We start from the raw sequence: 54,393 nt of genomic DNA, 5'->3' as shown, positions 1-54,393 counted from the left end.
CCACGGCTCCCCGGCGCCCCCCGGGCCCCCCCGGAGCCCCCCCCCGCGCCGCCGCCCCGCCGCCACCCGGCCCGCCCCGGCCCGCCCGCCCGCGGCTTCGCACCGTCGCCCCGCCGCCGCCACTCCGCCACTCCGCCGCCCCGCCGTCGCCACCCGGGCCGCCGTGGCGCCGCCGCCCCGCGTTCTCCCACGTCGCCGGGCGCCCTGCGCGTGGGCATTTGTTTTGACCGGAGTCCATGCGATAGGTACGCTCATGCCTTGTGCCTGGGGTGTGCCCGGAGTCGTGTGCGTGTCCTCAACCGCACGCTGAATCCGAGAACGGCCACCGCAATCCGCGCCCTTCTCCGCCCATGGCGGAGGTCCGCGCGATTCGACACACCCGACCGCGTGGGTCGGCGACGTTCCAGGTTAGTTTTACCGACGGCACACAGAAACCGGAGAAGTAGTGCCTACGATCCAGCAGCTGGTCCGTAAGGGCCGGCAGGACAAGGTCGAGAAGAACAAGACGCCCGCACTCGAGGGTTCCCCTCAGCGCCGCGGCGTCTGCACGCGTGTGTTCACGACCACCCCGAAGAAGCCGAACTCGGCGCTGCGGAAGGTCGCGCGTGTGCGTCTGACCTCCGGCATCGAGGTCACGGCCTACATTCCGGGTGAGGGTCACAACCTGCAGGAGCACTCCATCGTGCTCGTGCGCGGTGGCCGTGTGAAGGACCTGCCGGGTGTTCGTTACAAGATCATCCGCGGTTCCCTCGACACGCAGGGCGTCAAGAACCGTAAGCAGGCTCGCAGCCGCTACGGCGCCAAGAAGGAGAAGTAAGAATGCCTCGTAAGGGCCCCGCCCCGAAGCGCCCGGTCATCATCGACCCGGTCTACAGCTCTCCTCTTGTCACCTCGCTGATCAACAAGATCCTGCTGGACGGCAAGCGTTCCACCGCCGAGCGCATCGTGTACGGCGCCATGGAGGGTCTTCGCGAGAAGACCGGCCAGGACCCGGTCATCACGCTGAAGCGCGCCCTCGAGAACGTCAAGCCGTCCCTCGAGGTCAAGTCCCGTCGTGTCGGTGGCGCCACCTACCAGGTGCCGATCGAGGTCAAGCCCGGTCGCGCCTCCACCCTCGCGCTGCGCTGGCTGGTCGGCTACTCCCGCGCCCGTCGCGAGAAGACCATGACCGAGCGCCTCATGAACGAGCTCCTGGACGCCTCGAACGGCCTCGGTGCTTCGGTCAAGAAGCGTGAGGACACGCACAAGATGGCCGAGTCCAACAAGGCCTTCGCGCACTACCGCTGGTAGTCGCAACCCACATCGAGACCGAGAGAAGACTGAAGCCTTATGGCTACCACTTCGCTTGACCTGGCCAAGGTGCGCAACATCGGCATCATGGCCCACATCGACGCGGGCAAGACGACCACCACCGAGCGGATCCTGTTCTACACCGGCGTTTCGTACAAGATCGGTGAGGTCCACGACGGCGCCGCCACGATGGACTGGATGGAGCAGGAGCAGGAGCGTGGCATCACGATCACCTCTGCTGCCACCACCTGCCACTGGCCGCTCGAGGACGTCGACCACACGATCAACATCATCGACACGCCGGGCCACGTCGACTTCACCGTCGAGGTGGAGCGTTCCCTGCGCGTGCTCGACGGTGCCGTGACCGTGTTCGACGGCGTGGCCGGCGTCGAGCCCCAGTCCGAGACCGTGTGGCGTCAGGCGGACCGCTACGGCGTTCCGCGCATCTGCTTCGTCAACAAGCTCGACCGCACCGGCGCGGAGTTCTTCCGCTGCGTCGGCATGATCGAGGACCGTCTGGGCGCTCAGCCGATCGTCATGCAGCTCCCGATCGGTGCCGAGGCCGACTTCCAGGGCGTCGTCGACCTCGTTCGCATGAAGGCGCTGGTCTGGTCCGCCGAGGCCACCAAGGGCGAGATGTACGACGTCGTCGACATCCCGGCCTCGCACACCGAGCTCGCCGAGGAGTACCGCGGCAAGCTGATCGAGGCCGTCGCCGAGAACGACGAAGCGATCATGGAGCTCTACCTCGAGGGCGAAGAGCCCACCGAGGAGCAGCTGTACGCGGCCGTCCGCCGCATCACGATCGCCTCCGGCAAGTCCAAGGACACCACGGTCACCCCGGTGTTCTGCGGTACCGCGTTCAAGAACAAGGGTGTTCAGCCCCTGCTCGACGCGGTCGTGCGCTACCTCCCCTCCCCGCTCGACGTCGAGGCCATCGAGGGCCACGCCGTGAACGACCCGGAGGAGGTCGTCAAGCGCAAGCCGTCCGACGACGAGCCGCTGTCGGCCCTCGCGTTCAAGATCATGAGCGACCCGCACCTCGGCAAGCTCACCTTCGTCCGCGTGTACTCCGGTCGCCTGGACTCCGGCTCTTCTGTCCTGAACTCCGTGAAGGGCAAGAAGGAGCGCATCGGCAAGATCTACCGCATGCACGCGAACAAGCGTGAGGAGATCGACTCGGTGGGCGCCGGCGACATCATCGCCGTGATGGGTCTCAAGCAGACCACCACCGGTGAGACGCTCTGTGACGACAAGGCCCCGGTCATCCTGGAGTCCATGGACTTCCCGGCCCCGGTCATCCAGGTCGCCATCGAGCCCAAGTCCAAGGGCGACCAGGAGAAGCTGGGTGTCGCCATCCAGCGTCTCGCGGAGGAGGACCCCTCCTTCCAGGTCCACTCGGACGAGGAGACCGGCCAGACCATCATCGGCGGTATGGGCGAGCTGCACCTCGAGGTGCTGGTCGACCGCATGCGCCGTGAGTTCAAGGTCGAGGCCAACGTCGGCAAGCCGCAGGTGGCCTACCGTGAGACGATCCGCAAGGCCGTCGAGCGCGTGGACTACACGCACAAGAAGCAGACCGGTGGTACGGGTCAGTTCGCCAAGGTCCAGATCGGCATCGAGCCGATCGAGGGCGGCGAGTCCTCGTACGAGTTCGTGAACAAGGTCACCGGTGGCCGCATCCCGAAGGAGTACATCCCTTCGGTCGACGCGGGTGCGCAGGAGGCCATGCAGTTCGGCATCCTCGCCGGCTACGAGATGACCGGCGTTCGCGTGATCCTGCACGACGGTGCGTACCACGAGGTCGACTCCTCCGAGCTCGCCTTCAAGATCGCCGGCTCGCAGGCCTTCAAGGAGGCCGCGCGCAAGGCTTCGCCCGTGCTGCTCGAGCCGATGATGGCCGTCGAGGTCACCACGCCCGAGGACTACATGGGTGAGGTCATCGGCGACATCAACTCCCGCCGTGGCCAGATCCAGGCCATGGAGGAGCGTCACGGTGCCCGCATCGTGAAGGGCCTCGTGCCCCTTTCGGAGATGTTCGGCTACGTCGGCGACCTCCGCAGCAAGACCTCGGGTCGCGCAAGCTACTCGATGCAGTTCGACTCCTACGCCGAGGTTCCGCGGAACGTCGCCGAGGAGATCATCGCGAAGGCCAAGGGCGAGTAACTCTCCCGAGTTCACGCTTTAGGCTTGACACCAGTCGCCGGGGCTCAGCCCCCCGAAACCCGAGGGATCGGGCCCCGGCGCCTGGCATCCCAGCAAAGATCACCTGGCGCCGATGAAGCAAGGCGTTCAGAACCACTCCAGGAGGACCCCAGTGGCGAAGGCGAAGTTCGAGCGGACTAAGCCGCACGTCAACATCGGCACCATCGGTCACATCGACCACGGTAAGACGACCCTCACGGCCGCCATTACCAAGGTGCTGCACGACGCGTACCCGGACCTGAACGAGGCCTCGGCCTTCGACCAGATCGACAAGGCTCCCGAGGAGCGCCAGCGCGGTATCACCATCTCCATCGCGCACGTCGAGTACCAGACCGAGTCGCGTCACTACGCCCACGTCGACTGCCCGGGTCACGCGGACTACATCAAGAACATGATCACGGGTGCGGCGCAGATGGACGGCGCCATCCTCGTGGTCGCCGCCACCGACGGCCCGATGCCGCAGACCAAGGAGCACGTGCTCCTGGCCCGCCAGGTCGGCGTTCCGTACATCGTCGTCGCCCTGAACAAGGCCGACATGGTGGACGACGAGGAGATCCTCGAGCTCGTCGAGCTCGAGGTCCGTGAGCTCCTCACCGAGTACGAGTTCCCGGGCGACGACCTGCCGGTCGTCCGCGTCTCGGCGCTCAAGGCGCTCGAGGGCGACAAGGAGTGGGGCGAGAAGCTCCTCGGCCTCATGAAGGCCGTGGACGAGCACATCCCGCAGCCCGAGCGTGACGTCGACAAGCCGTTCCTGATGCCGATCGAGGACGTCTTCACGATCACCGGTCGTGGCACCGTCGTCACCGGTCGTATCGAGCGTGGTGTCCTCAAGGTCAACGAGACCGTCGACATCATCGGCATCAAGCCGGAGAAGACCACCACCACGGTCACCGGCATCGAGATGTTCCGCAAGCTGCTCGACGAGGGCCAGGCCGGTGAGAACGTCGGTCTGCTCCTCCGTGGCATCAAGCGTGAGGACGTCGAGCGCGGCCAGGTCATCATCAAGCCCGGTTCGGTCACGCCGCACACCGAGTTCGAGGCCCAGGCCTACATCCTGTCGAAGGACGAGGGTGGCCGTCACACCCCGTTCTTCAACAACTACCGCCCGCAGTTCTACTTCCGTACCACGGACGTGACCGGCGTCGTGACCCTCCCCGAGGGCACCGAGATGGTCATGCCGGGCGACAACACCTCCATGTCCGTCCAGCTGATCCAGCCGGTCGCCATGGAGGAGGGCCTCAAGTTCGCCATCCGTGAGGGTGGCCGGACCGTCGGCGCCGGCCAGGTCGTCAAGATCACCAAGTAAGTTCTCCCGAACTTCGGTGGTTTGACCTGGTAGCTCGACAGAGCTCCCATGAGGACCCCGCACCGCTTCGGCGGTGCGGGGTCCTCTGCTTTACCCCCCGGTGGCAGAAGCAAACCTGACGTCCCGTAGAGTGCGCCGGTCAGTTGTGTCATGACCATTAGGGGTGGAGACAACTTGAGATCGGGACGTCGAGCACGTCGTAAAACGGGTACGCGGGTACGTCGTACGGCGATAGGTGCCGCCCTCGCGGGCGTGACCGTACTGGCCTTCCAGGCCGCGGCGAACGGGGCGGTCTTCGGGACCGAGGACGACAAGGGGCAGGGCGACAAGCCCAGCCCGTACAGCGTCGAGGCCGGCGAGACCCCGTCGGGCAAGACCGAGCTGCACAAGCTGGCCCTGACCGACAAGGGCAAGGGCGAAGCGGTCCTGTCCAAGCGGGACACGGAGCCCTTCGGCCTGCTCGGCGTGACCTGGACGGAAGCGAACGCGAAGATCAAAGGCACGATCGAGGCCCGGACCCGCAGCGTCGAGACCGGTGAATGGTCCGAGTGGGTCGATCTCGAGCCGTACCCGGTCGGCATGGACGGCAAGCGGCCCGGTGCGGGTGGTGCCACGGAGCCGATCTGGGTGGGCGCCTCCGACGGCGCCGAGGTGCGCGTCAGCGACGGCGCCGCCGCGGGCACTCTGCCCGACGGCCTCCAGCTGGTCATGGTGGACCCGAACGGTGCCGGTGCGGCCGCGAAGGAGAACGGCGAATTCGACGCCGAACCCGCCGCCTTCGTCGCCGAGGAGCCGCCGACGACGCCCGGCCCGCCGTCGACCGCTCCCCGGCCGAACATCGTCACGCGTGAGGAGTGGGGCGCGGACACGGCCGTGGCCACTCCGGAGGAGCCCGTCTACCTGCCCGGCGGCAAGATCAAGGCCGCCTTCGTGCATCACACGACGAGCGCCGACTACCAGTGCTCGGAATCGGCGGCCATCGTCCGCAGCATCCTCGTCTACCACGTCAAGGGCCAGAACCCGCCGTGGCGGGACATCGGCTACAACTTCCTCGTCGACAAGTGCGGCACGATCTTCGAGGGCCGCGAGGGCGGCATCGACCAGCCGGTCCTGGGCGCGCACACCTACGGCTTCAACTCGGAGTCGACCGGCGTCGCGATCATCGGCAACTACATGGAGCAGTCGGCGTCGAACGCCGCACTCGCGTCGGCCTCGAAGGTGATCGCGTACAAGCTCGGCCAGTACGGGGTGGACCCCGCGGGCAAGACCACGCTGGTCGCCGGTGCGACGCAGACGAGCGGGACGGGCATCAGCTACACGACCGGCCAGTCGTACACGTTCAACGCCGTCTCCGGGCACCGTGACGGCTTCAACACCGCCTGCCCCGGCACCATGCTCTACCCCCAGCTGCCGACCATCCGGTCGTACGCCACCGGCACCGTCGCCAACCTCGCCATCAGCAACCTCACCGGCGGCGCCACCCCGGCCGGCACCGGCTACGAGACGACCGGTCCGGTCACCGTGAACTGGGGCACGACCACGTCGAACACCTTCATCCACAAGTTCGAGGTGCTCGTCGACGACCAGGTCGCCACCTGGAGCTGGGGCCACATGCGGACCGCCTCGGTCAACGTCGGCGGCTACGGCGACCACACCGTCAAGGTGCGCGCCACGCACACCTCCGGCAAGGTGACCACCTCCCCGGCCGTCACCGTGACCGTCCCCGGGCCGAAGACCTTCAAGCCGGTCGCCCCGGCGCGGCTGATGGACACCCGTACCGGTCTCGGCGTGACCAAGGCCAAGGTCGGACCCGGTGGGGAGGTCGTGCTCCAGGTCACCGGCAAGGCCGGGATCCCGACGACCGGCGTCGGTGCCGTCGTGCTGAACGTGACGGCGACCGCGCCGACCTCGGGCGGCTACGTCACCGTCTACCCGAACGGGACGAACCGTCCCACCGCGTCGAGCCTCAACTTCACCGCCGGCAAGACGATCCCGAACCTGGTGACCGTCCCGGTGATCGACGGCAAGGTCCGCTTCTACAACGCGTTCGGCTCCGTCGACCTGCTGGCCGACGTCACCGGTTACTACGCCAAGGACACCAGCGGTTCCACCCACACCAGCGTCGAGCCGCAGCGGATCATGGACACCCGCAACGGCACCGGCGTGGCGCAGGGCAAGGTCGGTCCGGCCGGTACGGTCGAGCTCCAGGTCGCCGGCGCCAACGGCATCCCGGCCGACGCCACCGCCGTGATCATGAACGTGACGGCGACCGCGCCGACCTCGGGCGGCTGGGTCGCCGCCTACCCGAGCGGGGGCACCCGCCCCGGCGTGTCGAACCTGAACTTCTCCGCCGGTCAGACGATCCCGAACCTGGCGATCGTCCCCATCGGTGAGGGCGGCAAGGTCACCTTCTACAACGCGTTCGGATCCGTGGACCTGCTCGCCGACGTCACCGGCTTCTTCTCGGCCGACCCCGCCGGCGCGTACCACATCAACATCGGTCCCAAGCGGTTGATGGACACCCGCTCCGGCCTCGGCGTGCGCCAGGGCCCCGTCACCGCGGACAGCGTCGTGACGCTGAACGTCGCGGGTACGGGCGGCGTCCCGGCCGGCGCGACCGCGGTCGTGCTCAACGTGACGGTCGCCAACCCGACCTCGGGTGGCTACGTGTCCGTCTACCCGGCCGGACCGACCGTTCCGACCGTGTCGAACCTGAACTTCACCAAGGGACTCACCATCCCGAACCTGGTCGTCGTGCCGGTCAGCGCCGACGGCAAGGTGAACTTCTACAACAAATTCGGCTCCGTCGACCTGCTCGCCGACATCACCGGCTACTTCGTCAAGCGGGCGTAAGCACGCGGCGCGATCCCAGGCCGAGTCCGGGCCCGTCTCCCTTCCGGGGAGGCGGGCCCTTCGCATTCCCCCGGCAGGCTCACGGCCGCCACACCCACGGCCGCGCGTCCGCCCCCATTCCCACCACCACGGTCCCCCGGTGCAGCACCGGATCGCCCGCCGGGACGACCCCTCGCGTACGGACGGACAGCCGGCCGCCCCGGTGCAGCTGCACCCGGTGGCGTTCGTCGCGGCCGAGGAGGACGGGGCCCGCCGGGCCCGGGGCGGCGGTGAGCAGGCCGTAGCCGTCGAAGGCGGGGGCCTCGCCCGGGGCGGCGCGGAGACGGGCGTCGGCGGGGGCGCGGGAGAAGACCTGGACGCCCGCCGGGCCGGCGGCCGGGACCGCCGCCACCGGGTCGCCGGCCAGGGGGAGCGGCTCGGCGGGGGAGCCGTCGGCCCAGTGGCGTACGGCGGTACGGCCCGCCGCCAGGACGTGCACCCGGCCCGAGGCGTCGACCAGCGCCGTCAGACCGTCCTGGACCTCGTCCCCCGAGCCGTCGCCGGGCAGCGCCCGCCACGCGCCCCACGTGCCGTCGGCCGCCCGCACGCGCGTCGACACGCCCTTGTCCGCGTTCCGTACGAAGAGGTGGACCCGGCCGTCGGGGGCGGTGACGGCCACCGGCGCGCCGATCCGCCGCCCCCGGTCGTCGCCGCGCTCGGGACCGCCGAGGCCCCGCCAGGCGAGGAAGGGGCCGCCGGGCGAGCGCTGCTCCAGGAGGACGACCTCGCGCCGGTTCGGGCCGCCGCGGCCGGACAGGGCGGCGAAGCGCACCCCGAACAGCAGCACCCGGCCGTCGCCGAGCGTCGTCGAGGCGAGCGCCGGCGCCAGCGGGCCGCCGCCCAGGTCCTCCGGCTCGCCGAAGCGGCCGGAGCCGGGGGAGACCTCGCGCCAGCGGACCGCGCGCAGCCCGAGGACGCCGTACGCGGCGAGCCGCCCGCCCGGCTCCTCGGCGACGGCCGGACCGGCGGCGGGCCACCGGTAGTGGGTGGAGCGCACCCAGCCCTTCTTGTTGGTGAGCGGACGGTCACCGCCGACGCCGTAGTCGCCGCAGCCGGCGGGGTTGCCGCAGTCCCAGGCCGGGTCGCCGCCGTACGGGACGAGGTGGGCGGCCTTCTCCTCGAGGACCCGCGGCGGGAGGTTCTTCGGCCAGTGCCGGTTGTAGTAGCCGCGGAAGGCGATGGTGGTGAACGACGGCACCGGCGCTCCGCCGGCGGTGGCGTCGGCGACCCAGCGCAGCAGCGCGGCCCAGGTGAAGCAGGCGACGGCGGTGTGGTCGCCGTGGTCGGAGTAGCCGGGCTGCTCGCTGTCCCGCTTGCGGGTGGGCTCGTCGCTGATCTGGATGTCCGGGTCGGGGTCGAGGGTGTGCACGACGGTGGGCCGGTAGCGGGCGAGCAGCCCGGCCAGGACCTCGATCAGCTGCCCGTGGTCGTAGGTGTCGGCCCGGGGGACGGGGGAGCCGGCGGACAGATGGGTGCGCAGTTCGAGGGCCCGGTCCTCCCACAGGGCGGGCAGCGCCATGTACCGGCGGGTGGTGTGCATCGGGAGGTTGAGGAAGACCAGCTCGACCCGGCGCCCGCCGTGGACGAGGGTGTTCACCTCGCACTGCCGTCCGCCGGCGAGGGGGACGACCCGCTTCCGCCAGGGCGTGAACTTCTCCGCGCCGAGCGCGTCCGCGTACGACTGGCGCAGCCCCTGGTGGCGGGCGGAGGAGTACGCGGCCTTGTCGGGCGGGGTCTCCGGCATGCCCTTGATCCAGTTCGTGCCGGTGTGCTCGCCGGCGGTGACGTACACGGAGACGAGCGGAACCCCGGCGTCGAGCAGCCGCTGGGTGTCGGGGTTCATGAAGTACAGGTCGTCGTCCGGGTGCGCGGCGAACTGCATGAGCAGCGCCCGGCCGGCGCTGTGCGCCAGGGGACGGCCCGGTGCCGGGTCGGCGGTGGCCGCGCTGCTCGGCGGTGCGGGTACGGAGCAGCCGGCGACGGCCGCGGCGACGGCGGCGGCTCCGGCGAGCACGGTGCGCCGCGCCACTCTTCTGTTGTCCACCGCTCGTCGGTCCCCCGTGCGTCTGTGCAGCTGGTGTGCGTGTCGTGTACGCGTGTGCGTCTGGCTAGACGGATTTTCGGTGACCGGGGTTCAGCGGTGTACGCGGGTGCCGCCGAGCGGCACCGTCGCCCTCACCCGCATGGGCTCGTGGCCGCGCCGGGAGAGCAGCACCAGCTCGTCGACCCGGACGCTCATCGTGCCGAGCAGCTCCTCGCACGCGGCGGCCAGGACGGCGGGCTCGCGGCTGCGGCCGAGCGAGAGGTGCGGGGTGAAGCCGCGGTCGTCGCCGCACAGCGGGAACCGCTCCTCCAGGGCTTCGCGCATCCGCTGCCACGGTTCGGGGCCGGCCGCCGCCGGGTCGAGCCAGACGGTGGCGTCCGTGCGGTGCCGGAACCAGCGCACTCCCCGGAGCCGGGCGCGGAACGGCGGGACGGTCCGCAGGGCGGCCGCGACGAGCGGGATCGCCCGCGGGAAGTCGGCCTCGGGCACGAATCCGTAGACGACGTTCACGTGCGGCGGCCAGCGCCCGATCTGCCGGTCGTGGACCCGGCGGATGCTCTGGACCGGCTCCCACAGGCCGGCCGGCGGCAGCCATGCGAGGGCGGTCCGGTGGGTGGGCGGGACGGCCAGGACGTCGGCGTGGGCCCGGCCCGCCGGGGAGTCGCCGAGCCGGTCGGTCCCGGTCGAGCGGTCCCAGACGACCTCGCCGTCGGCCTCGAAGAACAGGACGCGGTGCCAGGGGATGTCCCCGCCGGGCACGAAGTCGGTCAGGGCGATCCGGGCCGGCCGGTCCGTGCCGCGCTCGGCGACGCCCATCACGAAGCGCTCGGCGTCGAGGCGCGGGTCCCAGAGCACCCGGTGGTAGATCTCGTCGCTGGTGCGCATGCCGGGCGTCTGCCCGGATCCGTTCGGTCACGAACTGATCAAGAGCGCTGACCGGCCTGTTCCGTCCGTCCGGCGGCGTGAGAACGTCCGGATCGCAACGTGCAGCACAGGGGTGGGACACATGGAAGACAAGCCGTCGGACCAGCGGTCGGACCAGCCGTCGGGCGAGCCGTCGGTCTCCGACGCGGAATGGGCCGCGTTCGTCGAGGCCGCGCGGGAGCAGGGCCTCGGCACCGAGGCGCAGGAGAAGGCCCTGCGGAAGGCCAAGCCGCCGAAGCGGCCGAAGGAGCCGAAGCGGCCGAAGGCGCCGAAGAGCCAGGAGCCGGCGGGCTGGCGCACCGGACCGGCCTGGCAGGAGATGAACGGCCGCGCGGACCGTCGGCGCCGGGTGAGGGCCGTCGTCGGCGTCACCCTGGCCGCCGCGCTCGCGCTGGTCGCCGTACGGCCCCAGCTGGTGACCGGGTACCTCCCGGAGAACGTGGCCGCCGCCCTGCCGTCCGGCTGGACGGACCTCCCCGAGGACACCACCCCGCTCGCCGCCGAGACGGTGCGCCCCACGGCCCCGCCCGAGGAGGCCGACCCCCACCGCCCGACCCTGAAGGAGCCCTTCCGGGGCTCCCCGGCCCTGCGCTGGGCCGACGGCGCGGCGGGCATCGAACTCCCGGCGGCGAAGGCGACCGGCTGGATGTCGAAGACCGAGGTCGCGAAGGCCCTCGCGACCACGCGCGCCTTCCTGGTGGCGTCGAACCTGGACCCTGCGGTGCTGGGTGGTGGCAAGCCGGAGAAGGCGCTCGGCCTGCTCGACCCGAAGCAGTCGGACCTCGTGTCGGGCATGGAGAAGGCCCTCGCCAAGCCCTCGGAGCGGGACGACCCGACGGTGCTCTTCAGCCGCTTCTCCCCGGCCGAGGCCCGGCCCGTCGGCACGGTCGTCAAGGTGCGCGGCCGGATGAGCGTCGAGAACGGCAAGGGCAAGGACGCGGGCCTGGTACTGATCCACACCGACTACACCTTCGTCTACCCGGTCACGAAGGCCGGGCCGGGCGCCGCGTCGGTGTCCCGCACGGTCGTGCGCCGGCAGATCACCTTCTCCATGGCCGACCCCGCCAGTTTCGTGGCCACGCCGGGCAAGCTCGGGGTGAGCGCGTGGGACTCCAACATCGGCAACGACGACTGCAACCGCCCCGAGGACGGCTACTTCCACCCCACGTTCGCCGAGGACGGGTACGCCGGTCCGGCGGCGCCGGAGCCGTCCGGCCCCGCCGTCGACCCGTACGACCGCAGCAAGGACCTCGACGAGCTCCCCCAGGAGTGCGGAACGGTGACCCGTGTCTGACGGCGGCCGGCGCAGCGGCCGGCGCGCGGCCCTGCTGAGCGGCGTGCTCGCCCTCGCCCTGCTCGGTGGGCTCGCGGCCTGGTGGGCCACGGGGACGGCCGCGCCGCCCCCGGCCGCCGGCCACCCCACGGTCGCGGAACCCTTCCGGGGCTCGCCCGCCGCCGCGTGGGCGGACGGCGCCGCCGGCATCGAGCTGCCCGAGGCCCGCGCGGTGGCCGGGATGTCGGGGAACGAGGTCGCCGTCGCGCTGAACCGGGTCAAGGACTTCCTGGTGGCCGCCAACCTGGACCCCGCGATGCTCCGGGGCGAGCCGTCCCTCCTCGCGCCGCACCTGCTCGACGCGGCCAACCGGGCGGATGCGTTGTCGTGGCTCGACCGGCCCGATGCCGAGCGGCGAAACCCGCTGTGGCTCTTCACCCGTTTCGATCCGGCCGAGTCCCGCCTCGTCGGCACCGTGAAGACCCGGGGAAGGATGACCTACGAAGCCGGTGACGAACCCGGCGTCGTCCGGATCAGGGCCGTCTACGCCTTCGTCTATCCCGTGGCGGACGCCGTGCCGGGCCGGGACCGGGTCACCCGGGCGATCGTGCGCCGTGACGCGACCTTCGAGGTGTACGACACCGAGCCGGGCTCACTGACCCCGGTCGAGTTCCGCTATGTCGTCTTCAACCACGACTGCGGAGCCTTCGACGGCGTCGTCCACCCCTGGTTCGGCGGGCAGGGCACTACGCCCGGGCGTGGTGTCGACCCGTACGCGCTGGAACGCGAGCTGGACGAGCTGCCGGTGGAGTGCTCCCCGGTCTCGCGGATCTGAGCCCGCCGAGGGGGCGCGTCCGCTCACTCGGCGCGCCCCCGTGTGTACCTCCGCGTGACGTGGGGTACAGTCTTCGGCCCCGATTGGCGGCCGGTAGGTCCCGTATGGCAGACTGTCGGGGTTGCTCGGTTGAGTGCCGATGCTGCGCGCCTCCCGCCGGGAGGACCGGAAGCGAGTCCCACAGTACTCGTCGTCCCTTCTCAGGGGCGGACGTACGGGAATCTTCCGGGAAGTGTCAGCGGGGTGCCGACCAGGCACCCGGTGGGTGTTCCGCCCCCGGCTTCGCGGGTTTGTGGGCCCGCACCCCCTTGGTTGGGAAATCCTTCGGGACTTCTTCGTAGAGGGAGTGCGACACGCCCGACCGCGTGGGTCGGAGGAGGAGTCAGGAGAACCCCCGGGTTCCAGAGCGTTACGAGAGACAGGACTACTGAGTAGCCATGGCGGGACAGAAGATCCGCATCCGGCTCAAGGCCTACGACCACGAGGTCATCGACTCCTCGGCGAAGAAGATCGTCGAGACGGTGACGCGCACTGGTGCGTCGGTCGCGGGCCCGGTGCCGCTGCCCACTGAGAAGAACGTGTACTGCGTCATCAAGTCGCCGCACAAGTACAAGGACTCGCGCGAGCACTTCGAGATGCGCACGCACAAGCGCCTCATCGACATCCTCGACCCCACGCCGAAGACCGTCGACTCGCTCATGCGTCTCGACCTGCCGGCGGGCGTCGACATCGAGATCAAGCTCTGAGGTGACGCGCGAGATGGCTAAGAACATCAAGGGCATCCTGGGCGAGAAGCTCGGCATGACGCAGGTCTGGGACGAGAACAACCGGGTCGTCCCGGTGACCGTCGTCAAGGCCGGCCCGAATGTCGTGACCCAGGTGCGTACGAACGACACCGACGGCTACGAGTCGGTCCAGATCGCCTTCGGCGAGATCGACCCGCGCAAGGTGAACAAGCCCCTCAAGGGCCACTTCGCCAAGGCCGATGTCACCCCGCGCCGCCACCTGGTGGAGCTCCGCACCGCTGACGCCTCCGAGTACACCCTCGGCCAGGAGATCACCGCCGAGGTCTTCGAGGCCGGCGTGAAGGTCGACGTCACCGGCAAGAGCAAGGGCAAGGGCTTCGCCGGCGCCATGAAGCGCCACAACTTCCGTGGTGGCAAGGCGTCGCACGGTGCCCACCGCGTGCACCGCAAGCCCGGTTCGATCGGTGGCTGCGCCACCCCGGGCCGCGTCTTCAAGGGCATGCGCATGGCCGGCCGTATGGGCAACGAGCGCGTGACCACCCAGAACCTGACCGTTCACGCCGTTGACGCGGAGAAGGGCCTGCTCCTGATCAAGGGCGCGGTTCCTGGTCCGAACGGCGGCCTCGTCCTGGTCCGCACCGCGGCCAAGGGGGCCTGAGGATATGAGCACCATTGACATTCTGTCGCCCTCCGGCGACAAGACCGGGACCGTCGAGCTCCCGGCCGAGATCTTCGAGGCCAAGGTCAGCATCCCGCTGATCCACCAGGTCGTCGTCGCGCAGCTGGCCGCCGCCCGTCAGGGCACGCACAAGGTCAAGTCGCGTGGCGAGGTCCGCGGTGGTGGCCGCAAGCCGTACCGCCAGAAGGGCACCGGCCGCGCCCGTCAGGGTTCGACCCGCGCCCCGCAGTTCGCCGGTGGTGGCGTCGTGCACGGTCCCGTGCCGCGTGACTACTCGCAGCGGACCCCCAAGAAGATGAAGGCCGCCGCCCTCCGCGGTGCCCTCTCCGACCGGGCGAACCACTCCCGCATCCACGTCGTCACCGGCGTGGTCGAGGGTGGCATCTCCACCAAGGCCGCCAAGACGCTGTTCGGCAAGATCTCGGAGCGCAAGAACCTGCTCCTGGTCGCCGAGCGCTCCGACGAGGCCGCGTGGCTGTCCGCCCGCAACCTGCCCCAGGTGCACATCCTGGAGCCGGGCCAGCTGAACACGTACGACGTGATGCGATCCGACGACGTGGTCTTCACCCAGGCCGCCCTCGAGTCCTTCGTGTCTGGCCCCAAGGCCGATGAGACCGAAGGGAGCGAGGCCTGATGTCCGAGGCCACGATCACCAGCAAGACCTTCACGGACCCGCGCGACGTCCTCGTCAAGCCGGTTGTCTCCGAGAAGAGCTACGCGCTGCTTGACGAGAACAAGTACACGTTCATCGTCGCGCCCGGCGCCAACAAGACCCAGATCAAGCAGGCCGTCGAGGCGGTCTTCTCGGTCAAGGTCACCGGGGTCAACACGATCAACCGCCAGGGCAAGCGCAAGCGCACCCGCACCGGTTTCGGCAAGCGTGCCAACACCAAGCGCGCCATCGTGACCCTCGCCGAGGGCAACCGAATCGACATCTTCGGCGGCCCGACCGCCTGACGGCGGTCGAGTCGTCCGATATCGGACGAGGACTGAGAAATGGGTATCCGCAAGTACAAGCCGACGACGCCGGGCCGCCGTGGCTCCTCCGTCGCCGACTTCGTCGAGATCACGCGGTCCACGCCGGAGAAGTCGCTGGTCCGCCCCCTGCACAGCAAGGGCGGCCGTAACAACACCGGTCGTGTGACCGTCCGCCACCAGGGCGGTGGCCACAAGCGTGCCTACCGCGTGATCGACTTCCGTCGTCACGACAAGGACGGCGTGCCGGCCAAGGTCGCTCACATCGAGTACGACCCCAACCGCACCGCGCGCATCGCGCTGCTCCACTACGCGGACGGCGAGAAGCGCTACATCATCGCCCCGCGTGGTCTCGCGCAGGGTGACCGGGTGGAGAACGGCCCCACGGCCGACATCAAGCCCGGCAACAACCTGGCCCTCCGCAACATCCCGGTCGGTACCACGATCCACGCGATCGAGCTCCGTCCCGGCGGTGGCGCCAAGTTCGCCCGCTCCGCAGGTGCCTCCGTGCAGCTGCTCGCGAAGGAGGGCTCGATGGCCCACCTCCGCATGCCGTCGGGCGAGATCCGCCTGGTCGACGCCCGCTGCCGCGCCACCATCGGTGAGGTCGGCAACGCCGAGCAGTCGAACATCAACTGGGGCAAGGCCGGCCGCAAGCGCTGGCTGGGCGTCCGCCCGACCGTTCGCGGTGTGGCGATGAACCCGGTTGACCACCCGCACGGTGGTGGTGAGGGCAAGACCTCCGGTGGTCGCCACCCGGTGTCCCCGTGGGGCCAGAAGGAAGGCCGTACTCGTTCGCCCAAGAAGGCGTCGAACAAGTACATCGTCCGCCGCCGCAAGACGAACAAGAAGCGCTAGGAGCGGGTTTAGATGCCGCGCAGTCTCAAGAAGGGGCCCTTCGTCGACGACCACCTCATCAAGAAGGTGGACGCCCAGAACGAAGCCGGCACCAAGAACGTCATCAAGACCTGGTCCCGTCGCTCGATGATCGTCCCGGCCATGCTGGGCCACACGATCGCGGTGCACAACGGCAAGACCCACGTCCCGGTGTTCGTCACCGAGTCGATGGTCGGCCACAAGCTCGGCGAGTTCTCGCCGACGCGCACCTTCCGGGGTCACGTCAAGGAAGACCGGAAGTCGAAGCGCCGCTAAGGCGCGGATCGCAACAGACACGTAAGTAACTGGAAGGACAACCATGGAAGCCAGGGCCCAGGCGCGGTACATCCGCGTCACGCCCATGAAGGCCCGCCGCGTGGTGGACCTCATCCGTGGCATGGACGCCACGGAGGCCCAGGCCGTCCTGCGATTCGCCCCGCAGGCCGCCTCCGTGCCGGTCGGCAAGGTGCTCGACAGCGCCATCGCCAACGCCGCGCACAACTACGACCACACGGACGCCTCTTCGCTGTACATCAGCGAGGCGTACGTCGACGAGGGCCCGACCCTGAAGCGGTTCCGTCCGCGTGCTCAGGGCCGTGCCTACCGGATCCGCAAGCGGACCAGCCACATCACCGTGGTCGTCAGCAGCAAGGAAGGAACCCGGTAATGGGCCAGAAGGTAAACCCGCACGGGTTCCGGCTCGGCATCACCACCGACTTCAAGTCGCGTTGGTACGCCGACAAGCTGTACAAGGACTACGTCAAGGAAGACGTCGCCATCCGTCGGATGCTGACGTCCGGCATGGAGCGCGCCGGCATCTCGAAGGTGGAGATCGAGCGCACCCGTGACCGTGTCCGCGTGGACATCCACACCGCTCGCCCGGGCATTGTCATCGGTCGCCGTGGCGCCGAGGCCGACAAGATCCGTGGCCAGCTCGAGAAGCTGACCGGCAAGCAGGTCCAGCTGAACATCCTCGAGGTCAAGAACCCCGAGGTCGACGCTCAGCTGGTGGCCCAGGCCGTCGCCGAGCAGCTGTCCTCCCGCGTCTCCTTCCGTCGGGCCATGCGCAAGAGCATGCAGTCCGCCATGAAGGCCGGCGCCAAGGGCATCAAGATCCAGTGTGGTGGCCGTCTCGGCGGCGCCGAGATGTCCCGCTCGGAGTTCTACCGCGAGGGCCGTGTGCCGCTGCACACGCTCCGCGCGAACGTCGAGTACGGCTTCTTCGAGGCCAAGACGACCTTCGGCCGCATCGGCGTGAAGGTCTGGATCTACAAGGGCGACGTCAAGAACATCGCCGAGGTCCGCGCCGAGAACGCCGCTGCCCGCGCCGGCAACCGTCCGGCCCGTGGCGGTGCTGACCGCCCGGCCGGCCGTGGTGGCCGCGGTGGCGAGCGTGGCGGTCGCGGTCGCAAGCCGCAGCAGGCTGCTGCTGCCGAGGCCCCCAAGGCCGAGGCCGCCGCCGCCGCTCCGGCTGAGAGCACCGGAACGGAGGCCTGACCGAAATGCTGATCCCCCGTAGGGTCAAGCACCGCAAGCAGCACCACCCGAAGCGCAACGGTATGTCCAAGGGTGGCACGCAGGTTGCGTTCGGCGAGTACGGCATTCAGGCCCTCACCCCGGCCTACGTGACCAACCGCCAGATCGAGGCCGCGCGTATCGCGATGACCCGCCACATCAAGCGTGGCGGCAAGGTCTGGATCAACATCTACCCGGACCGCCCGCTCACGAAGAAGCCTGCCGAGACCCGCATGGGTTCCGGTAAGGGTTCTCCGGAGTGGTGGATCGCGAACGTCAAGCCCGGTCGGGTGATGTTCGAGCTGTCCTACCCGAACGAGAAGATCGCGCGTGAGGCCCTGACTCGAGCGGCTCACAAGCTGCCGATGAAGTGCAAGATCGTTAAGCGCGAGGCAGGTGAGCTGTGATGTCGGCCGGTACCAAGGCGTCCGAGCTGCGCGAGCTGGGCAACGAGGAGCTTGTCGCCAAGCTCCGCGAGGCCAAGGAAGAGCTGTTCAACCTCCGCTTCCAGGCGGCGACCGGGCAGCTCGAGAACCACGGTCGGCTCAAGTCCGTCCGTAAGGACATCGCCCGGATCTACACCCTGATGCGTGAGCGCGAGCTGGGCATCGAGACGGTGGAGAACGCCTGATGAGCGAGAACAACGTGACTGAGAAGACCGAGCGCAACGCCCGCAAGGTCCGTGAGGGCCTCGTCGTCAGCGACAAGATGGACAAGACCGTCGTCGTCGCTGTCGAGGACCGCGTCAAGCACGCGCTGTACGGCAAGGTCATCCGCCGTACGAACAAGCTCAAGGCTCACGACGAGCAGAACCAGGCCGGCGTCGGCGACCGCGTCCTCCTCATGGAGACCCGGAAGCTGTCCGCCACGAAGCACTGGCGCGTCGTCGAGATCCTCGAGAAGGCCAAGTAATCCCTCCTAGGGGGACCCCCTAGGAACAGTTCCGCCAGGCTCGGCGCGGGGCCTCATGCGCATGAGGCCCCCGCCGGGAACCGGCAGACAATCAGGAGATAGACGTGATCCAGCAGGAGTCGCGACTTCGCGTCGCCGACAACACTGGTGCGAAGGAAATCCTTTGCATCCGTGTGCTCGGTGGCTCGGGTCGCCGCTACGCGGGCATCGGTGACGTCATCGTCGCCACCGTCAAGGACGCGATCCCCGGTGGCAACGTGAAGAAGGGTGACGTCGTCAAGGCGGTCATCGTTCGCACCGTCAAGGAGCGCCGCCGCCAGGACGGCTCGTACATCCGCTTCGACGAGAACGCCGCCGTCATTCTGAAGAACGACGGCGACCCTCGCGGCACCCGTATCTTCGGCCCCGTGGGCCGTGAGCTGCGCGAGAAGAAGTTCATGAAGATCATCTCGCTCGCGCCGGAGGTGCTGTAAGCATGAAGATCAAGAAGGGCGACCTGGTCCAGGTCATCACCGGCAAGGACAAGGGCAAGCAGGGCAAGGTCATCGCGGCCTTCCCCGCCGAGTCCCGCGTCCTCGTCGAGGGTGTCAACCGGGTCAAGAAGCACACCAAGGCCGGCCCGAACCAGGCCGGCGGCATCGTGACCACCGAGGCCCCGGTCCACGTCTCCAACGTCCAGCTGGTCGTGGAGAAGGACGGCAAGAAGGTCGTCACGCGTGTCGGTTACCGCTTCGACGACGAGGGCAACAAGATCCGCGTTGCCAAGCGGACGGGTGAGGACATCTGATGGCTACCACCACTCCGCGTCTCAAGACGAAGTACCGCGAGGAGATCGCGGGCAAGCTGCGTGACGAGTTCAAGTACGAGAACGTCATGCAGATCCCCGGCCTCGTGAAGATCGTGGTCAACATGGGTGTCGGCGACGCCGCCCGTGACTCGAAGCTGATCGAGGGCGCGATCCGCGACCTCACCACGATCACCGGTCAGAAGCCGGCCGTCACCAAGGCCCGCAAGTCCATCGCGCAGTTCAAGCTGCGCGAGGGTCAGCCGATCGGTGCCCACGTCACGCTCCGTGGCGACCGCATGTGGGAGTTCCTGGACCGCACCCTGTCGCTCGCGCTGCCGCGCATCCGCGACTTCCGCGGCCTGTCCCCGAAGCAGTTCGACGGCCGTGGCAACTACACCTTCGGTCTCACGGAGCAGGTCATGTTCCACGAGATCGACCAGGACAAGATCGACCGCGTCCGGGGTATGGACATCACCGTGGTCACCACGGCGACCAACGACGACGAGGGCCGTGCCCTTCTGCGTCACCTCGGCTTCCCGTTCAAGGAGGCGTAAGCGAGATGGCGAAGAAGGCTCTCATCGCGAAGGCTGCCCGCAAGCCCAAGTTCGGTGTGCGTGCGTACACCCGCTGCCAGCGCTGCGGTCGCCCCCACTCCGTGTACCGCAAGTTCGGCCTCTGCCGCGTGTGCCTTCGTGAGATGGCTCACCGTGGCGAGCTGCCGGGCGTGACCAAGAGCTCCTGGTAATTCCCCCTCGCCCGTAGGGCGTTAGGGAACCACAGGAGTCTCTCGGTAAGCAGAGGGTTGGCGGAGGCCCATCCCCGCATGGCTTAGGCTTGTGGGGTTGGGCGTCCGCCGCCCGTACGACTTACTACGCCGTAGGTCCACCGCACCGCACCCGCCCCGTCTCGGATCGGGGAGAGGGATGGTGCACCAGGAAACCCCGGCGAGAGAGGCCGAAGGCCAATTCATGACCATGACTGATCCGATCGCAGACATGCTCACGCGTCTGCGTAACGCGAACTCGGCGTACCACGACTCCGTGACGATGCCGCACAGCAAGATCAAGTCTCACATCGCGGAAATCCTCCAGCAGGAGGGCTTCATCACGGGCTGGAAGGTCGAGGACGCCGAGGTCGGCAAGAACCTCGTGCTCGACCTCAAGTTCGGTCCGAACCGTGAGCGCTCCATCGCGGGCATCAAGCGGATCTCGAAGCCGGGCCTCCGGGTTTACGCGAAGTCCACCAACCTGCCGAAGGTCCTCGGCGGCCTGGGCGTGGCGATCATCTCCACGTCCCACGGTCTCCTGACCGGCCAGCAGGCTCAGAAGAAGGGCGTGGGTGGGGAAGTCCTCGCCTACGTCTGGTAGTCGGGAACGGAGGAAAAGCCAATGTCGCGTATCGGCAAGCTCCCCATCACGGTTCCCGCCGGCGTGGACGTCACCATCGAGGGCCGCACGGTCACGGTCAAGGGTTCCAAGGGCACCCTGACCCACACCGTCGCCGCGCCGATCGAGATCGTCAAGGGTGAGGACGGCGTTCTGAACGTCACCCGCCCCAACGACGAGCGTCAGAACAAGGCCCTGCACGGCCTGTCCCGCACGCTGGTGGCCAACATGATCACCGGTGTGACCCAGGGGTACACGAAGGCGCTCGAGATCAGCGGTGTCGGTTACCGCGTGGCCGCGAAGGGCTCCAACCTGGAGTTCCAGCTCGGTTACAGCCACCCGATCCTGGTGGAGGCCCCCGAGGGGATCTCCTTCAAGGTCGAGTCGCCGACCAAGTTCTCGGTCGAGGGCATCGACAAGCAGAAGGTCGGCGAGGTCGCCGCGAACATCCGCAAGCTTCGCAAGCCCGACCCGTACAAGGCCAAGGGCGTGAAGTACGCGGGCGAGGTCATCCGCCGCAAGGTCGGAAAGGCTGGTAAGTAAGCCATGGCATACGGTGTGAAGATCGCCAAGGGCGACGCTTACAAGCGCGCTGCCAAGGCGCGCCGTCACCTGCGCATCCGTAAGAACGTGTCGGGTACGGCGGAGCGTCCGCGCCTCGTCGTGACGCGTTCCAACCGCGGTATCACCGCGCAGGTCATCGACGACCTGAAGGGCCACACCCTGGCGTCGGCGTCCCACCTGGACGCTTCGATCCGCGGTGGCGAGGGCGACAAGTCCGCGCAGGCCAAGCAGGTCGGCGCCCTGGTCGCCGAGCGCGCCAAGGCCGCCGGCGTCGAGGCCGTCGTGTTCGACCGTGGTGGCAACAGGTACGCCGGGCGCATTGCCGCTCTGGCTGACGCCGCCCGCGAAGCCGGGCTGAAGTTCTAAGCCCCGGTTCCGGGACTAACGGACGTAACAGAGAGAGGTATTCCAATGGCTGGACCCCAGCGCCGCGGAAGCGGTGCCGGTGGCGGCGAGCGGCGGGACCGGAAGGGCCGCGACGGTGGCGCTGCCGCCGCCGAGAAGACCGCGTACGTTGAGCGCGTAGTCGCGATCAACCGCGTCGCCAAGGTTGTCAAGGGTGGTCGTCGTTTCAGCTTCACCGCGCTGGTCGTGGTGGGCGACGGTGACGGCACCGTGGGTGTCGGCTACGGCAAGGCCAAGGAGGTGCCGGCCGCCATCGCCAAGGGTGTGGAGGAGGCCAAGAAGCACTTCTTCAAGGTCCCCCGTATCCAGGGCACCATCCCGCACCCGATCCAGGGTGAGAAGGCCGCGGGCGTCGTCCTGCTCAAGCCGGCTTCCCCCGGTACCGGTGTGATCGCCGGTGGCCCGGTGCGTGCCGTGCTCGAGTGCGCCGGCGTTCACGACATCCTGTCGAAGTCGCTCGGCTCCGACAACGCGATCAACATCGTGCACGCGACCGTGGAGGCCCTGAAGGGCCTGCAGCGTCCCGAGGAGATCGCGGCCCGCCGCGGTCTGCCCCTCGAGGACGTCGCCCCCGCGGCTCTGCTCCGTGCGCGTGCTGGGGCGGGTGCGTAATGGCTCGCCTCAAGATCACGCAGACGAAGTCGTACATCGGCAGCAAGCAGAACCACCGCGACACGCTGCGTTCGCTCGGGCTCAAGCGCCTGAACGACGTGGTCGTCAAGGAGGACCGCCCCGAGTTCCGCGGAATGGTGCACACCGTCCGCCACCTCGTGACGGTCGAGGAGGTCGACTGACATGGCGGAGAACAACCCGCTGAAGGTCCACAACCTCCGTCCCGCCCCGGGCGCCAAGACCGCCAAGACCCGTGTGGGTCGTGGTGAGGCGTCGAAGGGTAAGACGGCCGGTCGTGGTACGAAGGGCACGAAGGCCCGCTACCAGGTTCCGGAGCGCTTCGAGGGTGGCCAGATGCCCCTCCACATGCGTCTCCCGAAGCTGAAGGGCTTCAAGAACCCCTTCCGCACCGAGTACCAGGTCGTGAACCTGGACAAGCTGGCCGCGCTCTACCCGCAGGGTGGCGAGGTCACGGTGGCCGACCTGGTCGCCAAGGGCGCGGTGCGCAAGAACCAGCTCGTCAAGGTCCTGGGCCAGGGCGAGGTCTCCGTGGCGCTGCAGGTGACGGTCGACGCCGTCTCCGGCTCCGCCAAGGAGAAGATCGCCGCCGCCGGCGGCACCGTCACCGAGCTCGTCTGAGACGACTCGATGGCCTGAACATCCAACCGGGGATGCCTCCCAAAAGGGGCATCCCCGGTTGGTCGTTCCTAGGGGGCCATGGTCGCCGGTAAGGTGGCGTCCACTGTCTAGAGTGCGTGCGGTATGCCCGCGGGTGCTCGAGGCAGGCAACTCTCATCGTCGAACCTCAAGACCGTCACCTCTGACGCACGTGCGCGGGGGTCGCAGGAGGCACCGTGCTCACCGCGTTCGCCCGGGCGTTCAAGACGCCCGACCTGCGCAAGAAGCTGCTCTTCACGCTCGGCATCATCGTGCTGTACCGGCTCGGGGCACACATCCCCGTCCCCGGTGTCAGCTACGAGGCCGTCCAGCAGTGTGTGGATCAGGCGAGCCAGGGCAATAACAGCCTGTTCGGCCTGGTCAACATGTTCAGTGGCGGGGCGCTGCTCCAGATCACCATCTTCGCGCTCGGCATCATGCCGTACATCACGGCGAGCATCATCCTGCAGCTGCTGACCGTCGTGATCCCTCGCCTCGAAGCCCTCAAGAAGGAGGGGCAGTCCGGCACCGCCAAGATCACGCAGTACACGCGTTATCTGACGGTCGCCCTCGCCATCCTCCAGGGCACCGGCCTCGTCGCCACCGCCCGCACCGGCGCGCTCTTCAGCGGTTGCAACGTCGCGAACCAGGTCGTTCCGGACCAGTCGATCTTCGTCACCATCACCATGGTCATCACCATGACCGCGGGCACCGCCGTCGTGATGTGGCTCGGTGAGCTGATCACCGACCGCGGCATCGGCAACGGCATGTCGATCCTCATGTTCATCTCGATCGCCGCCGGCTTCCCGGGCGCCCTGTGGGCCATCAAGGAGAGCGGCAAGCTCGCCAAGGGCTGGATCGAGTTCGGCACCGTCATCCTCATCGGCTTCGTGATGGTGGCCCTCGTCGTCTTCGTCGAGCAGGCCCAGCGCCGCATCCCGGTGCAGTACGCGAAGCGCATGATCGGCCGCAGGTCGTACGGCGGTACGTCCACTTACATCCCGTTGAAGGTGAACCAGGCAGGTGTGATTCCTGTCATCTTCGCCTCGTCGCTGCTCTACATCCCGGCGCTCGTCGCGCAGTTCTCGAACTCGACCGCCGGCTGGAAGACCTGGATCGAAGCCCACTTCGTCAAGGGTGACCACCCCTACTACATCGCTACGTACTTCCTCCTGATCGTGTTCTTCGCCTTCTTCTACGTGGCGATCTCGTTCAACCCCGAGGAAGTTGCCGACAACATGAAGAAGTATGGTGGCTTCATCCCGGGTATCCGGGCTGGTCGACCTACTGCCGAGTACCTGAGCTTCGTGCTCAACCGGATCACTTGGCCGGGCTCGCTGTATCTGGGTCTGATCGCTCTTGTGCCGACGATGGCGTTGGCAGGCTTCGGCGGTGCCAATGCCAACTTCCCGTTCGGCGGGACGAGCATCCTCATCATCGTGGGTGTCGGGCTCGAGACCGTGAAGCAGATCGAGAGCCAGCTCCAGCAGCGCAATTACGAAGGGTTCCTCCGCTGATGCGAATCGTCCTCGTCGGACCGCCCGGGGCCGGCAAGGGAACGCAGGCCGCGTTCCTTGCCAAGAACCTGGACATCCCGCACATCTCCACGGGTGACCTGTTCCGTGCCAACATCTCGCAGGGCACGGAGCTGGGGCTCAAGGCGAAGGCGTTCATGGACGCCGGTGACCTCGTACCGGACGAGGTGACCATCGGGATGGCCAAGGACCGTATGGAGCAGCCGGACGCCGCCCACGGCTTCCTGCTCGACGGGTTCCCGCGCAACGTGGCCCAGGCCGAGGCTCTGGATGTGGTCCTCAAGGCCGAGGACATGCAGCTGGACGCGGTCCTGGACCTGGAGGTCCCCGAGGACGAGGTCGTGAAGCGGATCGCGGGTCGCCGCATCTGCCGTAACGACTCCTCGCACGTGTTCCACGTGACGTACAACGCTCCGAAGACCGAGGGCGTCTGCGACGTCTGCGGCGGCGAGCTGTTCCAGCGCGACGACGACTCCGAGGAGACCGTCCGCCGGCGCCTGGAGGTCTACCACACGCAGACCGAGCCGATCATCGACTACTACCGGGCGCAGAACCTGGTCGTGACGATCTCGGCGCTCGGCAAGGTGGACGAGGTCACGGCGCGCGCGATGGCCGCGCTGAAGAAGTAACCCACGGTTGGTGCGATACGGCCGCGGTGCCCGCGAGGGGCGCCGCGGCCGTATCGTTGTTCCGACCCCGTATACGCGCAAGGAAAGGCCCCCGCCACGATGGTGCAGATCAAGACCCCCGAGCAGATCGCGAAGATGCGCGAGGCGGGGCTGGTCGTCGCGGCCATCCACGCGGCGACCCGCGAGGCGGCGGTGCCGGGCGCGACCACCCGGGACCTGGACGAGGTCGCCCGCAAGGTGATCGCCGACCACGGCGCGAAGTCGAACTTCCTCGGGTACGGCGGCTTCCCCGCCACCATCTGCACCTCGGTGAACGAGGTCGTCGTCCACGGCATCCCGGACGACAAGACCGTCCTCAAGGACGGCGACATCATCTCCGTCGACTGCGGCGCGATCGTCGACGGCTGGCACGGTGACGCCGCCTACACGGCCTTCGTCGGCACCGGCCACGCGCCGGAGCTGATCGAGCTGTCGCGGGTGACCGAGGAGTCGATGTGGGCCGGCATCGCGGCCATGAAGCTCGGCAACCGCCTGGTCGACATCTCGAAGGCGATCGAGACGTACATCAAGCGCCAGCCGCGCCCGGCGGTCGGTGACCACAGCCTGGGTCGCTACGGGATCATCGAGGACTACGGCGGCCATGGCATCGGCACCGAGATGCACATGGACCCGCACCTGCTGAACTACGTCTCCCGCAAGCGCGGCAAGGGCCCGAAGCTGGTCCCCGGCTTCTGCCTGGCCATCGAGCCCATGGTCTCGCTCGGCACCCCGAAGACCGAGGTCCTCGCCGACGACTGGACCGTCATCACCACGGACGGCACCTGGTCCTCCCACTGGGAGCACAGCGTCGCCCTGACCGAGGAGGGCCCCCTGGTCCTGACGGCGGTCGACGGTGGCAAGGCGAAGCTGGCGGAGCTGGGCGTGGAGGCGGCGCCGGACCCGCTGGCGTAGGCGTCCGGACCGTAGCCGCCCGGATCCCCCGGCACAACCCCGCCGCCCCGTCGGCGTAACGATCTCCCCCGTTGGGCAGACTCCCCGGATTCGTCTTTTCCAGGTGCCTGACGTAGACTGATGCGTCGGCTCTCGTGTACCCGTGTGTCCGCATACGGCGGCGAGAGTCGATCAAGGTAGCCGATTCGAAAGGCGAAGCGTGGCCAAGAAGCAAGGTGCCATCGAAATCGAGGGCACCGTGATCGAGTCCCTCCCGAACGCCATGTTCAAGGTGGAGCTCCAGAACGGTCACAAGGTCCTCGCGCACATCTCCGGCAAGATGCGGATGCACTACATCCGTATCCTTCCGGACGACCGGGTCGTGGTGGAGCTCTCTCCGTACGACCTGACGCGTGGCCGGATCGTCTACCGGTACAAGTAGATCTTGCCCGCACCCCGCTCCGCGCGCGGGTGGTGGCACTGACCCGGAGAACCTCACATCCCATGAAGGTCAAGCCGAGCGTCAAGAAGATCTGCGACAAGTGCAAGGTGATCCGCCGCCACGGCCGGGTCATGGTCATCTGCGACAACCTGCGCCACAAGCAGCGCCAGGGCTGACGCACGCCGACCTACCTGCATCTCGCAGTTTCTTCGCGCGACGCATAGCAATACGTACATACGCAGAGCCCGCCCAGCCCGTTCAGGGTCGGCGACACCTCCGGCGGGGGCCGGGGACCCGATTCGTACCTCATACGGCGGTCGGGAGCGGTTCTGCGGCAGACCCCCGAGAACACAGGAGCCATTGAATGGCACGCGTTTCCGGTGTTGACATCCCGCGTGAAAAGCGTGTGGTGGTCGCACTCACCTACGTCTTCGGTATCGGGCGCACCCGGTCCGAGGAGATCCTCGCCGCCACCGGCGTGAACCCGTCCACCCGTGTCCGCGACCTTGCCGAGGAAGACCTCGTCAAGATCCGCGAGTACGTGGACGCCAACCTCCAGACCGAGGGTGACCTCCGCCGCGAGATCGCGGCCGACATCCGCCGCAAGGTCGAGATCGGCTGCTACCAGGGTCTGCGTCACCGCCGTGGCCTGCCCGTCCGCGGTCAGCGCACCAGCACGAACGCCCGTACCCGCAAGGGCCCGCGTCGCGCCATCGCCGGCAAGAAGAAGCCGGGCAAGAAGTAGTCCACAGCGGACACCTGTCCACGGTCTTCGCTGTAGGACCGACCACCTCCCGTAGGAGAAATAGATGCCCCCCAAGGGACGTCAGGGCGCCGTCAAGAAGGTGCGCCGCAAGGAAAAGAAGAACGTCGCTCACGGCCACGCGCACATCAAGAGCACGTTCAACAACACGATCGTCTCGATCACCGACCCCTCGGGCAACGTGATCTCCTGGGCCTCCGCCGGCCACGTCGGCTTCAAGGGCTCGCGCAAGTCCACCCCCTTCGCCGCGCAGATGGCCGCCGAGTCGGCCGCCCGCCGCGCGCAGGAGCACGGCATGCGCAAGGTCGACGTCTTCGTCAAGGGTCCCGGCTCCGGCCGTGAGACCGCGATCCGCTCCCTCCAGGCCACCGGCCTCGAGGTCGGCTCGATCCAGGACGTCACCCCCACGCCGCACAACGGCTGCCGTCCGCCCAAGCGTCGTCGCGTCTGACGCTCGCTTGAACTGAGGCTTCGGGCGGTACGACCCCTCGCGGGGCCGTGCCGCCCGTACCCTTGCAGTACCAGAGGACGTCAAATAGCGGGCGTCCACGACTGAAGGAACACAGACATGCTGATCGCTCAGCGCCCCTCGCTGACCGAAGAGGTCGTCGACGAGTTCCGCTCCCGGTTCGTCATCGAGCCGCTGGAGCCGGGCTTCGGCTACACCCTCGGCAACTCCCTCCGCCGCACCCTCCTGTCGTCGATCCCAGGCGCTGCTGTCACCAGCATCCGCATCGACGGCGTCCTGCACGAGTTCACCACCGTGCCGGGCGTCAAGGAGGACGTCACCGACCTCATCCTCAACATCAAGCAGCTGGTCGTGTCCTCCGAGCACGACGAGCCGGTCGTGATGTACCTGCGCAAGCAGGGCCCGGGTCTGGTCACCGCCGCCGACATCGCGCCCCCGGCCGGTGTCGAGGTGCACAACCCCGACCTCGTGCTCGCCACGCTCAACGGCAAGGGCAAGCTGGAGATGGAGCTGACCGTCGAGCGCGGTCGCGGCTACGTCTCCGCCGTGCAGAACAAGCAGGTGGGCCAGGAGATCGGCCGCATCCCGGTCGACTCCATCTACTCGCCGGTTCTCAAGGTCACCTACAAGGTCGAGGCGACCCGAGTCGAGCAGCGCACCGACTTCGACAAGCTGATCGTCGACGTCGAGACCAAGCAGGCCATGCGCCCGCGTGACGCCATGGCGTCCGCTGGCAAGACCCTGGTCGAGCTGTTCGGTCTGGCCCGCGAGCTCAACATCGACGCCGAGGGCATCGACATGGGCCCGTCCCCGACGGACGCCGCCCTCGCCGCCGACCTGGCGCTGCCGATCGAGGAGCTCGAGCTCACCGTTCGGTCCTACAACTGCCTCAAGCGCGAGGGCATCCACTCCGTGGGTGAGCTCGTGGCGCGTTCCGAGGCCGACCTGCTCGACATCCGCAACTTCGGTGCGAAGTCGATCGACGAGGTCAAGGCGAAGCTGGCCGGCATGGGCCTGGCCCTCAAGGACAGCCCGCCCGGATTCGACCCGACCGCCGCCGCCGACGCCTTCGGCGCCGACGACGACGCGGACGCGGGCTTCGTCGAGACCGAGCAGTACTGATAGCTGCCCGTAGGCGTCCGCCTACGGGGCCCTGACACCGGTACCTGATACGGCCGGTGCAGATCTCAAGGAGAAACACCATGCCGCGTCCCACCAAGGGCGCCCGCCTCGGCGGCTCCGCCGCGCACGAGAAGCTGCTCCTCGCCAACCTGGCGAAGTCGCTCTTCGAGCACGGCCGCATCACCACGACCGAGGCCAAGGCCCGCCGCCTGCGTCCGGTCGCCGAGCGCCTGATCACCAAGGCGAAGAAGGGCGACATCCACAACCGTCGCCTGGTGCTGCAGACGATCACGGACAAGGGTGTCGTCCACACGCTCTTCACCGAGATCGCCCCGCGCTACTCCGAGCGCCCGGGTGGCTACACCCGCATCACCAAGATCGGCAACCGTCGTGGCGACAACGCCCCGATGGCCGTGATCGAGCTGGTCGAGGGCGAGATCGCCAAGAAGGCGACCGTCGCCGAGGCCGAGGCCGCCACCAAGCGCGCCGTCAAGGAGGCCGACGAGGCCCCCAAGGCCGAGGAGACCAAGGCCGAGGACGCGCAGGACGCCTGAGCGTTCTGACGTTCCCGTCTCGTGTGCGGGCCCGCATCCTTAAGGGTGCGGGCCCGCTCCCGTGTGTTTGAGAGGATTTACGGCGTGAGTGGCGTGACTGGCGTGAGCGACCTGAGCGAGCTGAGCGACCTGAGTGGTCCGCGTGGCGACGAGAGCGAGCTGCGGGACGACGTGCGGCCCGGGTTCGTCCGCGTACGGCTCGACCTGTCGTACGACGGCCGGGACTTCTCCGGCTGGGCCAAGCAGGCCCGCGGTCAGCGCACTGTCCAGGGCGAGATCGAGGACGCCCTGCGCACCGTCACCCGCTCCCGTGAGACGTACGAGCTGACCGTCGCCGGCCGCACCGACGCCGGGGTGCACGCCCGCGGCCAGGTCGCCCACGTCGACCTGCCGGCCGCCGTGTGGGAGGAGCACCGCGAGAAGCTGCTCAGGCGGCTCGCGGGGCGCCTGTCGCACGACGTGCGGGTGTGGAGCGTCGCCGAGGCCCCCGCGGGCTTCAACGCCCGTTTCTCGGCGATCTGGCGCCGCTACGCCTACCGGGTCACCGACAACCCCGGCGGCGTCGACCCGCTGCTGCGCGGACATGTCCTGTGGCACGACTGGGCGCTCGACATGGACGCCATGAACGCCGCCGCCGAGCCGCTCGTCGGGGAGCACGACTTCGCCGCCTACTGCAAGAAGCGCGACGGAGCCACCACCATCCGCACGCTCCAGGAGCTGCGCTGGGAGCGGCGGCCCGACGGCGTCCTGGAGGCCACGGTCAAGGCCGACGCCTTCTGCCACAACATGGTCCGCTCGCTGGTCGGCGCCCTGCTGTTCGTCGGCGACGGCCACCGTCCGGTGGAGTGGCCGGGCAAGGTGCTGGCCGCGGGCGTACGGGACTCGGCCGTGCACGTCGTACGGCCGCACGGCCTCACCCTGGAAGAGGTCGGCTACCCGGCCGACGACCAGCTCGCCGCCCGCAACAGGGAGGCCCGCAACAAGCGGTCACTCCCCGGGGGCGCCGGCTGCTGCTGAGGCCTGGGTGCGGCCGCGGGTGTAGATCTGGTTGAAGGCGAACGTGCCGAGGGCTGTCCTTCCTGACGCGGCCCTCGCGGGCTCGGCGCCTGGGCGCCCCACAAGCTTCGGCCCGCTGCGGCGGACTCCGTCCGCCGGGTGGTGGCGCTGCCGCCGTCGACCGGCACGAGGGCGCGGTGGTCCTCGCCTGCGGGGGACCGAGTGGTCACTCCCCGGGGGCGCCGGCTGCTGCTGAGGCCTGGGTGCGGCCGCGGGTGTAGATCTGGTTGAAGGCGAAGGTTCCGAGGTCGTCCGCGGCCTTGAAGATCGGCTCGTCGCCGGTGGTGACCTTCTTGCCGCTGGTGAAGCCGGTCTGGGTCAGGTACACGTACCGGCCGATCGAGTTGGTGCGGCGCAGGCAGACCGTCTTCTGGCAGAAGGTCCCGACGCCGGAGCCCGCGAGCGGTGCGATGCCGCCGCTCGCCTGCTGCTTCGCCTTCGTGGCCTGTTCGTCGGTGGGGAAGACGGCCACGCCGACGGTGACGGCGACGCCGTCCTTCACGTAGGTGGCGCGGATCACGCGCGTGCAGCCGTTGTTCGCCAGGACCGCGCCGAGGCCGCCCTGGGTGACCGCCGCGCACTTGGTCGTGGAGGAGGTCGCGCCCTTCTGGTAGGCGCGGCCGTTCATGGTGAGCTTCTTGCCGGGGAAGAGGCCCTCGGCGCTCAGCGGCGCCTTGTCCTTCTTCGCGTCGGAGATGAAGTCCATCGGGTCCGGCGGCGGCAGCGGGGCGACGGAGGAGAACGTGGGCGCCGGGCTCGCGGTGTGGGTGGGGGTGGCCGAGCCGGTCGGGCTGGTGCCGCCGTTCTTGGCCTGGTCGTTGTTCTTGTTGGTGACGACGACCGCGGTGGCGACCACGGCGCCCACGGCGAGCGCCGCGACGGCCGCGCCGCCGATCATGAGCCGGCGCTTGCGCCTGCTGCGGGCCTCGGAGGCCGCGGCGAGGGCGCTCCAGTCGGGGGTCTGGCCGCCGCCCTGGGCCCCCGGGAAGGGGTCCGGCCGCGGGCCGAGCGGCGGCTGCCCGTACGGCTGCGGCTGCGGCTGCTGTGGCGGGTACCCGTACCCGTACGGCTGCTGCGGCTGCTGCTGCGGGTAGCCGTACCCGTACCCCTGCTGCTGTCCCTGCTGCTCGCCGCCCGGCGGCGGCCCCCCAAAGCTCATGCCGCGCATCCTAAACCGCTTGGGATCCCGGGCCCCCGGCGGCGACAATGCCCCGCATGGGACATGTCGAAGCCGCGCACCTCGAGTACTACCTGCCGGACGGGAGGGTGCTCCTCGGTGACGCCTCCTTCCGGGTCGGCGAGGGCGCCGTGGTCGCCCTGGTCGGCGCCAACGGGGCGGGCAAGACGACCCTGCTCCGGCTGATCTCCGGGGAGCTCCAGCCGCACGGCGGGACCGTCACCGTCAGCGGCGGGCTCGGCGTGATGCCGCAGTTCGTGGGCTCGGTGCGGGACGAGTCCACCGTTCGTGACCTGCTGGTCTCGGTGGCGCCCGCGCGCATCCGGGAGGCGGCGAAGGCGGTCGACGAGGCCGAGCACCGGATCATGACGGTCGACGACGAGGCCGCGCAGATGGCGTACGCGCAGGCGCTGAGCGACTGGGCCGAGGTGCAGGGGTACGAGTTCGAGACCCTGTGGGACATGTGCACGACGGCCGCGATGGGCGTGCCGTACGAGAAGGCGCAGTTCCGGCAGGTACGGACGCTGAGCGGCGGGGAGCAGAAGCGGCTGGTCCTGGAGTACCTGCTGCGGGGCTCCGACGAGGTGCTGCTGCTCGACGAGCCGGACAACTATCTGGACGTCCCCGGCAAGCGGTGGCTGGAGGAGCGGCTGCGGGAGACCCGCAAGACGGTGCTGTTCATCTCCCACGACCGGGAGCTGCTCGCGCGGGCCGCGCAGAAGATCGTGGCCGTGGAGCCGGGTCCGGCCGGGTCCGACGTGTGGGTGCACGGCGGGGGCTTCGACACCTTCCACGAGGCGCGGCGGGAGCGGTTCGCCCGCTTCGAGGAGCTGAAGCGGCGCTGGGAGGAGAAGCACGCCCAGCTGAAGAAGCTGGTGGTCACGCTGCGGCAGGCGGCCGCGGTCAGCCATGAGATGGCCTCGCGGTACGCGGCGGCGCAGACCCGGCTGCGGAAGTTCGAGGAGGCCGGCCCGCCGCCGGAGCCGCCGCGCGAGCAGGACATCCGGATGCGGCTGCGCGGCGGCCGGACCGGGGTGCGGGCGGTGACCGTGGAGAACCTGGAGCTCACGGGCCTGATGAAGCCGTTCTCCCTGGAGATCTTCTACGGGGAGCGGGTCGCGGTGCTCGGGTCGAACGGCTCGGGGAAGTCCCACTTCCTGCGGCTGCTGGCGGGGGACCCGTCGGTGGCGCACACGGGGACGTGGAAGCTGGGCGCCCGGGTGGTGCCGGGCCACTTCGCGCAGACCCATGCCCATCCCGAGCTCTTCGGCCGGTCGCTGGTCGACATCCTGTGGACGGAGCACGCCAAGGACCGGGGCGGGGCGATGTCGGTGCTGCGGCGCTACGAGCTGGAGCGCCAGGGCGACCAGCCCTTCGAGAAGCTTTCCGGCGGCCAGCAGGCCCGCTTCCAGATCCTCCTGCTGGAGCTGGCGGGCACGACGGCGCTGCTCCTGGACGAGCCGACGGACAACCTGGACCTGGAGTCCGCGGAGGCCCTCCAGGACGGCCTGGAGTCCTACGAGGGCACGGTCCTCGCCGTCACCCACGACCGCTGGTTCGCCCGCTCCTTCGACCGCTATCTGGTCTTCGGCTCGGACGGGGTGGTCCGGGAGACGAGCGAGCCGGTGTGGGACGAGCGGAGGGTGGAGCGGGCGCGGTAGGCGAGGACGGGGCCGGGCCACGGGCCCGGCCGGGCGGAGCGGGCGCGGTGACCTGGGGACTCCCGGCGTTTTGACCCGTCGGGGGTGGCGCGGGTACCGTAGCCGTTTGTTATGCGTATTGGCTTCGTCGTTCTCACGCGAAGGGGCCCTACGCAGGTTCCCTGGAGCAGTTACCAGTGGCTCGCATACGGGCGGTGTCCCGGCAGTGTGGGCCCCAGCTGCATGATCGCTTCAGGTGTGTCTGGACTCCATCCACTGAAGAAGCGAAGGCTACGAAGTGCGTACGTACAGCCCCAAGCCTGGCGATGTGACTCGCCAGTGGCACATCATCGACGCTCGGGACGTCGTCCTGGGTCGTCTGGCGACGACGGCCGCGAACCTCCTGCGAGGCAAGCACAAGCCGGTCTACGCGCCGCACATGGACATGGGCGACTTCGTCATCATCATCAACGCTGACAAGGTCCACCTGTCCGGCAACAAGAAGACCCAGAAGATGGCCTACCGCCACTCTGGCTACCCGGGTGGTCTGCGCTCCGTCCGTTACGACGAGCTGCTGGACAAGAACCCCGAGAAGGCCGTCGAGAAGGCCATCAAGGGCATGATCCCCAAGAACTCCCTGGGCCGTCAGATGCTCTCGAAGCTGAAGGTCTACGCGGGTGAGAACCACCCGCACGCTGCTCAGCAGCCGGTCCCGTTCGAGATCACCCAGGTCGCGCAGTAATTCCGGCCACACCCCCTAAGAACGAAAGAAATCTGAGGAGCATCGTGGCCGAGACCACCCCTGAGACCCCCGTCGACGAGTTCGAGGGCGTCGAGGAGTACACCACCGAGACCGAGATCGTCGAGGGCGACTACACCTCCGAGTCGCTCGCGTCCCGCTTCGGCGACCCGCAGCCGGCCGCCGGCCTGGGCCGTCGCAAGAACGCCATCGCCCGCGTCCGGATCGTTCCGGGCACCGGCAAGTGGAAGATCAACGGTCGCACCCTCGAGGACTACTTCCCGAACAAGGTGCACCAGCAGGAAGTCAACGAGCCCTTCAAGGTGCTCGAGCTCGACAACCGCTACGACGTCATCGCCCGCATCGCGGGTGGCGGCGTCTCCGGCCAGGCCGGCGCCCTGCGCCTCGGCGTGGCCCGCGCCCTCAACGAGGCGGACGTGGAGAACAACCGCGGCCCGCTGAAGAAGGCCGGCTTCCTCTCCCGCGACGACCGTGCGGTCGAGCGCAAGAAGGCCGGTCTCAAGAAGGCCCGTAAGGCCCCGCAGTACAGCAAGCGTTAATCGCCTGCTCGGTCTGTTCGTAAGGTACGCCCCGGCGGCACATTCTCTGTGCCGCCGGGGCGCGCCCCTTTCAGGGGCCAGTGGCGGGCGTCGCTGGTGACGTCCGGGGATCGCAATGGAGGACACCTGTGGGACGACTCTTCGGCACGGACGGGGTGCGCGGCGTGGCGAACGCCGACCTGACGGCGGAGCTGGCGCTCGGCCTGTCGGTCGCGGCCGCGCACGTGCTCGCCGAGGCGGGCACCTTCGAGGGCCATCGGCCGACCGCCGTGGTGGGGCGCGACCCGCGCGCTTCGGGAGAGTTCCTGGAGGCCGCCGTCGTGGCGGGCCTGGCGAGCGCCGGTGTCGACGTGCTGCGCGTCGGTGTGCTGCCGACCCCGGCCGTGGCGTACCTCACCGGTGCGCTCGGCGCCGACCTCGGCGTGATGCTGTCCGCCTCCCACAACGCCATGCCCGACAACGGCATCAAGTTCTTCGCGCGGGGCGGTCACAAGCTCGCCGACGAGCTGGAGGACCGCATCGAGGCCGTCTACGAGGAGCACCGCACCGGCGCCCCCTGGGACCGTCCCACCGGCGCGGGCGTCGGCCGGGTCCGTGACTACGACGAGGGCTTCGACAAGTACGTCGCCCACCTGATCGCGGTGCTGCCCAACCGGCTGGACGGGCTGAAGATCGTCCTCGACGAGGCCCACGGCGCCGCCGCCCGCGTCTCGCCCGAGGCCTTCGCCCGGGCCGGCGCGCAGGTCGTCACCATCGGCGCCCAGCCCGACGGCCTCAACATCAACGACGGCTGCGGCTCCACCCACCTCGACCTGCTGAAGGCCGCCGTCGTCGAGCACGGCGCCGACTTCGGCATCGCCCACGACGGCGACGCCGACCGCTGCCTGGCCGTGGACCACCGGGGCGAGGAGGTCGACGGCGACCAGATCCTCGCGGTGCTCGCCCTCGCCATGCGCGAGGCCGGGACGCTGCGCGGCGACACGGTCGTCGCCACCGTCATGTCGAACCTCGGCTTCAAGCTGGCGATGGAGCGTGAGGGTCTCTCGCTGGTGCAGACCGCGGTCGGCGACCGCTATGTGCTGGAGTCGATGAAGGAGCACGGCTACGCCCTGGGCGGCGAGCAGTCCGGTCACGTCATCGTGCTCGACCACGCCACCACCGGCGACGGCACCCTGACCGGTCTGATGCTGGCCGCCCGGGTCGCGGCCACCGGCAAGTCCCTGGCCGAGCTCGCCGCGGTCATGGAGCGCCTCCCGCAGGTCCTGGTCAACGTGCCGGACGTGGACAAGTCCCGGGTCGGCACCTGCGCCGAGCTGGCCCACGCCGTCGCCGAGGCCGAGCGCGAGCTGGGCTCCACGGGCCGCGTGCTGCTGCGCCCCTCGGGCACCGAGCCGCTGGTGCGGGTCATGGTCGAGGCGGCCGACATCGAGCAGGCCCGGTCGGTGGCCGGGCGCCTCGCCGACGTGGTGAAGTCCTCGCTCGGCCAGGCCGCCTGACACCGCTGGGCCGGGCCGGGTGACCCGCTCGGCCGCGCTGCCTGACACCGCTGGGCCGGGCCGGGTGACCCGCTCGGCCGCGCTGCCTGGAGCTCGGCACGGGCTGCCTGACCCGCTCGGTCGGGTCGGGTGCCACCGCTCGTCGGCGGCGGGCCCAGCCCGCGCCGCCTGACACCGCTCGGCCGGGCCGCCTGGCGCCCGGTCAGGGCCCCCGCTGCCAGCGCCGCCTGACGTCCCGTCGGCCCCCCTTCCCGCGCGGAAGGGGGGCCGACGGCGTCCTCACACCCGGCGGTTGCCGCGGAGCCACTGGCCGCGCTGCGTGCGCCACAGCAGCTTCTGCGCGACAAGGGTCGCGGTGCCGGCGAGGATGATGCCCAGCAGGTTGAGCAGCAGCTGCTCCACCGACCCCCACATCTGTCCGAACTCGCCGTACGAGAGCGCCACGGCCGCGTTCGCGGCGGCCGGGACCGTCGTCACGGAGATCGCGACGCCGATCAGCGCACCGGACTTCGTCGAGGTCAGCGACAGCGTGCCCGCCGCACCCGCGAGCAGCGCGACGACGAACGAGAACGGGTCCGGCTGCCAGATGAAACCGGTGTTGGGCCGGTCCGCGTCCAGCCGTTCGCGGCTGAACAGGTCGAGCGCGTCCATCCCGACGCTGAACAGGGTCGTCGCCGCGATCGCCGCCGCGAACCCGACGAGCAGCGCGGTCAGCGAGCGCAGCACCAGCCTCGGGGCTCCTCGCACGATCCCCGTACAGATCCCGGCGAGCGGGCCGAACTCCGGGCCCACCGCCATCGCGCCCACGATCAGGACCGCGTTGTCGAGGACGACACCGCAGGCCGCGATCATCGTCGCGAGGATCATGAAGGCGCTGTAGGTGACGGAGAGCGTCGACTCCTCGTGGGTGGCGTCGGTCAGCTGCTCCCAGAGCACCGCGTCCGCCGCCTCGCCGGGCGCCTCCTCCTCGGCCTCCGTGGCCCGCTTGGACAGCGACAGGTCGATGCTCTCGACGGCGATCGAGCCGTCCTGGTCGACCTTCAGCTCCCGTATCGCCTGGAGCAGTTCGTCTCCGGACTCGCGTGCCACGTCGCACAGCACGAGGTCGCCGGCCGGGTCGCGGGCGCAGCCCGGCAGGACGACCAGGTGGGTGGTGCCGACCGTCCGCTCGATGAGGGCGACGGCCGCCTCGGTGCGGTCGGGCGGGACGATCAGTCGTAGATGCAGCACCCCTTGAGCTTACGGATCAAGAGGTGCCGGAGCTCAGAGCTTGCGCAGGCTCAGCCGCTGCACCTTGTGGTCCGGGCCCTTGCGGACCACGAGCGTCGCCCGCCCGCGCGTCGGGGCCACGTTCTCCAGGAGGTTGACTTTGTTGACGGTCCGCCACATCGTGCGCGCGTAGTCCAGCGCCTCCTCCTCGGAGACCTGGGTCCAGCGCCGGAAGTACGAGGACGGGTCCTGGAAGGCGGTCTCGCGGAGCTTGCGGAAGCGGTTGAGGTACCAGACCTCGATGTCCTCCGGCCGGGCGTCCACGTACACGGAGAAGTCGAAGTAGTCGGCCAGACCCACCCGGGTGCGGCCGTCCTTGCCGGGCAGGGCGGGCTGGAGGACGTTCAGGCCCTCCACGATGAGGATGTCGGGGCGGCGCACCACGAGCCGCTCGTCCGGGACCCGGTCGTAGATCAGATGGGAGTAGACGGGCGCGGTGACCTCGTCCTTGCCCGCCTTGACGTCCGCGACGAACCGGGTCAGGGCCCGGCGGTCGTACGACTCGGGGAAGCCCTTGCGCGACATCAGCCCGCGCGCCTTCAGCTCCTCCATCGGGTACAGGAACCCGTCGGTGGTCACCCGCTCCACCCGCGGGTGCTCGGGCCAGCGCGCGAGGAGCGCTTCGAGGAGTCGGGCCACGGTCGACTTGCCGACGGCGACCGAGCCGGCCACCCCTATGACGAACGGCGTGCCGCGCTGCTCGCCGCGCTCCCCGAGGAAGGTGTTCAGGGCGCCGCGCAGCCCGCTGGTGGCCTGCACGTACAGGTTGAGCAGGCGCGACAGCGGGAGGTAGATGTCCCGCACCTCGTCGAGGTCGATGACGTCCCCGAGGCCGCGCAGCTGCTCGACCTCGTCGGCGGTCAGCGGCAGCGGCGTCTTGTCGCGCAGTGCGCTCCACTCGGCCCGCGTGAGATCGACGTACGGCGTCGGCTCGGCGGCCCGCCGGGGGCCGGCGCCGTTTCCGTTGGGGCTTCGTGGCGGCGAAGTGATCACCCCGCCATTGTCGTGCGTGCGGGGCGATCGTGGGTGCCCGGGGCCCGTGGGGTGGGTCACGTGGGAAACCGGTTGTGGGGGACCGGTCCCGCCCCTGATCATGCGATCATGCGCATGACTGTACGTACCGTGACCGCCGCGACCGCAGCCGCCTCGCTGGCCCTTCTCCTGACCGCCTGCGGCGGCGAGGAGAAGAAGACCGAGGACACCGGCAAGGCCGACGCGTCCGCCTCCGCCGCCGCCAAGCCCGACGTGAAGGCGCTGACCGCCGCCGAGCTGGAGAAGCGCCTGGTGGCGCAGGCCGACCTCAAGAGCCACAAGGTGCAGAAGGCACAGGCCACGGCCGTCGTGAACCCCGGTGACGTCAGCGCCGACAAGGCCGCCTGCGAGCCGCTGGCCGAGGCCATGTCCGGAGTCGCGCCGGGCACCCCGGGCGCCAGCACGCAGATCCAGGCGATCGAGGTCAAGCAGAAGAAGGCCGCTTCCCCGGAGGACGTCCTCGGGGCGCTCGGGGCGCCCGCGACCACGGTGACGCTCGGCTCGTACGCCGGTGAGGGCGCCCAGCAGGCCCTCGCGTCCCTCAAGACCGCCGGGACCGACTGCGCCGGCGGCTTCACCGTCATCGCCTCCGGCGAGAAGACCAAGGTCACCAAGCTCGCCCCGGAGACCGTGACCGCCGGCGAGGAGGCCCTGGCCTGGACGGTCACCAGCGACATGGAGGGCAAGCCGTTCGTCAGCAAGCTCGTCGTCCTGCGCAAGGCCAACAACCTCGCCGGATTCCTCACCATCAGCCTCGCCGGTGAGGTCAAGGAGCTCCCGAAGGCCGTGGTCGACGCGCAGGCGGCCAAGCTGCGCTGAGTCCGGCTCCCGGCGGCCGTCGCGCCGTAGGCTGCCGCCATGTGCGGAATCGTGGGATACGTCGGCGGACAGTCGGCGCTCGATGTGGTGATCGCGGGCCTGAAGCGGCTCGAATACCGCGGCTACGACTCGGCGGGAGTCGCCGTGCTCTCCGACGGAGGGCTTGCCGCGGCCAAGAAGGCCGGGAAGCTGGTCAACCTGGAGAAGGAGCTGGTGGACCGCCCGTTGTCGAGCGGATCCACCGGCATCGGACACACCCGGTGGGCCACCCACGGCGGCCCCACCGACGCCAACGCGCATCCGCACCTCGACAACGCGGGCCGCGTCGCCGTCGTCCACAACGGCATCATCGAGAACTTCGCCGCCCTGCGCGCGGAGCTCACCGAGCGGGGCCACGACCTGCTGTCCGAGACGGACACCGAGGTCGTGGCCCATCTGCTCGCCGAGGAGTTCTCCTCCGTCGGCGACCTCGCCGAGTCGATGCGCCTGGTCTGCCGGCGGCTCGACGGCGCGTTCACCCTGGTCGCCGTGCACGCCGACCAGCCGGACGTCGTCGTCGGCGCCCGCCGCAACTCGCCGCTCGTCGTCGGCGTCGGCGAGGGCGAGAACTTCCTCGCCTCCGACGTCTCCGCCTTCATCGCCCACACCCGCTCGGCCATCGAGCTCGGCCAGGACCAGGTCGTCGAGCTCACCCGCGAGGGCGTCACCGTCACCGACTTCGACGGCGCTCCCGCCGACGTCCGGGCGTACCACATCGACTGGGACGCCTCGGCCGCCGAGAAGGGCGGCTACGCCTCCTTCATGCTCAAGGAGATCGCCGAGCAGCCCAAGGCGGTCGCCGACACCCTCCTCGGCCGGATCGGCGCCGACGGGCACCTGCGCCTCGACGAGGTGCGGATCCCCGACGCCGTGCTCCGCGAGGCCGACAAGATCGTCATCATCGCGTGCGGCACCGCCTTCCACGCCGGGCTGATCGCCAAGTACGCCATCGAGCACTGGACCCGCATCCCCTGCGAGGTCGAGCTGGCCAGTGAGTTCCGCTACCGGGACCCCATCCTCGGCCAGCGCACCCTGGTCGTCGCCATCTCGCAGTCCGGCGAGACCATGGACACCCTGATGGCGCTGCGGCACGCGCGCGAACAGGGCGCCAAGGTCCTCGCCGTGTGCAACACCAACGGCTCGACGATCCCCAGGGAGTCCGACGCCGTGCTCTACACGCACGCCGGGCCCGAGGTCGCCGTCGCCTCCACCAAGGCCTTCCTCACCCAGCTCGTCGCCTGCTACCTGCTCGCCCTCTACCTGGGGCAGGTGCGCGGCACCAAGTGGGGCGACGAGATCCACGCCGTCGTCCGGGAACTCGCGAGGATCGCCGACGAGGTGGAACGGGTCCTGGACACCATGGAGCCCGTGCGCGCCCTCGCCCGGTCGCTGGCCGACCAGGACACCGTGCTGTTCCTCGGGCGACACGTCGGCTATCCGGTGGCCCTCGAAGGCGCGCTGAAGCTCAAGGAACTCGCGTACATGCACGCCGAGGGCTTCGCCGCCGGCGAGCTCAAGCACGGGCCGATCGCCCTCGTCGAGGAGGGGCTGCCGGTCGTCGTGATCGTGCCCTCGCCCCGCGGCCGTTCCGTCCTCCACGACAAGATCGTGTCCAACATCCAGGAGATCCGGGCCCGCGGAGCGCGGACCATCGTCATCGCCGAGGAGGGCGACGAGGCCGTGGTGCCGTACGCCGACCACCTCATCCGCATCCCCGCCACGCCTACGCTGCTCCAGCCGCTGGTCTCCACCGTGCCGCTCCAGGTCTTCGCCTGCGAACTGGCGACGGCGCGGGGCAACGAGGTCGACCAGCCGCGCAACCTGGCCAAATCCGTGACGGTGGAGTAGCAGATGATCATTGGGGTGGGGATCGACGTGGCGGAGATCGACCGCTTCGCCGCGTCGCTGGAGCGGACACCGGGTCTCCTCCAGCGGCTCTTCGTGGAGCGCGAGATGCTCCTGCCGAGCGGCGAGCGCCGCGGCCCCGCGTCCCTCGCGGTCCGCTTCGCCGCCAAGGAGGCGCTCGCCAAGGCCCTCGGCGCCCCGGGCGGCCTCCACTGGACGGACGCCGAGGTGTACGTGGAGGACACCGGCCAGCCCCGGCTGCGGGTCCGCGGCACGGTCGCGGCCCGGGCCGCCGAACTGGGCGTACGGAACTGGCACGTGTCCCTGAGCCATGACGCGGGGGTGGCGTCGGCGGTGGTGATCGCGGAGGGCTGAGACGCCCGGGCCCGGGCCCGCGCCTCGGCAGGGGTTTTTGGGGTCGCGGGCGGGCGAACTCCCGGCCGGTGAGGGGCAGCAGCACACCGGCGCGCCGTGTCTCTCTCCAGGTCACGACGCGGCGCACCGGGGGCCGGACCACCGCCACACGGCGGCACAGGCTGTGCACCCGGGCTGCCGGCGGGCGGCGGCTGGGGTCGGTTCGGGTGGTTCGGGGCGAGGGCGCCTGGCCCCCGGGGCCCCGCCCGGGCCGCGCTTCCGGTGGTTCGGGGCGAGGGCGCCTGGCCCCGGGCCTCCGCCCGGGCCGCGCTTCCGGTGGTTCGGGGCGTGGGCCCCGGGCCCCGCCCGGGGCGGGCTTCCGGTAGTTCCGGGTGGGGGCCGGGGGACTGGGGCAGACTGCTGGGCATGCGTACCGCTTATCGCGTGGAGACCGTACGGGCCGCGGAGGCCGAGCTGATGGCCCGGCTGCCGGAGGGCGCGCTGATGCAACGGGCCGCGGCCGGGCTCGCCGCCGCCTGCGCCTCGCTGCTCGGGCGGGGGCGGGTGTACGGGGCGCGGGTCGTGCTGCTCGTCGGGTCCGGCGACAACGGCGGCGACGCGCTGTACGCCGGGGCCCGGCTCGCCCGGCGGGGCGCCGGGGTCACCGCCGTCCTGCTCGGCACGCGCGCCCACGAGGGCGGGCTCGCGGCGCTGCGGGCGGCCGGCGGGCGGGTCGTCGGCCCGCACGACGACCCGTACGAGGTGCTGGCCCGCGCCGATCTCGTCCTCGACGGGATCACCGGCATCGGCGGCCGGGGCGGGCTGCGGCCCGACGCCGTGCCCGTCGCCCGCGCCGCCCGCGGCTCCGACGCGGTCGTCGTCGCCGTCGACCTGCCGAGCGGCGTCGACGCCGACACCGGCGAGGTCACGGGAGAGGCGCTGCGCGCCGATGCGACCGTCACCTTCGGCACGTACAAGCCGGGCCTGCTCGTCGACCCGGCCCGGGAGTACGCCGGGGCCGTACGGCTCGTCGACATCGGGCTCGGCGCCACCCTGCCCTCCGTGCCGGACCTGGAGGCGCTCCAGCACGAGGACGTGGCGCGGCTGCTGCCGGTGCCGGGGGCCGAGAGCGACAAGTACCGGCGCGGGGTCGTCGGCGTCGTCGCCGGTTCCGCCCGCTACCCCGGCGCCGCCGTCCTCGCCGTCGAGGGCGCGCTGCGGGGCGGCGCGGGCGCCGTCCGGTACGTCGGCCCCGCCGGCGACGCGGTCGTCGCCGCCCACCCCGAGACCCTGGTGCACGCGGGCCCTCCCCCGAAGGCCGGCCGCGTCCAGGCGTGGGTGGTCGGGCCCGGCCTCGGCGACGGGCCCGGCGTGGCCGACGTCCTCGCCTCCGACGTGCCGGTCCTGATCGACGCGGACGGCCTGCGGGACCTTGCCCCCGAGGCCGTCAAGGCGCGCACCGCCCCCACGCTGCTCACCCCGCACGCGGGCGAGGCCGCGGCGCTCCTCGGCGCGTCCCGGGACGAGGTGGAGGCCGGCCGGCTCACGGCGGTCCGCGAACTGGCGGGGCGCTTCGGCGCGACCGTGCTGCTCAAGGGCTCGACGACCCTGGTGTGCGGGGCGGGCGGCGCGGGTCCGGTCCGGGTGAACCCCACCGGCACCTCCTGGCTGGCCACCGCCGGCAGCGGCGACGTCCTCTCCGGCCTCGCCGGATCCCTCCTCGCCGCCGGCCTGCCCCCCTTGGACGCCGCCTCGACCGCCGCCTACCTCCACGGCCTCGCCGCCCGCCACGCCTCGAACGGCCGCACCCCGATCACGGCGACGGACGTGGCGCGGGCCCTGCCGGGGGCATGGCGGGACGTCACGTCCTGACCCGCGGGGGCCCACCCTGGTCCCGGTAAGCGGCCCCGCCCGGGCAGGCGACCCCCGCCCCCACACGGGCGAACCCGTTGCTCCGCACGTGCCGCAGCGCAGGCGGTCGGCGGGCCGGCCGCGTGGGATGGGGGCCGTGATCAGAACCCGTCGTCGCAGCGCCGTCGCGCTGCTGTTCGCCCTGGCCGTCGCCCTGCCGGGCCCCGCCCTCGCCTCCGCCGCGCCAGCGCCGGGCGCCGCTTCCGCCCCGGCGGGCTCCGCTCTCGCCTCCGCCGCGCCCGTGCCGCGCGCCCCTTCCGTCCTGCCGGGCCCCGCCCCCGCCTCCGCCGCGCCCGTGCCGCCCGCTCCCCAGCCGGCCGAGCCGCTCGTCCCCGGAGCCGGCCGGGCGCCGGACCCGTATCCGATGGACACGCCCGACCAGGTGCTCCCGCCCAGGACGGCGGACGGCGAGGCCGGGACGAGGCCCGTGCCCGTGCCGGAGGGCGAGGTCGACGAGCTCGTGGAGTACCTGCCGCGCAGCGCCGCCGCGGCGGCCTGTACCGCGAAGGCCGGCCCCCATCAGCGCCGCGTCGAGCGCCTGTTGAAGCTGAAGGTCGACGGCAAGCAGTCCCGCGCCGACTGCGAGGCCATCCGCGCCTTCCAGGTCAAGCAGGGCATCAAGCCCGCCAACGGCTATGCCGGCCCCGTCACCTGGTCCCGCGCCGAGCTGCTCGCCGCCCGTCCGAACCCCAACGCCGCCCGCCGGTGCCCCGTCCGCTCGTACGTCGTCGCGTGCGTGGACCTCGACCGGGAGCTGATGTGGGTGCAGAAGGGCACGCGCGTGACGTACGCGGTGGTGAACATCCGCAGCGGACGGCCCGGCTACCGCACCCGTACCGGATGGCACTCGGTCTACTGGCGGAACAAGGACCACTGGTCCACCATCTACGACACCCCCATGCCCTTCGCCCAGTTCTTCGACGGCGGCCAGGCCTTCCACGGCGTCTACGGCCAGATCGCCACGCCCGTCGGCAGCCGCGGCTGCGTGAACCTGTCGTACGCGAACGCCAAGAAGCTCTGGGACGTGCTGCGCAAGGGTGACCGGGTCTACATCTGGGGTAAGCGGCCCGAAAGCTGAGACCTGAGAGACTGGGGCGCGATGACTCAGACACCACAGCCCCGCCGAGCCCGCGCCGAGATCGACCTCGGCGCGCTGCGTGCGAACGTCCGCACGCTGCGCGCCCGCGTCGCCCCCCACGTCCAGGTCATGGCCGTGGTGAAGGCCGACGCGTACGGCCACGGTGCCGTGCGCTGCGCCCGTGCCGCCCTGGAGGCGGGCGCGACCTGGCTCGGTACGGCCACCCCGCACGAGGCGCTGGCGCTGCGGGCCGCCGGGCTGACCGAGCCCCGGATCATGTGCTGGCTGTGGACGCCGGGCGACCCGTGGGCCGAGGGGATCGAGGCCGGTCTCGACATGTCCGTCAGCGGGAGGTGGGCGCTGCGGGAGGTCGTGGAGGCGGCGCGTTCGACGGGCCGGCGGGCCAGGATCCAGCTGAAGGCGGACACCGGCCTCGGGCGCAACGGCTGCCAGCCGGCCGACTGGCCCGAGCTGGTCTCCGAGGCCCTCGCGGCGGAGGCCGAGGGGCTGGTGAAGGTCACCGGTCTGTGGTCGCACCTCGCGTGCGCGGACGAGCCGGGGCACCCGTCCATCGCCGGTCAGCTCGACGTCTTCCGCGGCATGCTCGACCACGCGGAGAAGGCCGGGGCCGAGCCCGAGGTGCGGCACATCGCCAACTCGCCGGCCACGCTCACCCTGCCCGAGGCCCACTTCGACCTCGTCCGGCCCGGCATCGCCATGTACGGCGTGTCGCCGGACCCGGCCGTCGGGACCTCCGCCGAGCTCGGGCTGCGGCCGGTGATGTCGCTGAAGGCGAGCGTCGCTCTCGTCAAGCAGGTGCCGGGCGGCCACGGCGTCTCGTACGGGCATCACTACACCACCCCGGGCGAGACCACCCTCGGTCTGATCCCGCTCGGTTACGCGGACGGCGTCCCGCGGCACGCCTCGGGGCGCGGGCCCGTGCTCGTCGGCGACCGGGTGCGTACGGTGGCCGGGCGGGTCGCCATGGACCAGTTCGTCGTCGACCTCGGCGGCGACACGCCCGAGCCCGGCAGCGAGGCGGTGCTCTTCGGCCCCGGCGACGGGGGCGAGCCGACCGCCCAGGACTGGGCGGAGGCCGCCGACACCATCGCGTACGAGATCGTCACCCGGATCGGCGCGCGCGTCCCGCGCGTCTACCTGGGGGAGTGAAGGGGCGGCCGTGGGGGAGGAGACCTGGCGGCGGGCCGGCTGGGCCGGTGCCGCGATAGGCGTGCTGGCGGCGGGCGCGGCGGCCGGGGTCGCCGTCGAGCGGCTCACGGTGGGCCGTTCCGTACGGGAGAAGGCGCGGCTCGCGCTGGACGCCGAGGGCCCGTACGGCGCCCTGCGCGGCACGCCCGGGCGGGCGGTCGCCGACGACGGCACCGAGCTCTACTACGAGATCGACGAGATCGACGAGGCCGCCGAGGCCGCCGAGGCCGATAAGGCGGACGGGGGCGACGAGGTCGGCGAGGCGGGCGAGAGCGCCGGGGCGGGCTCCTCGGCCACGCGGCGGCGCAGGCTCTTCGGGCGCAAGGCGCCCGCTCCGGTCACCGTCGTCTTCAGCCACGGCTACTGCCTCAACCAGGACGCCTGGCACTTCCAGCGGGCGGCGCTGCGCGGTCTGGTCCGCACCGTCCACTGGGACCAGCGCAGCCACGGCCGGTCGGACCGCGGCCTCGCCCAGGCGGGCCCGGAGGGCGTGCCGGTCTCGATCGACCAGCTGGGGCGCGACCTGAAGGCCGTCATCGACGCCGCCGCGCCCGAGGGGCCGCTGGTCCTGGTGGGGCACTCGATGGGCGGCATGACGATCATGGCGCTCGCCGACCGTCACCCCGAGCTGATCAGGGAGCGGGTCACCGGCGTCGCCTTCGTCGGGACCTCGGCGGGGCGGCTCGGCGAGGTCAACTACGGGCTGCCGACGGCCGGCGTCAACGCGGTGCGCCGGGTGCTGCCGGGTGTGCTCCGGGCGCTCGGCGCGCGGGCGGAGCTGGTGGAGCGGGGGCGGCGGGCCACCGCCGACCTGTTCGCCGGGCTGATCAAGAAGTACTCGTTCTCGTCGAAGGACGTGGATCCGGCGGTCGCCCGCTTCGCCGAGCGGATGATCGAGTCGACGCCGATCGACGTGGTCGCCGAGTTCTATCCCGCGTTCGCCGAGCACGACAAGGCGGCGGCGCTCGCCGTCCTCGCCGGACTGCCGGTGCTCGCCCTCGCGGGTGACCGCGATCTGGTCACGCCCAGCTCGCACACCGAGGCCATCGCCGGCCTGCTGCCGGACGCGGAGCTGGTCATCGTGCCCGACGGCGGACACCTGGTGATGCTGGAGCACCCGGAGGCGGTCACCGACCGGATCGCGGACCTGCTGGTCAGGGCGGGAGCCGTCCGGGCCGGCGGATAGCGGGCCCGGCGAATCGGTAGGTTGGCGGGCATGGACACACCGCACAACCAGGCCACCCTCGCCGTCGACTCGCCCGAGCGGATGCAGGAGCTCGGCCGCCGCCTCGCGAAGCGCTTGCGTCCCGGCGACCTCGTGATGCTCACCGGTGAACTCGGCGCCGGCAAGACCACCCTGACCCGCGGCCTCGGCGAGGGCCTGGGCGTCCGGGGCGCCGTCACCTCGCCGACCTTCGTGATCGCCCGCGTCCACCCCTCGCTGGTCGGCGGCCCGGCCCTGGTGCATGTCGACGCCTACCGGCTCGGCGGCGGCCTGGAGGAGATGGAGGACCTGGACCTCGACGTCTCGCTGCCCGACTCGGTCGTGGTGGTCGAGTGGGGCGACGGCAAGGTCGAGGACCTGACCGACGACCGGCTGCACGTGCTGATCCACCGCGTGGTCGGGGACACGGCGGACGAGGACGACGACCGCCGCACGGTCGTCCTCAACGGCATCGGCGCCCGGTGGGCCGACGAGGACCTCCGCCTGGGCTGAGCCGTACGGGGCGACGTCCGTAGGTTCCGACAACGTGTCGGGAAAATGTTGCGCCGGTACGCCAAGGCGTGGTGACATGGAACCACGACTTGGTTAGGTGTACCTAACCTACGGGAGGCATGCATGGCGACGCCGGAGCACACCGGTCAGGCGGACCGTACGGAGGAGCGCGTCTCGATGAGGGACCTGCTCGCCTCTTGCGTCGCGGCCACCGCCGTGTCCACCCCACCGCGCCCGACCGACAACGGGACCGAGGGCGGGCCCGATGCCGCCGAGGAACGGGAAGCCGTCGTCCGCGACGAGGCGGCCTGAGCCTGTAAGTCACCGGCAGGGCCCGAAGCCCGTGAGCCAGCGGCACGGGCCGAGCCGGCAGGCCGCCGACCGGGCCCCGTCGCGTGCCCGGGCCCGACCGGACCGTGCCGGCCCCACCGCCGGCCGCGGCCCCGTATCGCTGAACCCGCCCCCGTACCGCCTGACCCGTCCCCGTACGGTCGGGCACGCCCCGGTACGGCCGACGCCGTACACGGCGGCCCCGTCCCCGTCCCCCTTACCGCCGTGCCCGCCGCCGTACCCCGTCCGTCCTACGGGACGACGACGACCTTCTCGCCGATCACGGCGAACCGCCACATCGCCTCGCCGTCCGCCCGCTTCATCCGGATGCCGCCCGTCTTCCGCGACGGGTCCGGCGACGGCGTCGAGCCGTCCACCGCCGCGCTGAAGCCGATCGACACGTCCTGGACCGTCGCGAAGCGCACGACGTGCTCGATCTGCACGCCGTCCGAGCCGCGCACCGCGCCCGAGCGCGAGGTCACCGCGTACGTCCCCGGCGGCGGGGACACCGTGCTCGGCATGACGGAGAAGGTGTGCGTCACCCGGCCCTGCTCGTCGACCAGCCACACCCGGCGGTCGGCAAGGCCGTACACCACCCGCTCGCCCGTGCCCGAGTTCGCCGGCAGCGCCAGCGGGTCCTTCCTCGGCTGCTTCGGCGTGCCCGTGGCCGGGGCCGAGGGCGCGGCCTCCGGGGTCCGCGGCGTCGCCGCCAGCTCGGCCGGCGGCGGTGCGACGGCCGACGCCTGATAGGCGAGGAAAGCGACCGCGGCGAGCGCGGCCGCGGTGAGCCCGGCCACGAATCCCGAGCTGCTCCTTGCCACCGTGCGCCCACTTTCTGTCGTACCAACGTATAGGTGCCCGACCGTAGCAGCAGCCGCCGCCCGCGCAGGGGGCGCCGTGCGGGGCGCTCCGGCGCCGTAGGCTGTTCGCGTGCTCTTGCTCGCCATGGATACCGCCACACCCGCCGTCACCGTCGCCCTCCACGACGGCGAGACCGTCGTCGCCGAGTCGAGCCAGGTCGACGCCCGCCGCCACGGGGAGCTGCTGCTGCCCGCCGTCGACCGGGTCCTGAAGGACGCCGGGCTGACCCTCGGCCGGGTGACCGGACTCGTGGTCGGCGTCGGCCCCGGCCCGTACACCGGGCTGCGCGTCGGCCTCGTCACCGCCGCGACCTTCGCCTCCGCGCTCGGCGTCCCGGTGCACGGCCTGTGCACGCTCGACGGACTCGCGTACGCCTCCGGCATCGACGAGCCCTTCGCCGTCGCCACGGACGCGCGCCGCAAGGAGGTCTACTGGGCGCGGTACGAGAACTCCCGCACCCGCGTGACGGACGCGGCCGTCGACCGGCCCGCCGACATCGCCGAGGACCTCGCCGGGCTGCCCGTCGTCGGCGCGGGCGCGAAGCTGTACCCCGAGGCCTTCCCCGACGCCCGTGACCCCGAGCACCAGTCGGCGGCCGCGCTCGCCGCCCTCGCGGCCGAGAAGCTGGCGGCGGGCGACGGCGGCTTCCTCGACCCGCTGCCGATGTACCTGCGCCGGCCCGACGCGCAGGTGCCGAAGAACTACAAGGTGGTCACGCCCAAGTGACCGCCGGGACCGAGACCGTGCTGCGCGCGATGCGGTGGTGGGACATCGGGCCGGTGCTCGCGCTGGAAGCGGAGCTGTTCCCCGAGGACGCCTGGTCCGAGGGCATGTTCTGGTCCGAGCTGGCGCACGCCCGCGGGCCGCGCGCGACCCGCCACTACGTCGTCGCCGAGGAGCCCTCCCCGGACGGCTCCGGCAACGGGCGGCTCGTCGGCTACGCGGGCCTCGCCGCCGCCGGCGGACTCGGCGACGTCCAGACCATCGCCGTGGCCCGTGACCAGTGGGGCACCGGCCTCGGCGCCCGGCTGCTGACCGACCTCCTGCAGGCCGCGACCGCCTTCGAGTGCGAAGAGGTCCTCCTCGAAGTGCGCGTGGACAACACCCGGGCCCAGAAGCTGTACGAGCGCTTCGGCTTCGAGCCCATCGGCTTCCGCCGCGGCTACTACCAGCCCGGCAACGTGGACGCGCTCGTGATGCGACACACCGTTCAAGGAACAGAGACTGATTCAGATGGCTGCTGACGAACCGCTCGTACTCGGCATCGAGACCTCCTGCGACGAGACCGGAGTCGGCATCGTCCACGGAACGACCCTGCTCGCCGACGCCGTCGCCTCCAGCGTCGACACCCACGCCCGCTTCGGCGGCGTCGTGCCCGAGATCGCCTCCCGCGCCCACCTGGAGGCGATGGTCCCGACGATCGAACGCGCCCTGAAGCAGGCCGGCGTCTCCCCGAAGGACCTCGACGGCATCGCCGTCACCGCCGGTCCCGGCCTCGCGGGCGCGCTGCTCGTCGGCGTCTCCGCCGCCAAGGCGTACGCGTACGCCCTCGGAAAGCCGCTCTACGGCGTCAACCACCTGGCGTCGCACATCTGCGTCGACCAGCTGGAGCACGGCCGGCTGCCCGAGCCGACGATGGCGCTGCTGGTCTCCGGCGGCCACTCCTCGCTGCTCCTTTCGAGTGACATCACCAGCGACGTCCGCCCCATGGGCGCGACCATCGACGACGCCGCGGGCGAGGCCTTCGACAAGATCGCGCGCGTGCTCGACCTGGGCTTCCCCGGCGGCCCGGTCATCGACCGGCTCGCCAGGGAGGGCGACCCCGAGGCCATCGCCTTCCCGCGCGGTCTGACCGGTTCGAAGGACCCCGCGTACGACTTCTCCTTCTCCGGTCTGAAGACCGCCGTGGCGCGCTGGATCGAGGCCAAGCGGAACGCGGGCGAGGAGGTGCCCGTACGGGACGTCGCCGCGTCCTTCCAGGAGGCCGTCGTCGACGTGCTCACCCGCAAGGCCGTCCGGGCCTGCAAGGACGAGGGCGTCGACCACCTGATGATCGGCGGCGGCGTGGCCGCCAACTCGCGGCTGCGGGCGCTGGCCGAGGAGCGCTGCGAGCGGGCCGGCATCCGGCTGCGGGTGCCGCGGCCCGGCCTGTGCACCGACAACGGCGCGATGGTGGCGGCGCTGGGCGCCGAGATGGTGGCCCGGGGACGGGCCGCCTCCGACCTGGAGCTGTCGGCGGACTCCTCGCTGCCGGTGACCGACCCGCACGTCCCCGGCGCCCACGGGCACGGCCATGCCCACGACCACGACCACGTGCACGAGGTGAGCAAGGAGAACCTGTACTCGTGAGGGTCACCCTGATGTGGGAGGCGCGCGCCGTCCCGGGCCGCGGCGACGAGCTCCTGGAGTGGGCGCGGTCGCGGGTCCTTCCGCGCGAGCCGGTGCGCCGTGAGACCTTCCGCGCGCCGCAGGACCGGGTCCTGGTCATGACGTGGTGGGACACGGCGGACGGGGAAGGGCTGGGCGCGGAGCTGCCCGAGCTGCCGGAGCCGGCCGCGGAGCTGGTCACCCGTCCGGTGCACCGCTGGCGCTTTGAATCGGTCGGGTGAGTCCGTCAGGTGAATCCGTCGGCTGACTCCGTCGGCTGACTCCGTCAGGTGAGTCCGCCGGATGAATCCGTCCGGTGATTCAGTCGGATAGTCGTACCGAGAGCAACCTTTCGTTCGGATCGGGCATCCCACAGCGCGTGAAGAAGACCCTCGCGCTGTGGGCGGCGCTGACCGCCGTGGCTCTGTTCGCGACCGGTTGTGCGGCCGCCGACGCCGACACACCCGCTCCGACCACCCCGAAGACCGCGCCCGCCCAGGACGCCCCCGCCGCCGGAGGCGCGTCGGCCGGGGACAAGGCGGGCGCGCCCGACGCCCCCGGCACGCGGGCCGCGGCCTTCGGCCGTTGGGGCCTGAAGCCGTTCGCGCCCGCGCCGGCCCCGCCCGCGGTCAAACCGCTCGCCCGCAAGCCCGGCGAGCCGGTCCCGGTCGTCAGCGACATCCCGACCACCGACAAGGTCGTCTTCCTCACGATCGACGACGGGGCGGAGAAGGACCCCGAGTTCGTCGCGATGATGCGGGACCTCAAGGTGCCGGTGACGATGTTCCTCACCGACTCGGCGATCCGCGGCGACTACCCGTACTTCGCCCCGCTCGTCGCCCAGGGCCACGGCGTCGCCAACCACACCCTGACCCACCCCAACCTGCGCACCCTCTCCCCGGAGGCCCAGCGCCGGGAGATCTGCGGCCAGCAGGACCGCCTGGAAGAGCACTACGGCAAGCGCCCCCGCCTCTTCCGCCCGCCCTACGGCAACTGGAACGAGGCCACCCGCGCCGCGGCCGCGCGGTGCGGGGTCGACGCGATCGTCCTGTGGCGCGAGTCCATGCAGATCAAGAACATGCAGTACCAGCGCGGCGACCGGAAGCTCCACCCCGGCGACATCATCCTGGCCCACTTCCGCGGCCCGTCGGAGCTGAAGGGCACGACGATGACCGAGATGACGGCCAACCTGCTGCGGCACATCCAGGAGCAGGGCTTCACGGTGGCACGCCTGGAGGACTACCTGTGAGGATCCCCTCTGGGGACCACCTGTGAGGATCCCCTCCGGGGACCCCCTCTGAGGACGACCTCCGGGGAGGTTTCCGCCCGCGGAAAAAACCGGGGAGAAATTTTCCGCGGGGTGTCGATGCGGGCCGGACCCGTTCGACGTACGAGTGGAAGGCGGGGAACGGCCCCGCCACCGCACCCCGAGGAGCCACCATGCCCCGCTACCTCTCCCTCGTCCGCATCGAGGAGAACACCATCGACATGGCGTCGGCCGACCCCGGCTTCGAGGAGCGCATGGGCGCGCTGTTCGAGGAGATCACCAAGGCGGGTGCCATGCTGGACACCGCCGGGCTCAAGCCGACCGCCGAGGCCACCCGCATCACCTGGTCGGACGGGAAGCTGTCGTATACGGACGGTCCCTTCACCGAGACCAAGGAGGTCGTCGGCGGCTACGCGATGCTCCAGTGCAAGGACATGGCCGAGGCCGTCGAATGGGGGAAGCGGTTCCTGGCCGTCCACCCGCCGCACTGGAAGGTCGGTCTGGAGGTCCGCGAGGTCGAGGAGATGCCCGAGGGCTGACGCCGGTGTGCTGTCATGTGAGGCGTGACGGTGCAGAGCACGCTGGAGACGGTCTTCCGGATGGAGTCGGCGCGGATCGTCGCCACGGCGGCGAGGATCGTCCGGGACATCGGCATCGCCGAGGAGATCGCCCAGGACGCGCTCGTCGCCGCCCTTGAGCAGTGGCCGCGGGAAGGCGTCCCGGACCGTCCGGGCGCCTGGCTGACGGCCACCGCCAAGCACCGCGCCGTCGATCTCGTACGGCGGCGCGAGACGTACGCCCGCAAGCTCGCCGAGGTCGGCCGGACCCTCACCGAGGAGTCGTACGATCCCGAGCCCTCCGGCCCCGGTGACATCGACGACGACGTGCTGCGGCTGGTCTTCACCACCTGCCACCCGGTGCTCTCCGCCGACGCGCGCGCCGCGCTCACGCTGCGCCTCGTCGGCGGCCTGCGGACGGACGAGATCGCGCGGGCCTTCCTCGTGCCGGAGCCGACGGTCGCGGCCCGGATCACCCGGGCGAAGCGGGCGCTCGCCACCAAGGGAGTCGCCTTCGAAGTTCCCTACGGGGAGGACCGGGCCGCCCGGCTCGGCTCGGTCCTGGAGGTCGTCTACCTGATCTTCAACGAGGGGTACGCGGCCACCGCCGGCGACGACCTGCTGCGGCCGGCGCTGTGCGAGGACGCGCTCCGGCTGGCCCGGGGGCTCGCCGCGCTGATGCCGGGCGAGAGCGAGGTCCACGGCCTCGCGGCCCTCCTCGAACTCCAGGCGTCACGCACGGCCGCCCGCACCGGCCCGGACGGGCGGCCGGTGCTGCTCGCCGACCAGGACCGGCGGCGCTGGAACCGGCTGCTGATCCGGCGCGGTTTCGACGCGCTGGCCCGCGCCGGCGACGGGCGCGGCTACGGCCCGTACGCCCTCCAGGCCGCGATCGCCGCCTGTCACGCGCGGGCCGCCTCGTACCGGGAGACGGACTGGGCGGTGATCGCCGGGCTGTACGGGCGGCTCATGGAGCTGGCCCCTTCACCGGTGGTGGAGCTGAACCGGGCGGTGGCCGTGTCGATGGCCGAGGGTCCGGCCGCCGCCCTCCCGCTGGTCGACGCCCTCGCCGCCGAACCGGCCCTGGCCCGCTACCACCTGCTGCCGAGCGTCCGCGGTGACCTGCTCGCCCGGCTCGGGCGGATCGACGAGGCGCGGGCGGAGTTCGAGCGGGCGGCGGAGCTGACCCGCAACGAATCGGAGCGGGCGCTGCTGCGGGAGCGGGCCGGTGAACCCGGGCGCGGTGAACCCGGGCGTCGGTGAAGCCGGAGCGGGCGCTGCTGCGGGAGCGGGCCGGTGAACCCGGGCGCCGGTGAACTCGGGCGCCGGTGAACTCGGGCGCCGCTGAACCCGTGCGCCGCTGAACCCGGGCGCCGGTGAACCCGGGCGTCGCTGAACTCGGGCGCCGCTGAACTCCCGTCGGAGAGAGGGGAGTAGGGCGCGCGCGAGGTGTCTGCCCGGTCCTGACGGGCCGCCGGACGGGACGTAGGCTTTCTCCCCATGTCTCCGCGTTCGCCGATGCCTCCGCCGCCCCCGCCCGCCGAGATCCGGAGCTGGCCCGACCGGGCCGCGCGGCTCGCCGACCGGGCGCTGGCGCTCGACGCGCTGGGGCGGCGGCTGCTCGGCGGCGGGCGGCTCGCGCTGTTCCTGGCGTGGTTCCTGATGCTCCAGGTCGGCTGGGGCATGGTCGGCATGCTGCTCACCTCCCTCGGCGGCGCGATCCTCGACCCGCTCGCGCTGCTCG

Annotated in this window: 65 protein-coding genes (1 of these 65 cut by a window edge); 59 read left to right on the top strand and 6 right to left on the bottom strand. The window is 70.7% G+C overall.

The window, feature by feature from the left end; translation table 11 throughout:
- The first annotated feature begins 445 nt into the window (after window positions 1-445).
- From rpsL to ABTZ91_RS27850, 5 genes are all read left to right on the top strand, one after another.
- Window positions 446-817 carry a 30S ribosomal protein S12 gene (gene rpsL / locus ABTZ91_RS27870; RefSeq protein ID WP_003948652.1) on the top strand — a complete coding sequence of 124 codons (372 nt, stop codon included), beginning with the start codon at window positions 446-448 and terminating at the stop codon, window positions 815-817.
- A 2-nt stretch (window positions 818-819) separates the two neighbouring features.
- On the top strand, window positions 820-1,290 hold the full coding sequence (gene rpsG, locus ABTZ91_RS27865; RefSeq protein ID WP_345486254.1) for a 30S ribosomal protein S7: 471 nt from the start codon (window positions 820-822) through the stop codon (window positions 1,288-1,290).
- 39 nt (window positions 1,291-1,329) lie between these two features.
- The gene (fusA, locus tag ABTZ91_RS27860; RefSeq protein ID WP_352079970.1) at window positions 1,330-3,456 is read left to right on the top strand and encodes an elongation factor G; all 2,127 of its coding nucleotides are present in this window, start codon (window positions 1,330-1,332) and stop codon (window positions 3,454-3,456) included.
- Window positions 3,457-3,607: 151 nt separating this feature from the next.
- A complete protein-coding gene (gene tuf / locus ABTZ91_RS27855) occupies window positions 3,608-4,801 on the top strand; it encodes an elongation factor Tu (RefSeq protein ID WP_352079969.1) in 1,194 nt (397 codons plus the stop codon).
- Window positions 4,802-5,053: 252 nt separating this feature from the next.
- A complete protein-coding gene (locus ABTZ91_RS27850) occupies window positions 5,054-7,654 on the top strand; it encodes an N-acetylmuramoyl-L-alanine amidase (RefSeq protein WP_352079968.1) in 2,601 nt (866 codons plus the stop codon).
- Window positions 7,655-7,733: 79 nt separating this feature from the next.
- Here the strand turns inward: ABTZ91_RS27850 and ABTZ91_RS27845 are convergent, their stop codons facing one another.
- Together ABTZ91_RS27845 and ABTZ91_RS27840 are read right to left on the bottom strand one after the other, a co-directional pair.
- Window positions 7,734-9,737 (bottom strand): PIG-L family deacetylase, encoded by a 2,004-nt coding sequence (locus tag ABTZ91_RS27845; RefSeq protein WP_352079967.1) that lies wholly within the window; start codon window positions 9,735-9,737, stop codon window positions 7,734-7,736.
- Window positions 9,738-9,827: 90 nt separating this feature from the next.
- Complete coding sequence (locus ABTZ91_RS27840) at window positions 9,828-10,622, bottom strand: RNA repair domain-containing protein (RefSeq protein WP_407078037.1); 795 nt, start codon at window positions 10,620-10,622, stop codon at window positions 9,828-9,830.
- A 121-nt stretch (window positions 10,623-10,743) separates the two neighbouring features.
- Here ABTZ91_RS27840 and ABTZ91_RS27835 point away from each other — a divergent pair, with 121 nt between their 5' ends.
- The 33 genes from ABTZ91_RS27835 to truA all read left to right on the top strand — a co-directional run bounded on the left by ABTZ91_RS27835 (window position 10,744) and on the right by truA (window position 30,343).
- A complete protein-coding gene (locus ABTZ91_RS27835; protein WP_352079966.1) occupies window positions 10,744-11,955 on the top strand; it encodes a hypothetical protein in 1,212 nt (403 codons plus the stop codon).
- Entirely contained in the window at window positions 11,948-12,769 is an 822-nt protein-coding gene (locus ABTZ91_RS27830; RefSeq protein WP_352079965.1) for a hypothetical protein, read from the top strand. The genes ABTZ91_RS27835 and ABTZ91_RS27830 overlap by 8 nt, the downstream gene beginning before the upstream one ends.
- A gap of 437 nt (window positions 12,770-13,206) precedes the next feature.
- Complete coding sequence (gene rpsJ / locus ABTZ91_RS27825; RefSeq protein WP_003948644.1) at window positions 13,207-13,515, top strand: 30S ribosomal protein S10; 309 nt, start codon at window positions 13,207-13,209, stop codon at window positions 13,513-13,515.
- A 13-nt stretch (window positions 13,516-13,528) separates the two neighbouring features.
- A complete protein-coding gene (gene rplC / locus ABTZ91_RS27820) occupies window positions 13,529-14,173 on the top strand; it encodes a 50S ribosomal protein L3 (RefSeq protein ID WP_137993938.1) in 645 nt (214 codons plus the stop codon).
- Window positions 14,174-14,177: 4 nt separating this feature from the next.
- A complete protein-coding gene (rplD, locus tag ABTZ91_RS27815; RefSeq protein WP_345486248.1) occupies window positions 14,178-14,828 on the top strand; it encodes a 50S ribosomal protein L4 in 651 nt (216 codons plus the stop codon).
- Window positions 14,828-15,151, top strand: coding sequence for a 50S ribosomal protein L23 (gene rplW / locus ABTZ91_RS27810; RefSeq protein ID WP_265864044.1), 324 nt, complete (start codon window positions 14,828-14,830; stop codon window positions 15,149-15,151). Before rplD ends, rplW begins: the two co-directional genes overlap by 1 nt.
- A gap of 39 nt (window positions 15,152-15,190) precedes the next feature.
- Window positions 15,191-16,027 carry a 50S ribosomal protein L2 gene (rplB, locus tag ABTZ91_RS27805; RefSeq protein ID WP_352079964.1) on the top strand — a complete coding sequence of 279 codons (837 nt, stop codon included), beginning with the start codon at window positions 15,191-15,193 and terminating at the stop codon, window positions 16,025-16,027.
- Between the two features lie 12 nt (window positions 16,028-16,039).
- Window positions 16,040-16,321, top strand: coding sequence for a 30S ribosomal protein S19 (gene rpsS, locus ABTZ91_RS27800; RefSeq protein ID WP_282694361.1), 282 nt, complete (start codon window positions 16,040-16,042; stop codon window positions 16,319-16,321).
- 43 nt (window positions 16,322-16,364) lie between these two features.
- The gene (gene rplV / locus ABTZ91_RS27795) at window positions 16,365-16,712 is read left to right on the top strand and encodes a 50S ribosomal protein L22 (protein ID WP_030685471.1); all 348 of its coding nucleotides are present in this window, start codon (window positions 16,365-16,367) and stop codon (window positions 16,710-16,712) included.
- Entirely contained in the window at window positions 16,712-17,542 is an 831-nt protein-coding gene (gene rpsC, locus ABTZ91_RS27790) for a 30S ribosomal protein S3 (protein ID WP_345486247.1), read from the top strand. The genes rplV and rpsC overlap by 1 nt, the downstream gene beginning before the upstream one ends.
- A gap of 5 nt (window positions 17,543-17,547) precedes the next feature.
- Window positions 17,548-17,967: a 50S ribosomal protein L16 gene (rplP, locus tag ABTZ91_RS27785; RefSeq protein ID WP_030494257.1), complete on the top strand. Its 420-nt coding sequence runs from the start codon at window positions 17,548-17,550 to the stop codon at window positions 17,965-17,967.
- Window positions 17,967-18,191: a 50S ribosomal protein L29 gene (gene rpmC, locus ABTZ91_RS27780; RefSeq protein WP_128985131.1), complete on the top strand. Its 225-nt coding sequence runs from the start codon at window positions 17,967-17,969 to the stop codon at window positions 18,189-18,191. The genes rplP and rpmC overlap by 1 nt, the downstream gene beginning before the upstream one ends.
- Window positions 18,191-18,472: a 30S ribosomal protein S17 gene (gene rpsQ / locus ABTZ91_RS27775; protein ID WP_345486246.1), complete on the top strand. Its 282-nt coding sequence runs from the start codon at window positions 18,191-18,193 to the stop codon at window positions 18,470-18,472. The genes rpmC and rpsQ overlap by 1 nt, the downstream gene beginning before the upstream one ends.
- Window positions 18,473-18,576: 104 nt before the next feature.
- Window positions 18,577-18,945: a 50S ribosomal protein L14 gene (gene rplN / locus ABTZ91_RS27770; RefSeq protein WP_003956455.1), complete on the top strand. Its 369-nt coding sequence runs from the start codon at window positions 18,577-18,579 to the stop codon at window positions 18,943-18,945.
- Between the two features lie 2 nt (window positions 18,946-18,947).
- Window positions 18,948-19,259 carry a 50S ribosomal protein L24 gene (rplX, locus tag ABTZ91_RS27765; protein WP_128985129.1) on the top strand — a complete coding sequence of 104 codons (312 nt, stop codon included), beginning with the start codon at window positions 18,948-18,950 and terminating at the stop codon, window positions 19,257-19,259.
- On the top strand, window positions 19,256-19,813 hold the full coding sequence (gene rplE / locus ABTZ91_RS27760; protein ID WP_265864084.1) for a 50S ribosomal protein L5: 558 nt from the start codon (window positions 19,256-19,258) through the stop codon (window positions 19,811-19,813). Before rplX ends, rplE begins: the two co-directional genes overlap by 4 nt.
- A gap of 5 nt (window positions 19,814-19,818) precedes the next feature.
- A complete protein-coding gene (locus tag ABTZ91_RS27755) occupies window positions 19,819-20,004 on the top strand; it encodes a type Z 30S ribosomal protein S14 (protein ID WP_003956452.1) in 186 nt (61 codons plus the stop codon).
- Between the two features lie 223 nt (window positions 20,005-20,227).
- On the top strand, window positions 20,228-20,626 hold the full coding sequence (gene rpsH / locus ABTZ91_RS27750) for a 30S ribosomal protein S8 (protein ID WP_041130779.1): 399 nt from the start codon (window positions 20,228-20,230) through the stop codon (window positions 20,624-20,626).
- A gap of 21 nt (window positions 20,627-20,647) precedes the next feature.
- Window positions 20,648-21,187, top strand: a complete 540-nt coding sequence (gene rplF / locus ABTZ91_RS27745) for a 50S ribosomal protein L6 (RefSeq protein ID WP_031076678.1) — start codon at window positions 20,648-20,650, stop codon at window positions 21,185-21,187.
- A gap of 3 nt (window positions 21,188-21,190) precedes the next feature.
- Window positions 21,191-21,574: a 50S ribosomal protein L18 gene (gene rplR, locus ABTZ91_RS27740; RefSeq protein ID WP_282694365.1), complete on the top strand. Its 384-nt coding sequence runs from the start codon at window positions 21,191-21,193 to the stop codon at window positions 21,572-21,574.
- Between the two features lie 45 nt (window positions 21,575-21,619).
- Entirely contained in the window at window positions 21,620-22,225 is a 606-nt protein-coding gene (gene rpsE / locus ABTZ91_RS27735) for a 30S ribosomal protein S5 (RefSeq protein ID WP_030201551.1), read from the top strand.
- Window positions 22,225-22,407: a 50S ribosomal protein L30 gene (gene rpmD, locus ABTZ91_RS27730; protein WP_005313525.1), complete on the top strand. Its 183-nt coding sequence runs from the start codon at window positions 22,225-22,227 to the stop codon at window positions 22,405-22,407. The genes rpsE and rpmD overlap by 1 nt, the downstream gene beginning before the upstream one ends.
- Window position 22,408: 1 nt before the next feature.
- Window positions 22,409-22,864 (top strand): 50S ribosomal protein L15, encoded by a 456-nt coding sequence (gene rplO / locus ABTZ91_RS27725; RefSeq protein ID WP_128985125.1) that lies wholly within the window; start codon window positions 22,409-22,411, stop codon window positions 22,862-22,864.
- Between the two features lie 215 nt (window positions 22,865-23,079).
- Entirely contained in the window at window positions 23,080-24,399 is a 1,320-nt protein-coding gene (secY, locus tag ABTZ91_RS27720; RefSeq protein ID WP_352079963.1) for a preprotein translocase subunit SecY, read from the top strand.
- Window positions 24,399-25,046 carry an adenylate kinase gene (locus ABTZ91_RS27715; protein ID WP_352079962.1) on the top strand — a complete coding sequence of 216 codons (648 nt, stop codon included), beginning with the start codon at window positions 24,399-24,401 and terminating at the stop codon, window positions 25,044-25,046. The genes secY and ABTZ91_RS27715 overlap by 1 nt, the downstream gene beginning before the upstream one ends.
- A 99-nt stretch (window positions 25,047-25,145) precedes the next feature.
- Entirely contained in the window at window positions 25,146-25,997 is an 852-nt protein-coding gene (gene map / locus ABTZ91_RS27710) for a type I methionyl aminopeptidase (RefSeq protein WP_352079961.1), read from the top strand.
- Window positions 25,998-26,196: 199 nt separating this feature from the next.
- Entirely contained in the window at window positions 26,197-26,418 is a 222-nt protein-coding gene (infA, locus tag ABTZ91_RS27705) for a translation initiation factor IF-1 (protein ID WP_003956442.1), read from the top strand.
- A gap of 62 nt (window positions 26,419-26,480) precedes the next feature.
- Window positions 26,481-26,594, top strand: coding sequence for a 50S ribosomal protein L36 (rpmJ, locus tag ABTZ91_RS27700; RefSeq protein WP_003956441.1), 114 nt, complete (start codon window positions 26,481-26,483; stop codon window positions 26,592-26,594).
- A 188-nt stretch (window positions 26,595-26,782) separates the two neighbouring features.
- Window positions 26,783-27,163, top strand: a complete 381-nt coding sequence (gene rpsM, locus ABTZ91_RS27695; protein ID WP_015035595.1) for a 30S ribosomal protein S13 — start codon at window positions 26,783-26,785, stop codon at window positions 27,161-27,163.
- A 64-nt stretch (window positions 27,164-27,227) separates the two neighbouring features.
- Window positions 27,228-27,632, top strand: a complete 405-nt coding sequence (gene rpsK / locus ABTZ91_RS27690) for a 30S ribosomal protein S11 (protein WP_017949643.1) — start codon at window positions 27,228-27,230, stop codon at window positions 27,630-27,632.
- Window positions 27,633-27,749: 117 nt separating this feature from the next.
- Complete coding sequence (locus tag ABTZ91_RS27685) at window positions 27,750-28,772, top strand: DNA-directed RNA polymerase subunit alpha (protein ID WP_003966937.1); 1,023 nt, start codon at window positions 27,750-27,752, stop codon at window positions 28,770-28,772.
- 80 nt (window positions 28,773-28,852) lie between these two features.
- Entirely contained in the window at window positions 28,853-29,326 is a 474-nt protein-coding gene (gene rplQ / locus ABTZ91_RS27680; protein WP_345486241.1) for a 50S ribosomal protein L17, read from the top strand.
- 159 nt (window positions 29,327-29,485) lie between these two features.
- Window positions 29,486-30,343, top strand: a complete 858-nt coding sequence (gene truA, locus ABTZ91_RS27675) for a tRNA pseudouridine(38-40) synthase TruA (RefSeq protein WP_352079976.1) — start codon at window positions 29,486-29,488, stop codon at window positions 30,341-30,343.
- Window positions 30,344-30,548: 205 nt separating this feature from the next.
- On the opposite strand, the gene ABTZ91_RS27670 is transcribed toward truA, so the two are convergent.
- Window positions 30,549-31,541, bottom strand: a complete 993-nt coding sequence (locus tag ABTZ91_RS27670; protein ID WP_352079960.1) for a hypothetical protein — start codon at window positions 31,539-31,541, stop codon at window positions 30,549-30,551.
- Between the two features lie 56 nt (window positions 31,542-31,597).
- On the opposite strand from ABTZ91_RS27670, the gene ABTZ91_RS27665 reads away from it, so the two are divergent.
- The 4 genes from ABTZ91_RS27665 to glmM all read left to right on the top strand — a co-directional run bounded on the left by ABTZ91_RS27665 (window position 31,598) and on the right by glmM (window position 35,994).
- A complete protein-coding gene (locus ABTZ91_RS27665; RefSeq protein ID WP_352079959.1) occupies window positions 31,598-33,220 on the top strand; it encodes an ATP-binding cassette domain-containing protein in 1,623 nt (540 codons plus the stop codon).
- 277 nt (window positions 33,221-33,497) lie between these two features.
- The gene (rplM, locus tag ABTZ91_RS27660) at window positions 33,498-33,941 is read left to right on the top strand and encodes a 50S ribosomal protein L13 (RefSeq protein ID WP_064069935.1); all 444 of its coding nucleotides are present in this window, start codon (window positions 33,498-33,500) and stop codon (window positions 33,939-33,941) included.
- Window positions 33,942-33,985: 44 nt separating this feature from the next.
- Window positions 33,986-34,498, top strand: a complete 513-nt coding sequence (gene rpsI / locus ABTZ91_RS27655) for a 30S ribosomal protein S9 (protein ID WP_128985116.1) — start codon at window positions 33,986-33,988, stop codon at window positions 34,496-34,498.
- Between the two features lie 128 nt (window positions 34,499-34,626).
- Window positions 34,627-35,994 (top strand): phosphoglucosamine mutase, encoded by a 1,368-nt coding sequence (gene glmM / locus ABTZ91_RS27650; RefSeq protein ID WP_352079958.1) that lies wholly within the window; start codon window positions 34,627-34,629, stop codon window positions 35,992-35,994.
- A gap of 279 nt (window positions 35,995-36,273) precedes the next feature.
- Here the strand turns inward: glmM and ABTZ91_RS27645 are convergent, their stop codons facing one another.
- Together ABTZ91_RS27645 and coaA are read right to left on the bottom strand one after the other, a co-directional pair.
- On the bottom strand, window positions 36,274-37,224 hold the full coding sequence (locus ABTZ91_RS27645) for a DUF389 domain-containing protein (protein ID WP_352079957.1): 951 nt from the start codon (window positions 37,222-37,224) through the stop codon (window positions 36,274-36,276).
- 33 nt (window positions 37,225-37,257) lie between these two features.
- Complete coding sequence (coaA, locus tag ABTZ91_RS27640; protein ID WP_407078036.1) at window positions 37,258-38,256, bottom strand: type I pantothenate kinase; 999 nt, start codon at window positions 38,254-38,256, stop codon at window positions 37,258-37,260.
- 114 nt (window positions 38,257-38,370) lie between these two features.
- Between coaA and ABTZ91_RS27635 the strand changes: the two genes are divergently transcribed.
- The 9 genes from ABTZ91_RS27635 (at window position 38,371) to ABTZ91_RS27595 (ending at window position 47,579) form a co-directional block, all read left to right on the top strand.
- Complete coding sequence (locus ABTZ91_RS27635) at window positions 38,371-39,114, top strand: hypothetical protein (RefSeq protein ID WP_352079956.1); 744 nt, start codon at window positions 38,371-38,373, stop codon at window positions 39,112-39,114.
- 39 nt (window positions 39,115-39,153) lie between these two features.
- On the top strand, window positions 39,154-41,001 hold the full coding sequence (glmS, locus tag ABTZ91_RS27630) for a glutamine--fructose-6-phosphate transaminase (isomerizing) (protein WP_352079955.1): 1,848 nt from the start codon (window positions 39,154-39,156) through the stop codon (window positions 40,999-41,001).
- 3 nt (window positions 41,002-41,004) lie between these two features.
- Entirely contained in the window at window positions 41,005-41,373 is a 369-nt protein-coding gene (locus ABTZ91_RS27625) for a holo-ACP synthase (RefSeq protein ID WP_352079954.1), read from the top strand.
- A 405-nt stretch (window positions 41,374-41,778) separates the two neighbouring features.
- Window positions 41,779-43,224: an NAD(P)H-hydrate dehydratase gene (locus ABTZ91_RS27620; RefSeq protein WP_352079953.1), complete on the top strand. Its 1,446-nt coding sequence runs from the start codon at window positions 41,779-41,781 to the stop codon at window positions 43,222-43,224.
- 280 nt (window positions 43,225-43,504) lie between these two features.
- The gene (locus tag ABTZ91_RS27615; protein ID WP_407078039.1) at window positions 43,505-44,341 is read left to right on the top strand and encodes a L,D-transpeptidase family protein; all 837 of its coding nucleotides are present in this window, start codon (window positions 43,505-43,507) and stop codon (window positions 44,339-44,341) included.
- A 21-nt stretch (window positions 44,342-44,362) separates the two neighbouring features.
- Window positions 44,363-45,511 (top strand): alanine racemase, encoded by a 1,149-nt coding sequence (gene alr, locus ABTZ91_RS27610; protein ID WP_352079952.1) that lies wholly within the window; start codon window positions 44,363-44,365, stop codon window positions 45,509-45,511.
- A 10-nt stretch (window positions 45,512-45,521) separates the two neighbouring features.
- Entirely contained in the window at window positions 45,522-46,736 is a 1,215-nt protein-coding gene (locus ABTZ91_RS27605) for an alpha/beta hydrolase (protein WP_352079951.1), read from the top strand.
- Between the two features lie 30 nt (window positions 46,737-46,766).
- A complete protein-coding gene (gene tsaE, locus ABTZ91_RS27600; RefSeq protein ID WP_352079950.1) occupies window positions 46,767-47,267 on the top strand; it encodes a tRNA (adenosine(37)-N6)-threonylcarbamoyltransferase complex ATPase subunit type 1 TsaE in 501 nt (166 codons plus the stop codon).
- A 123-nt stretch (window positions 47,268-47,390) separates the two neighbouring features.
- Window positions 47,391-47,579, top strand: coding sequence for a hypothetical protein (locus tag ABTZ91_RS27595; RefSeq protein ID WP_352079949.1), 189 nt, complete (start codon window positions 47,391-47,393; stop codon window positions 47,577-47,579).
- A 269-nt stretch (window positions 47,580-47,848) separates the two neighbouring features.
- Here ABTZ91_RS27595 and ABTZ91_RS27590 read toward each other — a convergent pair whose 3' ends face one another.
- A complete protein-coding gene (locus ABTZ91_RS27590) occupies window positions 47,849-48,394 on the bottom strand; it encodes a L,D-transpeptidase (protein ID WP_352079948.1) in 546 nt (181 codons plus the stop codon).
- A gap of 133 nt (window positions 48,395-48,527) precedes the next feature.
- On the opposite strand from ABTZ91_RS27590, the gene tsaB reads away from it, so the two are divergent.
- From tsaB to ABTZ91_RS27550, 8 genes are all read left to right on the top strand, one after another.
- A complete protein-coding gene (gene tsaB, locus ABTZ91_RS27585; protein WP_352079947.1) occupies window positions 48,528-49,184 on the top strand; it encodes a tRNA (adenosine(37)-N6)-threonylcarbamoyltransferase complex dimerization subunit type 1 TsaB in 657 nt (218 codons plus the stop codon).
- 29 nt (window positions 49,185-49,213) lie between these two features.
- Entirely contained in the window at window positions 49,214-49,702 is a 489-nt protein-coding gene (gene rimI / locus ABTZ91_RS27580) for a ribosomal protein S18-alanine N-acetyltransferase (protein WP_352079973.1), read from the top strand.
- Window positions 49,692-50,807 (top strand): tRNA (adenosine(37)-N6)-threonylcarbamoyltransferase complex transferase subunit TsaD, encoded by a 1,116-nt coding sequence (gene tsaD, locus ABTZ91_RS27575; protein WP_352079946.1) that lies wholly within the window; start codon window positions 49,692-49,694, stop codon window positions 50,805-50,807. The genes rimI and tsaD overlap by 11 nt, the downstream gene beginning before the upstream one ends.
- Complete coding sequence (locus ABTZ91_RS27570) at window positions 50,804-51,067, top strand: hypothetical protein (protein ID WP_352079945.1); 264 nt, start codon at window positions 50,804-50,806, stop codon at window positions 51,065-51,067. Before tsaD ends, ABTZ91_RS27570 begins: the two co-directional genes overlap by 4 nt.
- A 137-nt stretch (window positions 51,068-51,204) precedes the next feature.
- On the top strand, window positions 51,205-52,074 hold the full coding sequence (locus tag ABTZ91_RS27565) for a polysaccharide deacetylase family protein (RefSeq protein ID WP_352079944.1): 870 nt from the start codon (window positions 51,205-51,207) through the stop codon (window positions 52,072-52,074).
- A 191-nt stretch (window positions 52,075-52,265) separates the two neighbouring features.
- On the top strand, window positions 52,266-52,631 hold the full coding sequence (locus tag ABTZ91_RS27560) for a YciI family protein (RefSeq protein ID WP_345486220.1): 366 nt from the start codon (window positions 52,266-52,268) through the stop codon (window positions 52,629-52,631).
- A gap of 60 nt (window positions 52,632-52,691) precedes the next feature.
- The gene (locus ABTZ91_RS27555; protein WP_352079972.1) at window positions 52,692-53,912 is read left to right on the top strand and encodes an RNA polymerase sigma factor; all 1,221 of its coding nucleotides are present in this window, start codon (window positions 52,692-52,694) and stop codon (window positions 53,910-53,912) included.
- A 237-nt stretch (window positions 53,913-54,149) separates the two neighbouring features.
- A protein-coding gene (locus ABTZ91_RS27550; RefSeq protein WP_352079943.1) for a hypothetical protein crosses the window boundary here: on the top strand, window positions 54,150-54,393 show its 5' portion. It continues 449 nt past the right edge of the window; only the first 244 of its 693 coding nucleotides appear in the window; the start codon lies at window positions 54,150-54,152; its stop codon lies beyond the right edge, outside the window.

The organism is Streptomyces sp. NPDC126499 (assembly GCF_040302485.1).
GTDB lineage: Bacteria > Actinomycetota > Actinomycetes > Streptomycetales > Streptomycetaceae > Streptomyces.
This window is presented reverse-complemented; position numbering and strand designations above follow the sequence as displayed.

Bases quoted from the DNA above. Each gene is read 5' to 3' on its own strand.
- rpsG (WP_345486254.1), top strand. From the start codon at position 820: ATGCCTCGTAAGGGCCCCGCCCCGAAGCGCCCGGTCATCATCGACCCG.
- fusA (WP_352079970.1), top strand. From the start codon at position 1,330: ATGGCTACCACTTCGCTTGACCTGGCCAAGGTGCGCAACATCGGCATC.
- ABTZ91_RS27840 (WP_407078037.1), bottom strand. From the start codon at position 10,622: ATGCGCACCAGCGACGAGATCTACCACCGGGTGCTCTGGGACCCGCGC.
- ABTZ91_RS27835 (WP_352079966.1), top strand. From the start codon at position 10,744: ATGGAAGACAAGCCGTCGGACCAGCGGTCGGACCAGCCGTCGGGCGAG.
- rpsJ (WP_003948644.1), top strand. From the start codon at position 13,207: ATGGCGGGACAGAAGATCCGCATCCGGCTCAAGGCCTACGACCACGAG.
- rplC (WP_137993938.1), top strand. From the start codon at position 13,529: ATGGCTAAGAACATCAAGGGCATCCTGGGCGAGAAGCTCGGCATGACG.
- rplD (WP_345486248.1), top strand. From the start codon at position 14,178: ATGAGCACCATTGACATTCTGTCGCCCTCCGGCGACAAGACCGGGACC.
- rplW (WP_265864044.1), top strand. From the start codon at position 14,828: ATGTCCGAGGCCACGATCACCAGCAAGACCTTCACGGACCCGCGCGAC.
- rplB (WP_352079964.1), top strand. From the start codon at position 15,191: ATGGGTATCCGCAAGTACAAGCCGACGACGCCGGGCCGCCGTGGCTCC.
- rpsS (WP_282694361.1), top strand. From the start codon at position 16,040: ATGCCGCGCAGTCTCAAGAAGGGGCCCTTCGTCGACGACCACCTCATC.
- rplV (WP_030685471.1), top strand. From the start codon at position 16,365: ATGGAAGCCAGGGCCCAGGCGCGGTACATCCGCGTCACGCCCATGAAG.
- rpsC (WP_345486247.1), top strand. From the start codon at position 16,712: ATGGGCCAGAAGGTAAACCCGCACGGGTTCCGGCTCGGCATCACCACC.
- rplP (WP_030494257.1), top strand. From the start codon at position 17,548: ATGCTGATCCCCCGTAGGGTCAAGCACCGCAAGCAGCACCACCCGAAG.
- rpmC (WP_128985131.1), top strand. From the start codon at position 17,967: ATGTCGGCCGGTACCAAGGCGTCCGAGCTGCGCGAGCTGGGCAACGAG.
- rpsQ (WP_345486246.1), top strand. From the start codon at position 18,191: ATGAGCGAGAACAACGTGACTGAGAAGACCGAGCGCAACGCCCGCAAG.
- rplX (WP_128985129.1), top strand. From the start codon at position 18,948: ATGAAGATCAAGAAGGGCGACCTGGTCCAGGTCATCACCGGCAAGGAC.
- ABTZ91_RS27755 (WP_003956452.1), top strand. From the start codon at position 19,819: ATGGCGAAGAAGGCTCTCATCGCGAAGGCTGCCCGCAAGCCCAAGTTC.
- rpsH (WP_041130779.1), top strand. From the start codon at position 20,228: ATGACCATGACTGATCCGATCGCAGACATGCTCACGCGTCTGCGTAAC.
- rplF (WP_031076678.1), top strand. From the start codon at position 20,648: ATGTCGCGTATCGGCAAGCTCCCCATCACGGTTCCCGCCGGCGTGGAC.
- rplR (WP_282694365.1), top strand. From the start codon at position 21,191: ATGGCATACGGTGTGAAGATCGCCAAGGGCGACGCTTACAAGCGCGCT.
- rpsE (WP_030201551.1), top strand. From the start codon at position 21,620: ATGGCTGGACCCCAGCGCCGCGGAAGCGGTGCCGGTGGCGGCGAGCGG.
- rpmD (WP_005313525.1), top strand. From the start codon at position 22,225: ATGGCTCGCCTCAAGATCACGCAGACGAAGTCGTACATCGGCAGCAAG.
- rplO (WP_128985125.1), top strand. From the start codon at position 22,409: ATGGCGGAGAACAACCCGCTGAAGGTCCACAACCTCCGTCCCGCCCCG.
- ABTZ91_RS27715 (WP_352079962.1), top strand. From the start codon at position 24,399: ATGCGAATCGTCCTCGTCGGACCGCCCGGGGCCGGCAAGGGAACGCAG.
- map (WP_352079961.1), top strand. From the start codon at position 25,146: ATGGTGCAGATCAAGACCCCCGAGCAGATCGCGAAGATGCGCGAGGCG.
- rpmJ (WP_003956441.1), top strand. From the start codon at position 26,481: ATGAAGGTCAAGCCGAGCGTCAAGAAGATCTGCGACAAGTGCAAGGTG.
- rpsM (WP_015035595.1), top strand. From the start codon at position 26,783: ATGGCACGCGTTTCCGGTGTTGACATCCCGCGTGAAAAGCGTGTGGTG.
- rpsK (WP_017949643.1), top strand. From the start codon at position 27,228: ATGCCCCCCAAGGGACGTCAGGGCGCCGTCAAGAAGGTGCGCCGCAAG.
- ABTZ91_RS27685 (WP_003966937.1), top strand. From the start codon at position 27,750: ATGCTGATCGCTCAGCGCCCCTCGCTGACCGAAGAGGTCGTCGACGAG.
- rplQ (WP_345486241.1), top strand. From the start codon at position 28,853: ATGCCGCGTCCCACCAAGGGCGCCCGCCTCGGCGGCTCCGCCGCGCAC.
- ABTZ91_RS27670 (WP_352079960.1), bottom strand. From the start codon at position 31,541: ATGAGCTTTGGGGGGCCGCCGCCGGGCGGCGAGCAGCAGGGACAGCAG.
- ABTZ91_RS27665 (WP_352079959.1), top strand. From the start codon at position 31,598: ATGGGACATGTCGAAGCCGCGCACCTCGAGTACTACCTGCCGGACGGG.
- ABTZ91_RS27635 (WP_352079956.1), top strand. From the start codon at position 38,371: ATGACTGTACGTACCGTGACCGCCGCGACCGCAGCCGCCTCGCTGGCC.
- glmS (WP_352079955.1), top strand. From the start codon at position 39,154: ATGTGCGGAATCGTGGGATACGTCGGCGGACAGTCGGCGCTCGATGTG.
- ABTZ91_RS27625 (WP_352079954.1), top strand. From the start codon at position 41,005: ATGATCATTGGGGTGGGGATCGACGTGGCGGAGATCGACCGCTTCGCC.
- ABTZ91_RS27620 (WP_352079953.1), top strand. From the start codon at position 41,779: ATGCGTACCGCTTATCGCGTGGAGACCGTACGGGCCGCGGAGGCCGAG.
- alr (WP_352079952.1), top strand. From the start codon at position 44,363: ATGACTCAGACACCACAGCCCCGCCGAGCCCGCGCCGAGATCGACCTC.
- tsaE (WP_352079950.1), top strand. From the start codon at position 46,767: ATGGACACACCGCACAACCAGGCCACCCTCGCCGTCGACTCGCCCGAG.
- ABTZ91_RS27595 (WP_352079949.1), top strand. From the start codon at position 47,391: ATGGCGACGCCGGAGCACACCGGTCAGGCGGACCGTACGGAGGAGCGC.
- rimI (WP_352079973.1), top strand. From the start codon at position 49,214: ATGCGGTGGTGGGACATCGGGCCGGTGCTCGCGCTGGAAGCGGAGCTG.
- tsaD (WP_352079946.1), top strand. From the start codon at position 49,692: ATGGCTGCTGACGAACCGCTCGTACTCGGCATCGAGACCTCCTGCGAC.
- ABTZ91_RS27560 (WP_345486220.1), top strand. From the start codon at position 52,266: ATGCCCCGCTACCTCTCCCTCGTCCGCATCGAGGAGAACACCATCGAC.
- ABTZ91_RS27555 (WP_352079972.1), top strand. From the start codon at position 52,692: ATGGAGTCGGCGCGGATCGTCGCCACGGCGGCGAGGATCGTCCGGGAC.